The organism is Arthrobacter endolithicus, from assembly GCF_026627425.1.
Taxonomy (GTDB): Bacteria; Actinomycetota; Actinomycetes; order Actinomycetales; family Micrococcaceae; genus Arthrobacter_M.
The window spans coordinates 1-57671 of record NZ_JAPNLH010000009.1; the positions used below are offsets into that span (position 1 = coordinate 1).

The window sequence follows — 57671 nt, forward strand, 5'->3', positions numbered from 1 at the left end:
CAACGACATCCCATAGTCCATCCCTCCAGCACACCAAAGCACCCGACCATGCACCAGAGATTTCGCGAGCACATCCCAAATGCGGCACGCACCCCATTTCGCGAGCACTTTAGCTGAGTCTCGTCGCCCGTACCGGTTAACCCGCGGCGGAGCTAGTATTGACTCACAACGCAGACCGCGCCGGACCCAGACGCCTTCAGAGGGTGGGAGCAAGTGGTTACCGGTGACATAAAAGGCAGGGGGACCGGCCATGATCATCGTCTACGCTGGTGCGCAGGCCGACGAAGCCGGGCGGTCGGAACCCCGGCTACCTCCCGTGGCGGAGAGTGAGGTACTGACGCGGGTCCGCGGTCTGCTTCATTCCCTCAAGCCGCGCCTGCTCATCGGCGCTGCAGCCTCTGGAAGTGACATCATCATCGCTGAGGCGGCCAGGCTGGAACAGATCGACGTCAGGTTGTCCCTGCCGTTCGCCATCGAAGACTTCCGCAAATCCAGCGTCCTGATCCGCGGCGAACGTTGGGGACTCCGGTTTGATCGGTTGCTCGATGAGATTGGGCCTGCGGGGATCCGTGTCGGCCAGGATATGCCGGAAACGGAGTACGTGTACCTGAAGCACAACGCGGTTCTGCTGGCGGAAGCGAGCGCGCTGGCCCACGCCGACGAGCGAATCTGGGTCCTCCTCGTCAGACAGCCGCCGGATCCGGCGAGTCCCAGCGTTACCGATGACCTCGCAGGCCGCGCTGAGGCACGCGGGCTGTTGACTTTGGATTTGGATCCGGTCGCACCGCGGCCGCGCGGTTTCGTGGCGATGCCGTACGGCACCCGGTTCGACCCGGTGACGCGGCGGAAATACGACTGTGACTCGGTCTTTCACCGGATCTACCGACCGCTGCTGGAAGATCTGGACGTGGACTGGACCCGGTCGGACCTGGAAACCGACAGCGGCATAATCCATGTGGGCATGATCGATCAGTTGGCCAACAGCGAGCTCGTGATCGCCGATCTGGGCACCAACAATTTCAACGTCGCTTATGAGCTGGGAATCCGCCATGTCCTGGCGCGCGCGTCCACGGTGCTGGTCTATCCGGAACTGCTGGAAAGCCGGAACAAGGTCATTCCCTTTGATATCGGTTTCGTCCGGATCCACCACTTTCCCCGGGGTCTGCAGCTGACCGATCTCGAGGCAGAGCAGGCCATCCGTTCGCTGCGTCCGGTGCTGGCTGACGTGCTGGGCGGCCGAAGCGGTGACAGCCCGGTGCATGAGTGGTTTGAGCTCAACGCCGTGCGTGGTCCCTTCCGGCGCAGGTCCGGGCTCGACGGCTCGATGGCGGCGGAACTTCGGCTGCGTCAGGAACTGGAAGCAGCGCTGCGCTCGGCGTCCTTGGAGCCGGTCCGCAGGGTGGCTGTGCATCTGGACACCGAGACGGAGCTGTCCGAGTCCGCCCGGGCTGGACTGCGGCTTCAGCTGGGTAATCGGTTCCTGCGCGAGGCAGCCTACGCGGAGGCTCTGGAGCAGTGCGCCAAGTCAGAACCGCCGGCGGAGAGTCCGCTGCGCCGGACGTGGCTGCAGAAAACGGCGATGGCGCACCGCCGCCTTGCGGAAGCCAGCCCGGATCCCGCGCAGCGTGCCGCGCACAATGTCGCGGCTCGCAGGGTGCTCTCCGCCGCCATCCAGGAGGGTTACGACGATTCGGAAACGTACGGCATCCTGGGTGGCCTGGCCAAGCGCAGCCTGCAGGAGCTGGCACCTGCGAGCGGCGCGCTGGAGACCGACGCCCGGTTTGCGCTCATGCTCGACTTTTACCGCAAGGGCTTCGAAAAGGATCCGGCCTACTACACCGGAGTCAACCTGGTGATGGCGCTGCGGCTGGCCCTTTCACGGGGTGGCCTGGGCGAAGATTCGGCATTGCTCAGGCAGCAGCTGGACGAGGCCATGACGGTGTCGAAGTTCATGGTCCGGCTGGCGCTGGAGACGGATCCCGGCGACCCCTGGGCGCTGATGACACAGGCAGAGCTGCTGCTGCATATGAGTGCACTCCATGGCACCAACCCTCTTTCCGCACTCCGGGCCTACGGCCGGGCCGCGGCAGTGGCGGCTCCGGACCAGCTGGAGTCCGCCCGCTACCAACTACAGTTTCTGCAGCGCTGGGAGGGCCGGTCCGAGGCCGGCGCCCAGATCCAGGAGGTCCTTCGATTGCAGGGCCCTGACCAAGTCGCATCAGAACCAGCAACTCAGGACCGAACGTCAGAGGTATTGTGATGGCAACTCCCGCAGACACTGCAACCCGCCGCCAGCTCAGCGTTTTCGTTTCCTACGCACGCGCGGACAAAGATTCGGTGGCGGCCTTCGTCGACGACATCCAGGCTTTGTGCGATGTGTGGGTTGACCGCAAATTGGACGGTGGCCAGAGCTGGTGGGACGAGATCCTTCGCCAGATCCAGGGCTGTGACGCGATGGTGCTGGCGGTCTCCCCTGCGCTGGTCAATTCCGAGGCCGCCGAACGGGAACGCCGGTACGCCGTGCAGCTGGGAAAGCCGATCCTGCCGGTCCTTCTGGTTCCCATGGACAGGGAATTTGCACCCGGCGACATTGCCAAGCTGCAGATTATTGACTACACGACAGCGAACCGGCAGGCCGCATTCCAGTTTGCCGGCGCACTGCACCGCCTGCCGGCTACCCCTGCTCTGCCGGATCCGCTGCCTGAGCCGCCGCTGGTACCGATTTCGTATATGGTCACACTGGCGGAAAAGGTGCATATGGCGAAGACGCTGGATGAGCAGAATAGTGTGATCTCGGAGCTGCGAACCGCGCTGGACAGACCGGCCCAGCGGGACATGACGTTGCGGCTGCTCGGACAATTCGAGGAACACCCGGACATCTTTTACAGTGTGGGCCGCCAGATTGAAGAGCTCCTCGGGCGCGAAAACACCCGCGATAGCAACGGCTGGGAAAGTACCGGACAGCAGCGGAGGGCCCCGCATGAACCCAGCGAGCCGGCCGTTCAACAGCCCTTCGTACAGCAAGGCCCGACACAGCAGCAGCCCCTTGTACAACAACCTGCGCCGCAGCAACGCCCACTGCAACAGCAGGCCTTCGTACAGCAAGGCCCGACACAGCAGCAGCCGATGTACCAAGCCCAGCAGGCATTAACACAGAATCCCCAGGCGGGCCCGCGGACCAAGGTCTCCATACCCTGGACCGTGGCCATCATCGCCACGGTCCTGGAAGTTCTGGTCCTCGGCGGGCTCGGCACGATCGCCGTGATCCTATGCGCTCGGGCGGCTGCGAACCGCACAGCCGGCCAGTTGGAGCAAAGCGCGCAAAAGGCCCTGGTCGCCAAGGTTCTGGCCTGGATTGGTATTGCCTTCAGCATCCTGTTCTGGATTGCTGTCATCGGCTCGAGGCCCAGCTCCGGGTCGCCCGGGTACTGAGCGGCCGCACCATGGCGGCTGTGGCTACGGGTGCCGTCTTTGTCAGTTACCGCAGGGAGAATACCGGACATGCGGCCGGGCGGCTGGCGGACGTGCTGATCTCACGCTACGGACATCCCAGGGCCTTCATAGACGTCGAATCCATTGAACCGGGACATGACTTTGCCGACGAGATCAACTGCGCCATCAGCGGCTGCGCCGTGCTGCCCGCTCTGATCGGCCCGCGGTGGATCACCATCACAGCCGGCAAGGGACGGGGCCGGCTGGAGAACCCGCGGGACTATGGGGTGCTGGAGATCGCCGACGCCCTGCATCGCGGAATCAAGGTGATCCCCGTGCTGGTGGACGGAGTCCCCATGCCGGACACCGATCTGATGCCGCCCGGACTGCAGACGCTGGGCCAGCGCAACGCCATCCGCTTAAACTATGAGACTTTCCGCTCGGACACGGAAGGGCTGATCCGGGTCCTGCGGCTGCCCTCCAAGGAGGAGATCTCGCGGCGGACCCTGGTCAAATGGGTGGCAGGCGGCTTGGCGGCCGCCGTCGGCGGACTGCGGGTTGCCGCCGTCGTCCAGCTGCAGGCGAACCGGCCGGTGGAACCACTGTGGACCTTCCAGACCGGCGACGAGGTTTACTCCTCTCCGGCGGTCGCGGGCGGCACTGTCTACATCGGAAGCGTTGACGCACGCCTGTACGCCCTGGACACAGGCAGCGGAAAGCCGCGCTGGAGCTACCAGACGAATGGAGCGATCACTTCCACGCCGGCGGTGTCCGGAGAAACGGTCTATGTCGGATCCAATGACATGAAGCTGCACGGGGTGGAGACAGCGGGGGGCAGCCGCGCTGGACCTTCCAGGCCGGGGCGCCCTTGCATTCCTCGCCGACAGTCGACGGCGGACTGGTGTGCATCGGCTGCCGGGACCACCGGGTATACGCCGTGGACGCCGCAACGGGCGAAAAGCGCTGGGCTTACACTACCGAGAGCACCGTGGATTTCTCCGCCGTCATCTCCTCTAGCCTGGTGTATTTTAAGCAGCGATGACCCTTGTGTCGATGCATTCCAGGCCGCCAGCGGGGAATGGGTGTGCAGCTTCGGCGCCGACCAGGGCGTGGTTTCCACCTCCTGCCTGCTGGGAAAAGTGCTGTACGTGGAGAGCGACCACGGCAATCTGTATGCCCTGGATTCGTCCAGGGGACGGAAACGCTGGCGGTTCGGCACGGGCAACGGGATCCGGTCCTCCCCGACGGTGGCCGGGACGGTGGTGTACGTCGGCAGCCGGGATGACAGGGGTCATGCGCAGATCCCCGCTCAGCCGGCGCAGCAACAGCACGACGACGGGGTGGGACAGCGGCGCGGACGTCCAGACCAAAACGTTGTGCAGCATGAGCATTCGGCAGCGCAGCGGCACCGCGCGGGCCAGAGACGGGTTTCGGCCGGCCACCAACTTCAGCAGGCCCCAAACCCAGCGTTCGCGCGGTCGGATAAAATCAGGCGACGACGACAGACTGGCACCGGAGTAGTGAAATCCCAGCCGATCGCGGCCTCCACCGAGGCCCGGACCATCAGCAGCTCCCCGTAGGGTCCGGCCCGGGGCGAGTCGGTGCCGGTGGTGGCGGCGAACAAACTCATGTCGCAGGCGGGGCGGATGGCATCGGCGAGCCAGACCAGGCGGTTCGCGGTCAGCTCCCGCGGATGGCACAGGATGCCCTGGCACAAATCCAGGGCGTTTTCTCCTGCGTCCTGCTGCTGAATGAACCGGGCCAGCTCGGCTGCCGTGTCAGCGCCAGGGTCGCGTTCGGCATCTGGAAAGCGGCCGTCACCTCCACCAAACGGATGAACGGCGCCATGGCGGCCAGGGCGGCGATCCAGGGCGCCCCGGCGCACCCGGCCTCCACAACGACGTCGACCCTCAACTGCGTGAACAGTGGCGGCAAACACAGCCGTAAGGAGCCCAAAGTCCGTTCCAGCGCGGGAAGCATGTCCTCGCGCCCAATGGTCGGTAGTACTACCAGTAACTTTGCGTCGGATATGGACACGGGTGCCGACCGGGGGCGTTCCGCAGCACCCGCATCCGCCGCCGGGCGGTCCTGGCGCGGCGACGGTCTGTCATCGTGGCCATCACCTTGCGCGCCGTTACACTGCGCTTCATGCCGGGCCCTCCGGTCTCTGCCCTCGCCCGGGACCGGCCATTCCAGTTCTACTTTCCAGCCAAAAAGCCCGCGAAATGGCCGGGCTCAACTTCTTCGGCCAGCTGGCAGCCTATCCGTTGCAGGTCGGTGATGTGTTCGATGGAATCCATTCGTTGGGCCGCGGCGGCTTCCACCGTGGCCAGTCCCATGGCATCGAGTCCGTTCCGGGAAAGGTCAGCGTTGTAGCGGACGTAGCTGAACAGCCGCGGATTCAGGAGGCCGGGGCCGGAACTGACATTGCCCACTTCCAGGTCAAGCCCGCTGCCGTGCCGACAGCGACCGAATACACGGCACAGCAGATCCTGCTCGGTGGAAGCCGCGTACATCAGCGCACTCGGAACCGAACTGAGGTTGTACAGCAGGTTCATATCACCCGGGAGCAAATCCGCATTGGCGTTGGCGGCGGCCCCCGTGCCCACAGAGACTAAAAGCAGCCGATCCTCCCCGGTCTTCCAGCGTAGCCGGTACGCGTCCAGGGTGGACATGAGAAATAGCTGGAACGCGGGGTTGTTGTACATGGTCAACCCGCCGTCCACGAAAATGAATTCCCGGCTGCCAATGCTGACTACCTCCGGGGGGAAGAAGACCGGTGCCGCGGTGCTGGCCCGGACCAGCTGCCAGAGCGGAAGGTTCAGATTGTTGTTCGCAAGAGCGGGGTCATTGAACTTGGCGTGCGGGTTATTGGTGAGCGGCCACGGCGAGTCGGTGGTGGCGTTGCGCAGCACCAGCAGCAGCAGCGTACGGATCTGGGCACTGCCCAGTGTGGTTTTGGCCCCAAATTCGCGCTGCAGCATGGCGGTCAGCCGTACACTGTCGTACCTGAAACGGAACCGGTTCAGCAGGAATGCCTTGTCGAACATTTCCTGGCCCTTAGTGGCGTAGAGGGTACGCAGCCTCGCCACCGGCCAGCCCAGCGAAAGCCCGGCGGCAATTATTGCTCCCGTGCTCGTACCGGCGATGTAGTCAAAGTAGTCCGAGAGCACAAAATCCGGACCCCGGGCCAGTTCGGTGCGCAGCGTGTCCTCGATCCGCTGCAGCACTTCCAGGGAGATCACTCCGCGGATTCCGCCCCCGTCCAGGGCCAGCATCTTCTTGGACCCCGTCAGTGCGGTCCGTTCCTCCACCGACATCAGCGCGTTCCTAGCCTGTCCGAATGACTCATCGGGTCCGAACAATTTGGTCAGATATCAACCCAAGGATACGCCCAAGCCTGGTGCGGCGGGATTGGCCGAGGACCCGCCCCTACCGAGCAGCGGCAATCCGCAGGGTCAGCGTTCGTGCGTCGGGCCGGAGTGCGAAGTCCGGCCACACGTCCGGCCCGCAGGCGCGCGAACCCAGCCCGTGTTGTGCCGCATCGAGATACAGATAACTGTGCTCGTTCGCCGGCAACTCGTGCGGATGCGTCGCCCGGGCCACCTGCTGCGCCGTCTGCCGGGCAACGGTGAAGCCTGGGCGGCGGCCGCCCTGATCGGCGGTCGCATCGATCCGCAGCCACGGCGCTCCCTCGTTGTTCAGCTCGAGCGAGCGCAGGTCGCTGCGGTGCCCGCTTTCCTGCGGCCGCGCATACGGCTCGGTGAGCTCGTCGATAGCCGCCGAGTACCGTCCGACGAGCGCGGCGTGCGTGCTGTCCGGATACGATTCGCGCGGCCCGGTCCCGAACCATGACGCACCGTCCACCGAGCCGGGCATATCGAAACGCACGCCCAGGCGCGGCCACACCATGTTCCACTCGGCGGTCGGGACCATGTCGATCCGCAGCCACAGTTCACCGTCAACAAGCTGCCACGATTCCTCCGTGATGACGGCGTTCCGGGTGTTCGCCGGGGCATACCGGGTGCGAATACGGATGCCGCCGTCGATGGCTGCGACCTCCTCGACCCGGCCGTTCAGGCGGTCCAGTCCGGCCGCGCGCCAGAGGACGGCCGACGACGGCGCCGGGACTCCGTTTCCGTCGTTCAGCCACGGATCGGAGAGGTCATAGGAGCCTCGACCGGCACCTTCATCGTTGTCGGTGGGTGCCCTCCAGAGCTCGAGCCGGGGGCCGGCAACGGCTGCGCCCGCCAGGGACACCAGCCGTCCGCCGTCTAACACCGCCGGGCCGAGCGTCAGGGAGCCGGCAGTCGGGTCTCCGGGCATGGCATCGAGGGCCCCGCGCCGCGCCGACGCCGCGGGCCGCCGGGCGTGGGCGGACGCCGCCGCAGTCGTCAGATCCAGCTGGGCGGTCGAGATCACATGGCCGGACGGCGCCCACGCCGTTGCCTCTCGCAGCACTGCTTCCAGCGTGAACCAGGTCTCGCCGTCGTCGCCAGCAGCCAGCTGCGGCAGCGGAACCCGGACGGATTCGCCGGCTGCGAGGGCCGGACCCGCTGTGCCGGCGACGGTAAGTTCGCCCGTTTCCCGCACGTCGCCGTCGTGCTCTGTCCGCCAGCGGAACACGACGTCGGCAGCATCGGCGCAATGGCGCAGATTGGACACCGTGACGTATCGCTCGGTCCCCGCACCTCCGGTGTCGGCAAGGAAGCGCAGCCGGATCGGGGCGACGATCTGCTTGTACTCATAGAGGCCCGGGCTCGGTGTTGAGTCGGAGAACACCATGCCGTCCATCACGAAGTTGCCGTCGTGGACCACCTCGTTGAAGTCCCCGCCGTAGGCGAAGAACTCGGTTCCGTCCGCCGTGCGGGTCCGGATTCCGTGGTCCCGCCACTCCCAGACGAACCCGCCGTGCAGACGCGGGTAGCGGTCCACCAGGTCTTCATATTGATCAATGGCGCCGGGCCCGTTGCCCATCGCATGTACGTACTCGCAGAGGATGAACGGCTTCAGGCGCTGGCGGGCCGATTCGGCGGCCGAGCAGCCAAGCAGCAGCGAGCGGGAATCGTCGCGGCCGATCGCCGCGGTTTCCGGGACAGAGGAGTACATCCGCGAGTAGACGTCGGTGTAGGCACCGCTGTAATCACCCTCATAGTGCACCGGACGGGAGGTATCCCGGGCGTGGGTCCAGGCGGCCATCGCTGCGAGGTTGGCTCCCGTTCCGGATTCGTTGCCGAGCGACCACATGATGATTGAGGGATGGTTCTTGTCCCGCTCGAGGGTGCGCTCCATCCTGTCGAGGTAGGCCGCGCGCCAGGTCGGGTCGTCGCTCGGATTGCCGGCCCAGCCGCCTGCCTCGAAGCCGTGCGTCTCGAGGTCGCACTCGAGGATGACCCAGAAGCCGAGTTCGTCGGCCAGATCCAGCAGGCGCGGGTGCGGCGGGTAATGGCTGGTGCGGATGGCGTTGACGTTGAACTGCTTCATCAGGACCAGATCGGCCCGGGCGAAGTCCTCGTCGAAGACGCGCCCGCGGTCGGGGTGGGTCTCATGCCGGTTCATGCCGTGGAACACGACGCGGCGGCCGTTGATCAGGAAACGGTCGCCGACGATCTCGACCGTTCGGAAACCGAGCCGCAGCCGGATGGTCTCTGCAGCGCTGCCCACCGTCGCGTCGTAAAGCCGAGGAGTCTCCGCGGACCAGGGTTCGACGTCGGCGACGGCCACCGGGCCGACGTCGGCGGGGGAGTTCCACGTGACGTCGATGCCCAGTCCGGGGACCGTGAGCGTGATCGGGTAGGCTGCCGCGGATGCCGTGATCTCCGGGTCGATACGGCCGGCGCCGGTGCCGCCGGTGGATGCGAAGGAGGCGCCGTCGAAGGAGGTGCGCAGCCAGACGTCGTCGATTCCACCGACGGGGCGGGCCTGCAGGGTCACGTCACGGAAGATGCCGGGCAGCCACCACTGGTCTTGGTCCTCCAGGTAGCTCGATGCCGACCACTGATGCACGCGCACGACCAGCAGATTCGATCCGGGCTGCACCGCATCCGTCACATCGAATTCCTGCGCCAGGCGGCTGCCGACGCCGACGCCGATCGGGGTGCCGTTGACCCAAACCTTGTAACGGGACTCAACGCCGTCGAAGCGGAGCACGATGGCTGCCGCATCCGACCAGGATCCCGGGACTTCGAAGTGGCGCCGGTAGTCGCCCGTCGGGTTCTCATCGGGAACGTGCGGCGGCTCAATCGGGAACGGGAACTGCACATTGGTGTAGATCGGACGGCCGTAACGCCCATCGGGTTGCAGGACCCAGTGCGAGGGCACCGCAATCTCCTCCCAAGACGAGTCATCGAAGGACACCTCGGCGACGCCTTCTGCGGACTCACCGGCCGGCAGAACACCGCGTCCCCCGGGTGTCCCGGGTGCGCCGGCGAGCAGCCGGAAGCGCCAGTGGCCATTGAGCGATTGCGTGTGGGCGTCCGTCTGCAGCCAGGAACGGGCGGGTACCCGACGGCCGGATCCCGGTCCGCGGTCGAGTAGATACGCGACGTCCACCGCCTGCGCCGGTTCGGCCTGCGCTGGTTCGGCCTGCGCTGGTTCAGGAATGCCGGCAATCGTCTGTGCGCGTGCGAGGGGAGCCGATTCAGGGAGAGTTGTCACTGTGCGCGATCCTTCTTTTGGACCGCCAGCACCGGTAGCACTGCAGGACGGCCTTGATGAGCCCGGATGAAAACGACGATAACACAAAGTTCGAGTGATTACTCGAGATTCAAGCATTTCTGCCTATCGTCCTGCTGTACAGTGGCATGCCATGAAGGCAACTGAGCTGAGCCAGGCAGGGCGCCGGGGGCCGTACGCGAAGTCGGCGGACCGTCGTCGGACGATCGTCACTGCCGCCCACGCGGTGTTTGCGGCGCGCGGCTATCGCGGCGGCTCGCTGCAGGAGGTGGCCGACCGTGTCGGCATGAGCCAGACGAGTCTGCTGCATTACTTCCCTACAAAGCGTGACCTGCTCCTGGCCGTGCTCACATGGCGGGACTCAATCTCAGGAGATGGCGCGGGTGCGCCGGATCCCGAGGAGAGCCTCGCCGACGCAGTGATCCGGCAGGCCCTCTTCAATGAGGACATTCCCGGCGTAATCGAGCTATATACGGTGTTGTGCGCGGAATCCATCACGGAAGACCATCCGGGACGCACATATTTCCTCGACCGGTTTGCCAGACTTCGATTCAGCTACGCCCAGGCGTTCACCCGTCTGGCGCAGGAGGGACGCCTGCGTCGCGGCGTTGATCCGGAGCGCGCCGCGGCCTCGCTCATTGCGCTCTGGGATGGCATCCAGACTCAGTGGCTGTTCGCTCCGGACAGTATCGATATGGCCGGGAGCCTGCGCGATTATCTTGGGCTCATTATTTTGCCGGAGTAGTGTATTGTCGGCACGCCCAGCGGACTCCCTCACCGCCGCCGCGCCAGCGGGGTACACACATGCCTGGATCGATGTCGAGGTCCTTTACCAGCAGCAGCAGCAGCAGCATGAGGATATCAGCCTCCATGCCGTTGTCCAGGTGCGCGCGGATCAGTACGTGGCGAACGTCCTGCCGCTGACGGCCACCAAAGAACTGCGCAACTTCTTCCGGGCGATCCTGCGCAGCCGGTAACCACGGGCAGGCGTGCCAAGGGCACACCTGCCGGGTCCGCGGAAATCCCGCCGGAGATTTCCGGCAGAGCGAGGGGAGACGCCTAGCCCCGATCAGCAAGTAGGGGAGGCCTTCGCCGATGACTTGGCAGTCGACCCCTTCGACCATGTGCCCGGTGTTATTGAGCACGGCGACGAAAAACCGAAAATGCTTAACGGCCCTTGTACGGATCGGCAATGCCGATGTATTGGGTCGTGGTGTATTCCGCGATGCCCTCGGAGCCGCCTTCACGGCCCAGGCCGGAATGCTTAACCCCGCCAAAGGGGGCTGCCGCGTTGGAGATGACGCCGGCGTTGAAGCCGACCATGCCGAACTCCAGCTGTTCGCTCACGCGCAGCAGCCGGGAGAAGTCCTTGGTGTACAGGTAGGCGGCCAGGCCGTATTCGGTCGAGTTGGCGATCCGGATGGCGTCGTCCTCGTCCGTGAACGTGGTCACAGGGGCCACCGGGCCGAAGATTTCCTGCTGGAGGATCGCTGCGTCGTTGGGCACGTTGCCCAACACCGTGGGCTGGTAGAAGTAGCCGTCACCATCCACGGCGCTGCCCCCCGTCAGGACCGTGGCACCTGCGGCCACGGCCTGGGTGACAAGGGCATGGATGCCGGTCCGCGCCTTATCCTCGATCATGGGCCCAACGTCCGTGCCAGCCTCGGTGCCGCGACCAACGGTCAGGGCGCCGATGCGCCCGGCCAGCTTCGCCGTAAACTCTTCGGCTACGGACGTGTGGACCAGGAAGCGGTTGGCGGCAGTGCAGGCCTCACCCATATTGCGCATCTTGGCGGCCATGGCACCGTCAACGGCGTCGTCCATGTCCGCGTCGCCAAAGACAATGAACGGGGCGTTGCCGCCGAGTTCCATCGACGTGCGCAGCACGTTTTCGGTGGCGGCGGCCATCAACTGCTTTCCTACCGCGGTGGAACCGGTGAAGGAAATTTTGCGCAGCCGCGAATCCTTCAGCAGCGGCCCGGAAATGGACGAGGCGATGGAGCTGGAGACGACGTTCAGGACGCCGTCGGGAAGGCCCGCTTCCTGCATGATTTGGGCGAACAGCTGCGCTGTCAACGGGGTCAGCTTTGCCGGCTTGAGCACCATGGTGCAGCCTGCCGCAACGGCCGGGCCCACCTTGCGCGTGGCCATCGCCAGCGGAAAGTTCCACGGAGTGATCAACAGGCACGGACCCACCGGCTTGTGCTGAACCAGGATCTTGTTCTTGCCTTCCGGCGAGGTCAGATAGCGGCCGTAGTCGCGGACGGCCTCCTCCGAATACCAACGCAGGAACTCGGCACCGTAGGATACTTCGCCGCGGGCCTCCGCCAGCGGCTTGCCCATTTCCAGCGTCATCAGCAGGGCGAAGTCCTCGGTCCGTGCCGTAATGAGCTCAAACGCCTTACGCAGAATTTCGGCGCGCAGCCGCGGCGCCGTCCGGGCCCAGTCGGCCTGCGCGGCGGATGCCGCGTCCAGCGCCGCCAAGGCATCTTCGCTGGTTCCGTCCGCAATGGACGCCAGCACCTTGCCGGTGGCGGGGTCGTGGACGTCCAGGGTCTTGCCGCCAGACGCCTGGCGCCATTGTCCGTTGATGAGCAGCCCGGTGGGCACGGAGGCAAGCAGTTCCGCTTCGCGGTCAACTGTAATGGTCATGAACTCTCCTAATAGCTGGTGGTTGGCCCGGCGTCGGCCGCCGTGACGTACGTGTTGGCGAGCGCTTCGCTGCCGCGGGCCAACAGGGCCACATCGGCGCCGACCAGAATGAAGTCGACGCCTGCAGCGACGTAGCGGCGGGCGGTTTCCCGGCCGAAGGCGTTCACGCCCACCGGTTTGCCGGCGGCCTTGGCCACCTTGATGCAGTGTTCGACGGCGGCGATAACGTCGGGATGTTCTTGCTGTCCCAGCAGGCCCATGGACGCTGCCAGGTCAGACGGCCCGATGAAGACAGCGTCGATCCCGTCCACGGCAACGATCCCGGCCGCGTTTTCCACGGCCTGGGCGGACTCGATTTGGACCATCACCGTGATGGTTTCCGCGGCCCGGGACAGGTAGTCCGGGATGCGGTTCCACCGCGCAGAGCGGGCCAGAGCAGAGCCGACACCCCGGACGCCGAGCGGCGGGTAACGGGTGCCGGACACCGCGGCAGCGGCGTCATCGGCCGTGTGGACCATGGGGATCAGCAGCGATTGTGCGCCGAGGTCCAGATACTGCTTGATCACTACGGGGTCGTTGACCGGCGGTCGCACGACGGCCATGACCGGGTAGCCGTTCACGGCCTGCAGCTGGGCCAGGATGGATTCCAGGCCATTGGGGCTGTGCTCGGCGTCGACCAGCAGCCAGTCCAGCCCGGCCCCGGCGCAGATTTCCGCGACCAGCGGGCTGCCGGAACACACCCACATGCCGGCCAACGGACGGTCCGAGGTGGCCAGCGCGTCCTTGAACGACGGAGCGGGCTTTATTCGAAGCGGCATGTGATGGTGCCCAGCTTTCCGTAGTCGGCGAAGACGGTGTCCCCGGCATGGACCCACATGGGGCGGGTGAACGAGCCGGCGAGGATGAGCTCCCCGGCCTTGAGCACGTCACCGTGCGGGGCGATCTTGTTCGCCAGCCAGGACACGCCCTGGGCGGGGTGGTTCAGCACGCCGGCCGCCACCCCGGTTTCTTCCACGGTCTGGTTCTTGTACAGGATGGCGGAGACCCAGCGGAGGTCGACGTCGTCGGGCTTCACCGGGGTCCCGCCCACCACCATGGCGCCCATGGCGGCGTTGTCGCTGATGGTGTCCACGATGGTCCTGCCCTCCATTTCGATCCGGGAATCGAGGATTTCCAGCGCCGGCACCACATATTCGGTGGCCCGCAGGACATCGAAAATGGTGGCGTCCGGGCCGGCGACGTCCTCCTTGAGCAGGAAGGCCAGCTCCACCTCGATGCGCGGGTGCGAGTACTGCTTCCACGCAACAGTGCAGCCGTTCTCCAGGATCATGTCCTTGAAAATGACCCCATAGTCCGGCTCCGTGATGCCCGTGGCATATTGCATGGCCTTGGACGTCAGGCCGATCTTGTGCCCGCCCAGCACCCGGCCGGCAGCCTCGCCGCGTTCACGCCACAGCTGCTGCACACGGTAGGAATCCTCCACCGTCATCTTGGGGTACCGCTGTGTCAGCCGGGGCACCGGAACCCGGCTCCGGCCGGCGTCCACCAGCTCGTCGGCAATGCGCGCAATGGTGTCATCATCAAGCATGTTCTGTCTCCCTTAGAGCTGGTTGCCCATTTTGAATCCGCGCTCCTCGCCGGGTTCGCGGGTGTAGGAGAAGCCGTCGGCGCCGACGGTGACTGCCATCTCGGACGAGTCGGTGCGCTTGATGACGGGCTGCGGATTGCCGTCCAGGTCAAGCACCAGGGAAGCCTCGGTGTACCAGGAAGGTACTACGGGGTTGCCCCACCAGTCGCGGCGCTGGTTATCGTGGACATCCCAGGTGACGACGGGGTTGTCGGGGTCACCGGTGTAGTAGTCCTGGGTGTAGATCTCGATGCGGTGGTCGTCCGGGTCCAGGATGTACAGGTAGAAGGCGTTGGAGACGCCGTGGCGGCCGGGGCCGCGCTCGATCCGGTCCGAGATGCGTAGGGCGCCCATCTTGTCGCAGATGGCGATGATGTTCGCCTTCTCATGCGTGGCAAAGGCGACGTGGTGCATGCGGGGGCCGTCGCCGCCGGTCAGGGCGGTGTCGTGGACGGTCTGCTTGCGGTGCATCCAGGCGGCGTAAGTGACGCCGTCGGAGTCTTTGATGTCCTCGGAGACGCGGAACCCCAAATCCTCCAGATACTTGCGGCCGCGGGGAACGTCAGGGGTGACCTGGTTGAAGTGGTCCAGGCGGACCAGCTCGCCGGCCGTGTAGAGATCGTAGCGGCGGGTCAACCGTTCCACGTGCGTGGTCTCATAGAAGAACTCGTAGACGAAGCCCAGCGGGTCCTCCACGCGCAGGGCGTCGCCGATGCCCTTGACGAAGCCGTCCCTGCGGCGCTCGGTGCGGCAGCCCAGTTCCTTGTAGTAGGCCTCGGCGGCGTCCACCTCGGCCGGGGACTTCACCCGGAAAGCGGCGGCAGCGATCGCGGCAACCGGGCCCTTGCGCAGCACTAGGTTGTGGTGGATAAACTCCTCGAACGCCCGCAAGTAGATGGTGTTCTCGTCCTCCTCGGTAACGTGCAGGCCCAGCACGTCCACGTAGAATTCGCGGGACCTGGACAGGTCAGTGACCACCAGTTCCATGTAAGCGCAGCGGACAATGTCCGGAGCCGGGACGGTGGGGGTGGGGATGAAGTCGGTCATGGAGAACTCCTCTTTGAGCAGGGGTGGTTGATCTGGGCGGTCAGTTCGTTGCGGAGGCGCCGAATTTCGGGGTGTGGACGGTGCCGAGCGTGATGTGCACTGCCTGCTGGTCCGTGTAGAAATCGATGGAACGGAAGCCGCCCTCGTGGCCAAGGCCGGACGCCTTCACGCCACCAAACGGGGTCCGCAGGTCGCGGACGTTGTGGCTGTTCAGCCACACCATCCCGGCCTCGACGTTTTGGGCAAAGTTGTGGGCCCGGGTCAGGTTTTGCGTCCAGATGTAGGCGGCCAGGCCGTACTTGACGCCGTTCGCCAAGGCCAGCGCCTCGTCGTCGTTCTCAAAAGGCGTGATGGCGACGACGGGGCCGAAGATCTCCTCCTGGAAGATCCGGGCCTCGGGCTTTACATCCGCAAACACCGTGGGGGCCACGTAATTGCCGTGCTCCAGGCCTTCTGGACGGCCGCCGCCGGCGAGCAGGCGGCCCTCGGACTTGCCGATTTCCACGTAGGACATGACCTTGTTGTAGTGCTCTGGGTGAACCAGCGCACCGACCTCGGTCTTGGGGTCGTGGGGGTCGCCCACCACGATGTGCCTGGCCCGGGCGGCATACTTTTCACAGAATTCGTCGTAGATGGCCCGCTCCACCAGGATGCGGGAGCCAGCCGTGCAGCGCTCGCCGTTGAGGGAGAAGACGCCGAACAGGGCGGAGTCGATCGCTGCGTCGAGGTCGGCGTCGGCAAATACCACGCAGGGGCTCTTGCCGCCCAGTTCCATGGACAGGCCCTTGAGGCTGGTGGCGGCGTTGCGGAAGATGGTCTGGCCCGTGGTGGTTTCGCCGGTGAAGGAGATCAGCGGCACGTCCGGGTGCTTGACCAGTGCGTCACCGGCGTCCTCGCCCAGTCCGTTGACCAGGTTGAAGACACCGTGCGGCAGGCCGGCGTCCTCGAAGATCGTGGCCCACAGCGATGCCGAGAGCGGGGTGAACTCGGCGGGCTTGAGCACCACGGTGCAGCCGGAGGCCAGTGCCGGGGCCAGTTTCCAGGATTCCAGCATGAAGGGCGTGTTCCATGGCGTAATCAGCCCGGCGACGCCGATCGGCTTGCGGTTGACGTAATTGATCTGGGCGCCGGGGACTTTCATGGCGTCGTCGAACTGAGCCACGATCAGGTCCGCGAAGAAACGGAAGTTCTCCGCCGCACGCAGCGCCTGGCCGCGGGACTGGGTGATGGGCAGGCCGGAGTCAAAGGTTTCCAATTCGGCGAGCCGTGCCTCCTGGGCCTCGACGGCGTCGGCGATCTTGTTCAGGATGCGGGCGCGCTCCCGCGGCTTCATGCGCGGCCAGGGGCCCTCGTTGAAGGCCTTGGTTGCGGCGGCTACGGCGAGGTCGATGTCCTCTTTTTGGCCGGCGGCGGCCGTTGCGTAGTTGGTGTTGGAGACAGGATCAAGCACGTTGAAGGTCCCCCCGCCGACGGAATCGACTTTCTTGCCGTCGATGTAGTGCTGGATGTGCGTGGGAAGATTTTCCGGGATGAAGTGCTCTGCCATTGAGGATGTCCTTTTCTTCTGATGTGGTTTTTAGAGGGAGCGGGCTAGCGGGGCTTTTTCATGAAGCGGGGCGTCCTGCTGGCCACCGGCGTTGCGGGCAAGATAGGCGTCCAGGGTGGCGGCGCGGTGGGCGCGGGCGGCGCGTTCGACGTCGTCGGCCCCGGCCCCGCTCTCCAGCAGCTTCAGCAGCGCCTCGTGCTCGGCCACTGATTCGCTGGCCCGGCCCGGGACGTAGTTGAACGTGGAGGAACGCAAGGCCTGCAGCCGGTTCCAGCCGCGGTGGACCAGGTCAAGGATGTGCGGGTTCGGGCAGTTTTCAAACAGGACGCTGTGGAACTCCAGGTTCAGCGCTGTGAAGCGGATGGGGTCAAAATGTGCCAGGGACTCGCGCATCGCGGCGTTGACGGCCCGGGCCCTGGCTATGTCGGAGCCAGTGATCAGCGGGGCGGACAGTGCGGTGGCGGCACCTTCCACGATGCTCAGGGTCTGCATCGTGTACAGGTACTCGGTGGGGTCGATCCCGGCCACCGTGGCGCCAACATTCCGCTCGAAGGTGACAAAGCTCTCGGCCTCCAAGCGGCGAATGGCCTCGCGCACCGGCACCACGGAGAAACCGAGGTCCTCGGCCAGCTTGGCCAGCACCAGCCGGTAGCCGGGGGTGTATTCGCCGCCGAGGATCTTTTCCCTGATGGCGGCGTAGGCCCGCTCGGACTTGCTGCCGATTTCGGTGCTCACGGTAGTGCTGCTCATGGTTGTGCTGCCGGGTTCGGATGTTTGGCGGCCCATTCGGTGAACCTGGCCTTCCACACGGCGTTCATGGGGTATAGGCCCTCCACGCTGTTGCCTGCCGCGACCATTTCGGCGATGTAGGTTTCTTCGTACTCCTGGGTGATGGCGTCGTCCGCCACCTCTTCTGCCAACGACGGCGGGATGACGAGCACCCCGTCAGCGTCGCCGACGATGATGTCCCCGGGCTGGACGGTGGCACCGCCGCAGGAGATTGTCAGGTCCGTGTCCCAGGGGATGTGCTTGCGGCCCAGGACCGCCGGGTGGGCGCCGGTGAAGAAGGTGGGCATGTCCAGGGCGGCCACAGCCGCAACGTCCCGGACGCCTCCGTCGGTGACGATGGCCGTGGCGCCCTTGATCTGCGCGCGCAGGGCCAGGATGTCGCCCACGGTGCCCGTGCCGGGCTCGCCGCGGGCCTCCATCACCAGCACGTCGCCGTCGTTAAGCGTGTTGATGATGCGCTTCTGGGCGTTGTAGCCGCCGCCGTGCGCCTTGAACAGGTCCTCGCGGTTGGGCACATAGCGCAGCGTGCGGGCGGTCCCGGCAATCCGGAGCTCGGGGCGGGTGGATTTGAGTCCGTCGATGCTGACGTTGTTCAGCCCGCGCTTGCGAAGCTGGGCGCTCAGGGTAGCCGTTCCGACGCTGGTCAGCTTGCGCTTGAGCTCGGCGCTGAGGCCCTTCGGTGCCAGGCCGGCAGCTTCAGCGGAACCGTAGGCGTCCTCACGGTCGGCGTCGGTGGCCTTGGGTCCGTTGCCGAAGTCGGCGAATGGCGTTTCCCCCTGCACGACGACGGTGCGCAGCCGCCCGGTGCTGAATCCTGCAGTGCTTAATCCTGCAGTGTTCAAGCCCGGTGCGGGGGAGCTGACTTCCACCTCGAGGACGTCGCCGGGCACCGCAACTGAGGAGCCGGCAGGGGTCCCCGTGAGGATGACGTCGCCCGGTTCCAGCGTCATGAGTTGGGACAGGTCCGCGACGATCTGCCTGAACGGGAAGATCAATCCCGCTGTGGTGTCGTCCTGGACCTGCTCGCCGTTGACCCAGGTCCGCACGCGCAGGGCGGCAGGATCGACGTCGGCTGCCGGGATCAGTCCGGGGCCGAAGGGGGTGAAGCCGTCCCCGGACTTGGAGCGGACGTTGGAGCCCTTGTCCGCGTACTTGAGGTCGTAAACGCCAAGGTCGTTGCTGGCGGTGACGTGACCGACGTGGGACCATGCATCCTCGGGGCTGACCCGTCGGGCGGCCTTGCCGATCACCAGCGCAATCTCGCCTTCATAGGCGAGCAGCTCGCAGCCGGCGGGGCGTTCAATTTCTGATCCGCTCAGGCTCAGCGACGACGACGCCTTGAGGAAATAGGACGGCTTGGCCGGGGTGCGCCCGCGCTGGTCGGCCCGCGACTGATACGCCAAATGCACGGCGATGACCTTGCCGGCCTGCTTGGCGGTGGCTGCGGTGACTTGTTCCACGAAACTCTCCTGGGCTGAATTTGTTGGGTTTGCTGTGGTCTTAGTGACTGTGACTAGCCGAATTCATCAAGTACGAAATCGTATACGATCAAGTTTGCCCTGTAACGCCCGTCACGTCAACCCCTGTGAGCGGTTGGATTTCTCCAGCATGGGCGCATTGTTCATCAGCCCGGGCCTTGATGGCCTTCACGCCCAAGGTGGGAACCGGCGGTCAGACGGGTCGGTCCGGGCCCGGCCTGTGTCCCTCATGGGCGGCAAATCACTGTCCTGTTCGGCTGTCCGTCGCCGGCCTGCGGCTGCCCGGCGGGTGAATTCCGGCAATTCGATTTGTCGGGGGATTCGAACTTCGATTGAAGTTGAGCTGCGGGATGGCCAAGCACGTCAGGGCGCCCGGCCATGCCGGACGCCCTGCGCTCAAGAGACGTGTCAGAGAGGCTCGCAACCAATGCTGGCAGGATCTGACGTCCCGCCAAAGCCGATGCCCCGGTAAATTTCGGGCCGGTTCTTTTTCAGCCGCAAGCCCCACAACAGTCCGGCTATGCCCGGAATAACCACCAGTGCGGGCAGGATCCAGGACAGCGGCGAGAACCCGTCCGAGCCGATCAACACATTGAAGTTGACCACGATGAGCACGAACACTGTGCCAAGCGTGAGTGTGGCCAGCCCCGGTGCGATCACCCGTGTCCACAGCGAGTACCCCGCACTGTGCTTGCGGAAGTAGCCGATGACCGCTACGGAAATCAGGATCAGGAGCAATACCAGACCAAAGGCCGCCGTGTTGGTCAGCCAGGTGAAGAAGGTCAGCACGGGATACATTTCTCCCATGGCGGAACCGATCCCGGCGACGGTGAACACAGCGAGCATGACGAGGGCCAGCGCGGACTGGGTCAGCGATCCGGCAACCGGTGCATGCCGGGTGTTGACGCGGGCAAACCTGCGCGGCAGCACGCTTTCCCGCCCCAGCGAGAAGACATACCGGGCAACCGCATTGTGGAAGGCTATCAAGGCTGCCAGCAGACTGGTGATGAACAGGACCTGGGCAATGTCGGAAACAATGACCGAGCCGTGCCCCGAAAGGAAAACAAAAAGCAGGTCCGGGCCAAACTTCTGCGACTGCGCGACGACCTGGCTGGGGCCCGTGCCGACTGTCATGGCCCAGCCGGAGAAGGCGTAGAAGAGCGAAATGACTCCGACGGCGATGTACGTCGCCCGGGCGATGGAGCGGGTCGGATCTTTGGCTTCCTCGCTGTAGATCGCGGCCGATTCGAAGCCCATGAAGGCGGCCATGCTAAATGCCAAGGCCGCCCCGACACCGGCGGTGAACAAGTTCGACGGTGCCAATCCTGCACCGCTCACGCCTTCTGGGCTGACGGCGAAGGACACAACGTCGAAAACGATAACCGCTACGAATTCGAGTCCGACGAGCACGCCGATGATCTTCGCCGACAGGTCTACCTTGTTGATGCCCAACCAGCCAACGATGATGAAACCCACCAGGGCCGTCCCCCACCACGGGACATTGAGGCCAAACTTGCCGTTGACGAAGGATGCGGAGGCAAAGCCGAAAAGACCATAGATCCCGATCTGCATCGCATTGTAGGAAATCAATGCCACCCAGGCGGCGCCCACCCCCGTGGCACGTCCGATACCTTGGGCGATATAGGCGTAGAACGCGCCGGCGTTGCGGATGTGGGCACTCATGGCCGCGTAGCCGACGGCGAAGAGTACGAGGCAGATCCCGAGCACGATGAACGACAATGGAATGCCGACATTTCCTGTGACGGCAAAATTGCTGGGAATCCCGCCTGCCACCACCGTTAAGGGGGCGGAGGCCGCAATGATCATGAAGACGAGGGCCGGCACACCGAGCGTGCGCTTACTCAAGCCCGTGCTTGAGCCGGTGACGGGGGATGTGCCCGTCAGCGACATGGTTTGTTCGTGTGACATTAAAACCTCCATTGGGAGAATAAAGATGCTTTGAGTGTGTCACGTGTCACAATGTAAGGCTTGTTATTCGCGGCACCGTTGTTGACTTACAGTGCAGGACTTCCATGGTGCCCAAGGTCGGCAGGTTGACGTAGGACAACGCGAGTGGCGCCGCCACATGACGTGACGACGGCCCCTCCTTGGGGATTGTCCCGCTGCAGACCTTAGCCGTTGATCACTTGCGGGACGCCGAGGGATTTCAGTCCCTCAACCCCGAATTCGAGCCCGTAGCCGGACTGCTTGGCCCCGCCGAACGGAATGCGGGGGTCCACGGCGCCGTGTTTGTTGACCCACACGGTGCCGGCCTGGATGCGCGCCGCTACACTGCGGGCCTTCGCCAAGTCGGATGACCAGACGGAGGCCCCGAGTCCGACGTCAAGGCCGTTGGCCATGGCCACCGCCTCGTCGACGGTGCTGTACCGGATGATGGGCAGAGCTGGCCCGAATTGTTCCTCGGCCACCAGCGGGTTGTTGTTGTCTATGTCGGCAACGAGTGTGGTTGGGTAGAAATAGCCGGGCTGCTCCAGGTCCGGGTTCCCGCCCAGCAGCACTCGTGCGCCAGAGTCTCTGGCAGCTTCCACTAGCCGGGAAACAATGTCGTATTGCTGCTTGTTCTGCAGCGGTCCGAGCACGTTCGCCTCGTCCAGCCCCACGCCCATCGGCACTGCGGCAGCGAATGCCGTGAGTGCTTCGCAGACCTCGTCATAGACGTCAGCGTGCACATAGAGGCGCTTCAGGGCCGCACAGGTCTGGCCGGTGTTGATGAACGCACCCCAGAACAAGTCTTCAGCGATGGCTTTCGGATCGGCGTCGGGGAGAACGATCCCGGCGTCGTTGCCGCCGAGTTCAAGGGTCAGGCGCTTGACGGTGTCTGCTGAGGATTTAATGATGGCCTTCCCCGTTGCCGTGGAACCGGTGAACATGATCTTGCCGACCCCGGGGTGTTCCGCCAGACGGGCGCCGACCTCCCTGTCGCCGCAGACCACCGAGAGCAGGCCCTCGGGAAGCTCCTGGTTCAGCACCTGGACCAGTGCGAGGACGCTAAGCGGGGTGTACTCGGACGGCTTGACGACCACGGCATTGCCCATGCGCAGGGCCGGGGCGATCTGCCAGACCGCGATCATCATGGGCCAGTTCCATGGTCCGATCGCGCCGACGACGCCGATGGGCCGGTAGTGGATTTCGGCATGCGTCTCGCCGTCGTCGACCACGGTCTCCGCGGTCAATTCAGTTGCGGCGGCGGCGCGCAGCCAGGCGGAGCAGGCGCCGACCTCGAAGCGGGCATTGGGTCCGTTGAGCGGCTTGCCCTGCTCGCGGGAGAGCAGCTTGGCGAGGTCTTCAGCGGAGCGCTCGACGGCGTCGGCAGCCTTGAGCAGCGCTTCGCTTCGCGCCTCATGGCCGAGAGCAGCCCACGCGGGCTGGGCAGCAGTGGCGGCAGCGACGGCACGCTCCAAGTCCTCGACATCGTGAACCGGTGCTTTGCCCACCGCTTCCCCCGTGGCGGGGTCCAGCAGGGTTCGGGTTTTTCCGGAGGTGGGTGTAATCGCCGTTAGCAGGTCAGTGTACGTTTGCATGAATTTTCCACTTCGAGTCGGTAAGCGCAAGGCCGGGCGGCCACTGCCGCGATACGTCAAGTCTTGTTGGTCACCCAGCTTTGTGTCTTGCCGATCTGCGAAGGGCTGTTGACCCACGGCGAACAAATATAGTTGCGAGCGTGTTGTCTTCGGAAGGAACAAAGCGGATTTTAGAGGCCAATTTATCGGCGGCGGCCGCGCTTCAGGCGGTGGCCACACCTTCAGGCTGCGGCACGGCCAGCGGGCCGTCGGTAGGCGCTGGGGGGCTCGCCGAAGGCGGATCGGAAGATGCGGCTGAAATGTGCCGCATCGACGAAGCCCCACCCTGCGGCAATGCCACTGACCGGGCGATGCGCCAGCATCGGGTCGCGCAGCTCGCGCCGGCAATTCTCCAGCCGCCGTGTGCGGATCCAGAGGGCCACAGTGGGTCCCGCCTCCTGGAAAACATTGTGCAGGTGCCGAGTGGAGATGAAATGCGCGGCGGCGATGCTGGCCGGGGACAGCTCCGGATCGGCCAGATTTGCCTCGATGAAACGGCGGATCCTCGCCAGAAGCTCGTCGTGCGGGCGCCCGTGCCCTTCCACTGCCTGGTCCAGCTCAGCCGCGAACATGGTGCTCAGCAGGTCCACCGCGTTGTGCGCCAGCCGCTGCCCGCTGGGCCCGGAGAGTATGTCCAGATTTTCCGCCAGCTGAGTCATGAAGGGGCTGATCATCCGCCCGAGCCCCTTGTTGGCGGCCATCCGCGTGGCCGTCAGTCGGTTGACTGAACCGGCCGGCAGGTCAAGGGCATCGTGGGGGAACATGAGCACCAGCGTGCGAAAGTCGGACTCGTAAGCCAATGTGTAGGGGCGGTGGGTGTCATACACAGCCAGGTCGCCGGGGTGGAGGACGGCTTCGCGGTTGTCCTGGACCAGGATACCGGTGCCGGCCAGCTGCAGGTTGAGCTTGAAATAGAGGCGGTCCGAGCGGGTAATGAGCGACGGGGTGCGGTGCACGCTGTGGCCAGAGGCCGTGACCTCGATGATGGACAGCTCGTCCAGGAGCCGGGAGCGCAGCCGGCCATGAAAATGGTCGGGGTCGCTGAAGCGGACATGCAGCGGCACGAAGGATTTGGAGATTAAGTCATTCCACTCGGAGAAGGAATGGGCGACGGCGGTTTGGACGGTTTCGGCCGTCTGGATGTCGGCGGTTTCGAGAGCGGCGGTCATTCGGAAATCCCCTAGTCGTGCGAGTGCCTGTGGGGCGGGACCATGCCGGCCGCCGGTGCCCAACACCGCGGCGGCATCTGACGGAACTGTGGCGGACAACACTTTTCCAATACTCTAGTGACTTGTGTGCCACTTGTCACTTATTTTCGACGATCGGCGAATAAAGATTGAGGGTCTGGTGTCTGTTGGACCGCCAATGGATCCAACAGCAGGAGGTAGGCGTCCAGCTGTGCGCTCAATTGGGCCGGCAGGTGTTCGTCCGGTGACATGGCGGCGACTATTTGGGCCCCCAGTAGCATGCTCATCAGTTGGTTGACGATGTCGTCGTCGTTTGTCGCCACGGTGACCTCGCCTCGATCCCGTGCCAGGCGTAGATGTTCCTCCAGCGCGGAGCGCCACTGGTTCATTGACGTTTCATGCAGTCTGGCCTTGGCAGGATCCGTCAGGGCTTTTTGCCAGAACGGGATGACGATGCGGGCTTCGTTGATGCGGTCCTCGTCCAGCGGCAGGACCTCCTGGCAAAACGCGCGCAGGGCAGCCAGCCCGACCAGGCCCGCCGACATGTCAGCAATGCGCTCATTCGTTCTGTTCAGCACGTGCCCGAACGCAAACGTGATGAGGTCGTCCTTGGTCGGGAAATATGGCTTCAGGGCCCCGTTGGCGAAGCCGGCCTCGGTGGCGATCTCACGCATGGTTGCGCTCTCGATCCCATGCCGGGCAATGATGCGCCATGTGGCATCCACCAGCTCCAGGCGGCGCTGGTCGTGGTTGACAATTTTTGGCACTCAAATTCTCCCTGACAGGCCGAAGCGGCGAACAATTGCGGGCTGACCCCTTGTGGTGCATCTTACGTGTGGGTATTCTCTACATTCATAGAATAAAACTTTTCGCGGCCTGTTTTTGACCGCCGAACTACAGAAGGGTAGCCATGACTGCCGCCACGGATGTCGAAGTCTCCGCCTATTCACTGATCGCCGCTGCCGAAATCACCGCAGTTCGAGCCATTCTGCTCACCGCCGGCCTGCTCGGAGACACGGTGCGATTTGCCTACCTGGGACTGTTAGATCCGCCGCGCGGACAGTCCGCCGCGGCTCCGGTTGACCGCCGGTACCGTGCGTTCCTGCACGACGTTGCCGGCGGCGCAACCAAGGACGTGGTGGTCTCGGTGACCCGGGGCGCCGTCGAATCCGCCGTCGAGCTTGACACCGCGGTGATGGGGGAACTTCCGGTCCTGGAAGAGGAATTCGAGGTGGTGGAGTCGATACTCTCGACCAACCCCGATTGGCTCAACGCGCTCGCGGCCCGGAACCTGGACGTTGCCAAGGTGCGCGTGGCGCCGCTGTCCGCAGGCGTCTTTGAATACCCGGAGGAAAAGGGCCGGCGCATCCTGCGCGGGCTCGCCTTTGTCCAGGACTTCCCGGAGGACAGCCCCTGGGCTCACCCCGTCGATGGGCTCGTCGCTTATGTCGACGTCGTCAGCAAGTCGGTCGACCAAGTCCTTGATTACGGCGTGGTTCCTGTTCCCGCGGAGCACGGCAACTACACCGACCCCGAGCTGACGGGCCCGATGCGGGAGACACAAAAACCGATCAGCATCACCCAGCCGGAAGGCCCCAGCTTCACCATCACCGGCGGCAACCACGTCGAATGGGAGAAATGGGGCCTGGACGTCGGCTTCGACGCCCGCGAAGGCGTCATCCTGCACAACCTTTCGTTTGCCGAAGGCGGCCGGAAACGCTCCATCATCAATCGCGCCTCCATCGCTGAAATGGTTGTCCCCTATGGCGACCCGTCTCCGGTCCGGTCGTGGCAAAACTACTTCGACACGGGTGAATACCTGGTCGGCCAGTACGCAAATTCCCTGGAGCTCGGGTGCGACTGCCTGGGCGAGATCACATACCTGAGCCCGGTGATCAGCGACGCCTTCGGCAACCCCCGCGAGATCCACAACGGGATCTGCATGCATGAAGAGGACTGGTCGATCCTGTCCAAGCACTCGGACCTGTGGACCGGGATCGACTACACCCGTCGCAACCGCCGGCTGGTGATCTCCTTCTTCACTACCATCGGCAACTATGACTACGGCTTCTACTGGTACCTCTACCTGGACGGAACCATCGAGTTCGAGGCCAAGGCTACCGGAATCGTCTTCACCAGCGCCTACCCCGGGAAGGGATACCCGTACGCTTCCGAGCTGGCGCCCGGGCTTGGCGCACCGTACCACCAGCACCTGTTCGGGGCCCGCCTGGACATGGCCGTAGATGGACTGGCGAATCGGGTGGAGGAGGAGGACGTGGTGCGCGTGCCCATGGGGGAGGGAAATGAGCGCGGCAACGCCTTCAGCCGCAAGCGCACGGTGCTGGCCACGGAGTCCCAGGCCGTCCGGGAGGCGGAGATGCGCAGCGGCCGGACGTGGGTGATATCCAACCCGACGTCGCTGAACCGGCTCGGGGACCCGGTGGCCTACAAGCTTCATCCCCAGGGCCAGCCCATGCTGTTGGCGGACCCGGAGTCCTCGGTGGCCAAGCGGGCGGCGTTTGCGACGAAGGATCTTTGGGTGACCCGGTTCGCGGAGGGTGAGCACTACCCGACTGGCGACTTCGTCAACCAGCACAGTGGTGGGGCCGGTCTGCCCGCCTACATCGCCGCAGACCGCGACATTGACGGCCAGGACATTGTTCTCTGGCACACGTTCGGTCTGACACATTTCCCGCGGGTGGAGGACTGGCCGATCATGCCCGTTGACTCCGTCGGCTTCAAACTGCGGCCGGAAGGGTTCTTTGACCGCAGCCCGGTGCTTGACGTGCCTGCCAGCGCCCATGTCCTCCATGAGAGCGGACCCGACGGTGCCGACCACTGCCGTTGCTGACACCCGTCCCGTAGTCGGGGGCTGCGTCCCAGGCAGGCTACACGTGCGCCTGTGCGCCGCCGCCGCGCTTGCCTCGGTCATCGCGCACCTGTGGATGGGCTGGGAGCATCGGTCTATGCCGTGGGAAAGCGGGCTGATGCTGCTCATGTCCGCCGTCTGCTTTCCCTGTGCAGTGGCCGTTTGGCGCAGCGCCCATGTCAGGGCCGTGCACCTCCTCTTCGCCATGGCCTTGATCATGGTCGCCGTGCACGCCGCCCTGCTTTTGGTGCCGGTCTCCATGGCCGGCCACCAGCACGGCACTATGGTTCCCATCGTCACGCGCATGACGGGTACGGCTTCCCACTCGGCCGCAATGTTGGGCGTCATCGCCCTTGAGCTGGGAGTGGCCATGCTGGCAGCGTGGACAATGCGGCGCGCACGATGGCGGCACCCACCACAGTCGGGTGCCGGCATCGTGCGCGGTAAAGATGCGCGGTAAAAAAATAAGGGGCTACCCGTGTGTCGAGTCTCCGGCAGAGGCGGGCAGTTGGTGGTCGAAGATGGTGGCGCCACCGTCCTGTTCCGTCTGGTGGTTGACTCTGACGATCCGGGACGGTCGAGCACGGTGATGAGGGATGCCGCGCCCAAACCGGGCGCAGGTCACCGGTCGAACCTGCGCGTCCGGTGGGCCCGCACTGCAGTTGGGCCTTCACCGCAGGGAGTCGCTTCGTCACCGTGCACTGAGACCCCTGTAAGCGTCTCCATGTTTATCGACACGCAGCTGCCGGTGTAGATGTTCGTGGATGGTGCCTTCCCTGATCCGCAACCGCTAGTCCCCGATTCTGACGCCGTCGTCAGTCGAAACGGTGGTCCCGATGGCCTGGACCAGCGCAGTGGCGATGGTTGGTGCGAAGGCACCGCCAAGTATGGCGCCGAGGGCATAGGAGGTCGCAACGCCGGAGAAGCGGATGTATGCCGGGAACAGTTCGCCGTGGTCGACCAAGGCGCCTCTGGCTATATTGACTAAGTAGGCGCCCCGCTGCATCGCGGCGAAGAAGTCCGGGGCTAGCATGCCGCGCGTCTGATCGGTCAGCGCAGCGGTGGCGACGACGAAGTCGGACCTGCGGGCGAGTTCAAGCAGCGGATAACCGTTGATACCGTGCTGCTGGGCCCGGGTGGCAACGCGCTTACTGGTGATGACAGTGACACTTAAAAGCTGCAGATACTGGGCAAGCTGAGTCCCCCCACCTCCGAAGCCAATAATGCCAACAGTCCTTCTCTCCAGACCGATCCCTCGGAGCTTGCCGCGTCCGGTGACCCATGGACCGGATATGGTCACCCGATGATTTTCGATGAGCCGGTGCGCCACGGCGAGCACGAGTGTCAATCCGGCGAGGGCACGAGGGTTACGGGCGGCGGCGGCCTTGTCGTTACGATGACGCCTTCGGCGGCAAGCCCGACGGGATCAGTGCCGTCGTAACCGGCACCGGACCTCGCCACATGCGTTAGGCGCGGAGTCCGGCGCACGAGCTCGGCATCGAAGGTCATATGGCCAAACGAGAGCACGGCGTCGAGCCCATCGAACATGCTGGGGGCCGGAGAGCCGACCGGTCCCTCCGGAATGAGCCGCCAAGTGGCGAACATTGCTCGCCAGCCGAACGCCGGCATCAGGACCGTAAGTACAGGCGGGGCGACGGCCGAGCCCCATTTGGACCCGCTGTCCCAGATCCCCCAACGCTTAGGTCCTTCCACTTCTAGAGCTAGGTGCAAAAAAATTTGCGGTGCGCGAGCCCGGCCACTTGCAGTCGCCGCAGCCGAACCGCAACATAAGATGTTTGGCAGATGTGGCATAGGTGGTCGTCAGGACGAAGGGGATAATCGTGATACAAGAAGCGGACCTATTGGCGCAGTACCCCCCGGAGGTTGCCGTTCCGGCCGCTGTGGTGGCGGCGGCCCAGCGCGACGCAGGGAGGGTGCTGGTTGTGTTGGACGATGACCCTACCGGCACCCAGTCTGTCTCCAACCTCCCGGTGCTGACCAGCTGGGATATCGAGGACTTTCGATGGGCGTTCAACTTCCGCCTCGACAACGCCGACAACGGCGACGACGGCGCGGCCGCCGCGGTCTACGTACTGACGAATACGCGCAGTCTGGATCCGGAGAAGGCAGCGGCGCGTAATCGTGAAGTGGTCACCAACGCCCTCGCGGCAGCCCAAGAAACCGGCACAATAGTCGCGTTCGTCAGCCGCAGCGATTCCACCTTGCGCGGGCATTATCCGCTGGAACCGGACGTGATAGCGGCGACCCTTTTGCATGAAACCGGACAGCGTATCGACGGCGTAGTGATTGTGCCGGCATTTCCCGACGCCGGACGGGTCACCATTGGTGGTCAGCACTACATGCGGGGCGGATCCGGCGGCTTGATTCCTGTCGCCGAGACGGAGTTTGCCCGGGACGCTAGCTTCGGATTCAACCACTCCGAGCTGGCCAGATACGTCGAGGAAAAATCGCACGGTCGGTTCCGGGCCAAGGACGTTGTCGTCCTGGACTTGAACATCGTTCGCGGCGGTACGGAAGGAATTGCGGAGGCGCTGTCCACAGCGGCGGATTCCACCCCGATCGTGGTGGACTGCGTGAGTGAAAATGATTTGCGCGCCCTTGCTTTGGGACTGACGGCTTCAGAAGCGCGCGGCAAGAAGTTGCTGTACCGCGTGGGACCTCCTTTTGTCCGCGCCCGGATCGGTCGGGAAGAGCGCCTTCCGCTCACCAATGACGAAGCTTATGCGGGAAGCACCCCTACGCCCGGCGGCGGATTGATCATTGTTGGTTCCCATGTGGGTGTTACTACACGGCAGCTAAAGGTGCTGCAGGACCATCATGCGCTGGCCCGGATTGTGGAAATCCAGGTCGAATTACTGCTCGATGCAGAACGGGCCGCCGCACACATTTCTGACATCGTTGCAACAGTGACCCAGGCGCTGGCGGAAGCCGACGTCGTCGTCCACACCAGCCGCGTGGTGGTCATTGCCGAGGATTCAGCCCAAAGCCTGCAGATCGCGCGGACGGTCTCTGCCGCTGTCGTCGAGGTTGTCAACCGGACCCTAAAAATCCGGCCGCCGCGGTTCGTGATAGCCAAGGGCGGCATTACATCCTCCGACGTTGCTGCGCACGGGCTGGAAATCAGGCACGCGATAGTGCGGGGTCCGATGCTTGACGGCATCGTCTCGCTTTGGGAACCGGTGGACGGTCCGGCCAAAGGCATTCCGTATGTGATATTCGCCGGCAACGTCGGTGACGATTCATCGCTGCTGGACGTGGTCCGCAAACTCAGCAGTAAAATTTGATTCCGTCCCGACAGGAGCCATGGCATGCCCGTAATAAACAACACCCCCTCCGGTTACACGGTCGCCGTCCTGGGACTTGGGGCCATGGGCCTACCCATGGCTGTCCGGCTGTCCAGCGAACTCACCGTCCATGGGTTCGATATCTCCCCGGTCCGGCTGGCTCTGGCGGCCGCGGCGGGGGTAGCGCGCTTCGAATCCGCACGGGCGGCGGCCAGTGGCGCAGATGCCGTACTGCTGGCCGTGCGAAATGCCGACGAGCTCAACGACGTACTCTTCAGTGCGGACGGAATCGCAGAGGTGCTGGTTCCCAGCTCTGTCGTAATCCTCACGAGCACCGTGGGGATGGATGCCATTCCGGCAGCGGTAGCGCGCCTGGCTGAGCATGGCATCTCTTTGGTGGATGCGCCGTTGTCCGGCGGACCTGTCCGGGCCGGGACGGGAGATCTGCTGATTGTAGTGGGGGCCGAGCCGGCGGCACTGGAGCAAGCGCGTCCAGTGCTGCGGCTGCTCGCCTCGACATTGACCGTCGTGGGGGACCGACCCGGCGACGGGCAGGCACTGAAGACAGTCAATCAGCTGCTCTGCGGAGTGCACATTGCCGCTGCGGCGGAAGCCCTTGCGCTCGCAACGGCGCTTGGATTGGACGGTGCACGAACTCTGGCAGCGCTTGAAGCGGGCGCCGCCGGTTCGTTCATGCTCTCCAACCGCGGCCCCCGCATGCTCGAGGCTTATGCGGAAGAGGGCACTGAGGTGCTCAGCCGGCTGGATATTTTTGTCAAAGACATGGGAATCGTCGGCAAGGCGGCGCGGGCCGCCGGCCTGCCGACTCCGGTTGCGGCTGCCGCGGAGCAGCTCTATCTCCTGGGCCAGGGGCAGGGACTTGGTGCCGCAGATGATTCCGCGGTGATTAGGGTGGTCGCGCCGTCGAAATCTGCGCGCTGAGAACAGGCCGCGGGCAGAGACCTTGCCCCCGAGCGTCGGGCGGCAACCGGACGGACTGACCTATAGGATATATTCATGACTGTGCGAATTGATAGACCGAGCACTGTGAACCGCCAAGTACTCGCAGACCATGTTTATCAAGAAGTCCTGGCCTCCCTTATGGACGGGCGGCTGGTGGCCGGGGCGGGAATCAGCATCGACGGCTTGGCGAGGGATCTGGATGTCTCTCCGACTCCTGTCCGGGAGGCCTTGGCCCGGCTTGAGGCCACTGGAATGGTGCGTCGGGTGGCTTTGAAGGGGTACAGCGTTGCTCCGCTGTTCAGCGGGGAGGACCTGGCGCAGCTGATGGATGCCCGACTTGTCATTGAACCCGTTCTTGCCTCCCGGGCCTGCGAACGCAGAACCCCGGCCCTGAACCAGGCGTTGGGGCAGGCCATTACGGATTTGCGTACGGCACCACGGGGCGTCTCCTTCGCGGAATTCCGCGACTATTGGGAAGCGGATGAACGATTTCATCGGTTGATCGCTGAAAACAACGGCAACCAGTTCATCCTGTCCGCCTACAATTCGCTGGGCGGCCAAATCCAGCGGTTTCGGTTCTTCAGCGGGCTGGGCGTGACCGACGCCGACTGTGCAATCGAAGAGCATACGGCAATCTTCGACGCGTTTATGGCTGGAGACCCTAAGCGGGCCCAGCGCGCCATGGTTGCCCATATCTCCGGCGTCAAGCAGCGGGCGGCCAAGGACGTCGCGGAACACGCTTAGACTTCGCGGGGCGGACCCTCGGCGACCTTCCGGTGCTCACCGTCGGCGTCTGACAATATGTGACTCTTGACACCTCCGCCGCGGTGGTGAATCCTATAGGAAAGAGGATTCTACTTAGGGAGAACTGATGTCGACCGAGCTCACCCCGTATACAGCCGAAAACTGGCCCATTTCCGCCGCGCTTCTGCAGTTTCCCGGCACCGATCCGCAGGGGCGCAATGTCAACGACGCGGACCCGGAGGTCTGGCAGGCCGCCTTTGCAGAGGTTGCAGACGCCGGCTTCGCCAATACGGATTTGACGGACAGTTGGGTCCGGCCCGGGGATTTGTCCGCGGACCGCCTGGCTGAGCTTAAGCTGGCCGCGGATAACGCGGGCACCGGCATTCCCGTTATCTCGGCTATCCGGCGCAGCGTTATCGATGCCAAAAACTGGGAAGACAATCTCGCCTACAGCCACCGCACCCTCGACGCGGCCGCCCGGTTGGGTTGCGGGGTTGTCTCCTTCGGACTTCATCAGGCGCTGACGGCCGAGCAACGCAAGCAGTTATGGTTTTGGACAGTCGAAGGGCACAAGGACCCCATCGGCGACAAGGAAGTTTGGACCGCAGCGGTTTCGCGGCTCAAGGAGTTGGGCAGGCATGCAGCTGAGGTGGGTGTGCTGATGTCCCTGGAACTGTATGAGGACACTTACCTTGGCAGCGCCGATTCGGCAGTGAATCTGGTTCAGGACATAGACCTCAGCAATGTCGGGCTTAATCCGGACATTGGCAACCTGATCCGTCTGCACCGCCCCATTGAGGCCTGGCAGTACGTGGTTGCCAAGACCCTCCCGTACGCCAACTATTGGCACGTCAAGAACTACGCGCGGGACGAGGACGTGGCGCGCGGCTACTACGTTGCGGTACCAGCACCCATGGAGAGCGGATTGATCAACTACCGGGAGGCTTTCAGGACGGCCATTTCCGTTGGTTTCCAAGGCATCATCTGCACCGAGCACTACGGCGGAGACGGACTGAGCGTATCGGCCAGCAATCAGGACTATCTGCGGTCCAAGGTTCTGCCGAAGACCGCTGATTACGTCCTGGGGACCAGTCTCGTAGACCAGCGGCGGCCGGCGGCGTCCGGAGCGACGCTGCCGGGATCCAACTAAGCCCTCCATTCACCCGACTGGATTCAATGAGGAATTAATGACTTCAATATTTGACAATCCCGCCACCTTCGCGGAAGAAGCCTTGGACGGCTTCGTCGCCGCCAACCGGCAGTACGTCGCAAGGGTCGACGGCGGCGTCGTCCGGTCCACCGAAATGTCCTCGGGACAGGTAGCGCTCGTCATCGGCGGCGGATCGGGTCACTACCCGGCATTTGCAGGCTTGGTGGGCCCGGGTCTGGCCGCGGGGTCAGCATGTGGGAACCTGTTTGCCTCACCTGCGGCCGGCCAGATTTACCGGGTCGTTAAGGCAGCGGATATGGGCGGGGGAGTACTCCTGTCGTATGGAAACTACGCCGGTGACGTGCTGCACTTTGGTCAGGCACAACAAAGGCTCAACAGTGAAGGCATCGAAACCCGGACCGTCCTCGTCACCGACGATATCGCCAGCGCACCCATCGACCAACTTCAGAATCGTCGAGGCATTGCGGGGGACCTGACCGTCTTCAAGGTCGCCGGCGCCGCTGCCGAAGCGGGGCTGAGCCTGGACGACGTCGAACGGCTGGCAATCAAAACCAACTACCGTACACGTTCCCTCGGTGTTGCCTTCGACGGATGCACGCTTCCGGGCGCCGACGAACCGCTCTTCCACGTACCCAAGGGGCGGATGTCGCTGGGCCTGGGAATCCACGGCGAACCGGGGATTTCTGACCATGAGATGCCGACGGCGTCTGAGCTGGCCGAGCTGTTGGTGGGGCGGCTATTGCAGGACCAGCCCGACGACGCCGGCTTGCGCGTGGTGCCGATCCTGAACGGTCTGGGCACGGTCAAATACGAGGAGCTTTTTCTGCTGTTCGGCAAGATTGAGACGTTGCTTGTGGCCGCCGGTCTTCAGATCGTGGAGCCTGAATGCGGCGAGCTGGTGACGAGCCTGGACATGTCGGGGCTCTCCCTGACGCTGCTCTGGCTCGACGACGAACTGGCAAGGCATTGGTCCGCTCCCGCCGATACCCCCGCCTACCGGAAGGGGAATCTGACTCCACGTGCGCCCCGGGACACCACGGTGCTTATCGAGGCCACTGAGGAAGTAGAACGGGGAACCGAGGCGGCCATCCGCCTCGGAGAATACGCCACGTCGGCCCTGGACGCGGTCGCCGCGGTCATCGCCAAACACGAAACGTTCCTGGGAAAACTGGATGCCATCGCCGGCGATGGAGACCATGGGATCGGGATGCTGCGGGGTGCCGACGCGGCGTCGGCGGCAGCCGGGGAAGCCCGAGGTACCGGGGTGCGGAATGTACTGCTCACGGCGGGGGAGGCCTGGAGCGAAAAGGCCGGGGGCACTTCCGGTGCTCTCTGGGGAGCTGCGTTGACTGCCGCAGGGAACTCACTGGGCAACAGGGACACCTATAGCGACCTAGACGCGTCGGATTGCGTTAACGCGTTCGTTGAGGCTGTTATCGAGTTGGGGAAAGCCGACCCGGGCGACAAGACCATGGTGGATGCGCTCCTGCCGTACGCGGACACCTTCACCCAAGAGCGAAGCGGCGGAGCAACGCTGTCCGAGGCCCTCACAACTGCTGCCGAGGCTGCGAAACGAGCGGCCGACGGCACCGCCGCGCTGAGCCCAAAAAAGGGACGGGCCCGGCCGCTGGCTGAGAAAAGCATCGGACACCCGGATCCTGGTGCGATCTCCTTCGGCCTCATCGCCGAGGGCATCGCCAACGCTCTGGAACCATTGCTGAATAAAAGAGGAGCATCGGATGAGTGACGAGCAGAAAACAGGATGGCGTATTGTCATCGGAAACGATTCGGCGGGTGTCGAATACAAAACGGCACTGAGGGAACTGCTGGCCGCCGATGATCGGGTCGCTTCCGTCGAGGACGTCGGCGTGGGCGCAAACGACGAAACGGCGTATCCCCACCTTGCCGTAGAAGCGGCACGCAAGATCGCCTCCGGCGAGGCCGATCGCGCGCTGCTGATCTGCGGTACCGGACTGGGGGTGGCCATCTCGGCCAATAAGGTTCCGGGAATTCGAGCAGTCACCGCTCACGACAGCTACTCCGTGGAACGCTCGGTGCTCAGCAATAACGCTCAGGTGCTGACCATGGGCCAGCGTGTGATCGGACTCGAACTGGCCAAGCGTCTCGTCTCCGAGTGGCTGGGATATCGATTCGATCCCGCATCGTCCTCCGCAGCAAAGGTGGACGCGATCAGCTCCTACGAGCCGGATCTGGCTGCTGGGAAGTCGCCGGCAGCATCGGGAAAGGAGTCGAGATGAGCAGGAACATTGCAGTCATCGGATCCGGCTACATGGGCGGCGGCATTGCCCAGGTGCTGGCCCTTGCCGGTGCCCGGGTGGCCTTAGCGGACGTCAGCGCCGAGGTGGCGGAGAAAAACTACCGCCGGCTCATTGCCGAATCGCGGGATTTTGTCCGGGACGGCCTGTTCCCGGCCGGTGCCACCCAAACGCTGGAAAAGAACCTGTGGGCCGCGGCGAGCCTGGCAGAAGCCGTGGCGAATGCGGAATTTATCGAAGAGGCTGTTCCGGAGGTTCTGGACGTCAAGCGGGACACGCTGGCCAAAATCAGCGCCGCCGCCCGCCCGGATGCCATCATCGGCTCCAACACGTCCACCATTTCCATCGGGGACATGGCCGCTTCCGTCACGAACTCCGGCCGCTTTCTGGGCGTGCATTTTTCCAACCCGTCGCCCTTTATCCCGGGGGTGGAGATCATCCCGCACGAAGGTACGGACCCGGCGACGGTGAGCGCCGCCCGCGCACTGGTGCACGAATCCGGCAAGTCCACCGCCGTGGTCAAGGACGTCACGGGATTCGTCTTGAACCGATTGCAGTATGCCCTGTTCCACGAAGCTACGCAGCTGGTCGAGGACGGCACCGCCACTGCAGAGGACATCGATACCCTGGTGCGCACCACCTTTGGGTTCCGGCTGCCGTTCTTTGGCCCGTTTGCCATCGCTGATATGGCCGGATTGGACGTCTACGATTTCTGCTACAAGTCGCTGCAGACCGGATTCCCGGAGCGCTTCGCCACCCCGACGATCCTCAGCGATCTGGTGTCCGCAGGAAAGCTCGGCATCAAAACCGGATCCGGCTTCCTCGACGTCCCCGCTGAGCGGATCCCCGCGCTTATTGCATACCGTAACAAAGCCTATGTCCTGATGCAGAAACTCATCGAAGACCTCGGCCCGGCCCCCATCACGTGATGCGCTCCAGCCCCCGCTGTGCACAGGCGCGTAATCATCCGGCATTACCCGAACACACCAAGAAGGAATTACCATGAGCGAATTTCCCGCCGAACGCACCGTCATTGTTACCGGAGCCGTTTCCCCCCGCGGCATAGGACGGGCCACTGTCAATTATTTGGCCGAGCAGGGTTGGAACATCGGCGTCATCGATCTCGATGACACCGCCTGCAAGGAATTGGCCCGCGAACTGAGTGAGAAGTACCCGATCAAGGCCGCCGGCGTCGGGGCCAACGTAGGGGACGAGTCGTCCGTGCGTGCCGCCATCGACCAGTTGGAAGCAGCCCTGCCGCAGATCGTTGCTCTGGCCAACGTGGCCGGCGTCAGCTCGCCGGTGCCGTACCTAGACCTGGACGCCGCCGAATGGGACCGCGTGCTGAACATTAACCTCAACGGTGTCCACTACGCCACACGGCGCGTGGCCGAAAGTATGGTCAAGAACGGCATCGGGCGGATTGTGAACATTTCTTCCGTTTCGGCCCAGCGCGGCGGGGGCACCTTCAGCAAAACTCCCTACTCGGTGGCCAAGGCCGGCGTGATCGGGCTGACGCGCTCCGTGGCCCGCGAGCTTGGCCCGTTCGACGTCACCGTGAACGCCATCTCGCCCGGTCCCATTGACACGGACATCATGGGCGGCACCTTGACTGACGAACGCAAGGACGAGATGGTCAAGGATCTGGTGGTGAACCGGGTGGGAACCACCCGTGACATCGCCGCCGCCATTGCCTTCCTGATCAGCGAAGACACCGGCTACATTACCGGGCAGACGCTTAACGTCGACGGCGGACTCTATATGCATTAGGAGCAACTATGGTGACGCGGCAACCTTAGGAAACCTGATGACAATCCACCAGACCATCGAAAACGCGTTGCCGGCCACCTGCATCGGCGTTAGTACGAAGATGTATCTGGGCTATGGCGCGAGCCTTCGGTGGCTCGAGCAGATCCAAGGAGTTGTTGCCGACCGTCCGGGAATCTATCCCGGCGGACCTGTTCGGGTCGTTGTGATTCCTTCCTATCCCGTGCTGGAAAGCGCCCGCAGAATATTTGTTGACGGGCCAGTCCTGCTCGGGGCGCAGAACTGCAGCTGGGGGGAAGGCGCATTGACGGGGGAAGTTTCCGCAGCCATGTTATCCGAGCTGGGCGTGAGCGTCGTTGAGATCGGCCACGCCGAACGCCGCTCGCTCTTTGGCGAAAGTGACGCCGTCGTCGCCTTAAAAACAAAAGCGGCCTTGGCGGCTGGACTGGAACCTTTGTTGTGCGTGGGTGAAGACGTCCGGATGGCTCCTGAAGATGCTGCCGGTCATTGCCTGGCGCAGGTAATGTCGGCCATTGGCTCAGGCGGTCGGCAGGAAAAGCACCTCGGCCGTCTCCTGCTGGCCTATGAACCGGTGTGGGCTATCGGGGCGCCCGCTCCGGCTCCGGCGGAGTATGTCAACTGTGTGGCAGACACGCTGCGGCGGATGCTGGCTGAGCGGAGCGAGGAAATTCCCGGCATCATTTATGGCGGCAGCGCCGGACCAGGGCTCTTGCCTGAACTTGAGTCTTTAGACGGATTGTTCCTCGGCAGGTTCGCGCACGACCCGGAAAACTTCGGCATAGTTCTCGATGAAGCACTGGGTGGACAGCGTCCCGCAGCGGGGGCCCGGTAAACCGCGAGCCACTAAGCTTCGCGAACGGCCCGGAAATTGCGGGCACAATGGAGGCGTGACTTCCCCGCTGGCTCCGCGTTCCGCAGCCAATTCCCGTGTGCCCTTTGCTATGGACACCATCGGTTCAGGGCTGGTGTTCGCGGCGGCGTTGGGGGAGCTGGCCGGGGCATTGGCCGCGGGCCGGATAGCAGTGGTGCAGGCACCTCCCGGCACGGGTAAGACCACGCTGGTTCCGCCGCTGCTGGCCAACATCGCCGCCGCACGGGAAGATACCCCGCGGGACAACGCCGCGCGAAACAGCAGACCTCGGCCGCGGGTCGTAGTGACCCAGCCCCGCCGGGTCGCCGCCCGTTCCGCGGCCCGACGCCTCGCGGCCCTCGACGGCAGTGCGGTGGGGGACCGTGTGGGGTACACCGTGCGTGGGGAACGCCAGGTGGGGCCGGCCACCCTGATCGAGTTCGTCACTCCGGGAATACTCTTGGGTCGCCTGCTCGCGGATCCCGGGCTGGAATCCACCTGCGCGGTGATCCTTGACGAGGTTCATGAGCGGGGCCTGGAGACGGACCTGCTGGTCGGCATGCTGGCCGAGGTACGCCAACTCCGGGAGGACCTCACACTCGTAGCCATGTCGGCCACCTTGGATACGCCGCGCTTTGCCGCCCTGCTCGCAGCGGACGACGGCGGCGCGCCGGCGCCGGTGGTCGGCTGTCCGTCAGCGCTCTACCCCTTGGCGGTGCGCTGGGCGCCCCCTGCTGGCGCCCGGCTGGATGAACGCGGAGTAACGCGTCTCTTCCTGGAGCATGTGGCGGATACGGCCTCGGCGGAGCACACCGAAGCACTGACCATGAACGCCGAGACCGACGCTTTGGTGTTCCTCCCGGGTGCGTGGGAGGTGTCCTATGTCGCTGCCCGAATCAGGGACCGCCTTCGTAGCCGGCCCGGTGCCGGCATTGAGGTACTGGAACTGCACGGCCGGATAGCCCCTGCGGCGCAGGACCGCGCTGTCTCCGGGCGGGAGCCCGGCGGTCCCGCAAGGATCATCGTCTCCACCGCGCTCGCCGAATCGTCGCTGACGGTTCCGGGCGTCCGACTGATTATCGATGCGGGGCTCTCCCGTGAACTCCGGCGCGACTCCACCCGCGGCATGTCCGGCCTGGTGACTGTCTCCTGCTCCCAAGCGTCCGCGGAACAGCGTGCCGGACGAGCCGCCCGGCAGGGACCAGGGAGGGTGATTCGCTGCTACGGGCAGCAGACATTTGCGGCGGCGCCGGCGCACCAAACCCCTCAGATTGCGGTGGCAGACCTGACCGGTGCCGCGCTCGTCCTGGCATGCTGGGGCGCCCCCGGTGGCCGGGGCCTGGCGCTGCCGGATACCGCACCCCAGGGGGCCATGGACCAGGCCGTTGAGGTACTGCGTGAACTTGGCGCGGTGGAAGCGGGCGGCCTGGCCTCGGATCTGGGTAGGACGTTGGCCACTATCCCTGCCGATCCAAGGCTCGCCCGGGCGCTGCTGGCTGGTGCCGCCGTCGTCGGACGACGCACCGCAGCGGAGGTGGTCGCTCTGGTGTCCGGGGACCAGCGCGCTTCCGATGCCGACCTCACGCGGCAGCTGAGCGCACTGCGGTCGGGCAGGGAACCAGCGGCCGGTCGTTGGGCAGAGGATGTCCGCCGCATGGAGGCGATCGTCCGCCGGGAGCGGCCCCGGTTCGCAGCCGCCGCACCCGTCACCCCGGGGACCGCTGCGCCGGTGCTTGGCGCCACGGTGACTGGCGCGGAAGCCGTGGGGTTCGTCGTCGCCCTGGCGTTCCCGGACCGCGTGGCGCGCCGCGTCCCCGGCGCTGGACCGCAGCGCTATCTTTTGTCCTCCGGGACGCAGGCGGGTCTGCCGGCCGGCAGCCCGCTGTCCGGGCACGAATGGCTGGCCGTTGCCGAGGTGTCGCGTTCGCAGGGGCGTGACGCGGCCGGCACCGGCGCGCTCATCCGATCCGCGGCGCCGCTGAGCGCCGATGCGGCGCAGTCCGCCGCCCGGCATTTGCTCAGTGATACGGCGCAGGCACAGTTTGGCCACGGCAAGGTCACCGCGCGGCGCGAACGCCGGCTGGGGGCGATACTGGTCTCGTCCACGCCGGTTCGCCCGTCGGCGGCGGAGGGCCGCGTGGCAGTGGCCGGCGCACTGGAGAAGGAAGGGCTCGAGATGATCGGCTGGTCGCCGGCAGCGGAGGTTTTGCGCCGCCGTCTGGCATTGCTGCACCGGGAATTGGGGGCGCCCTGGCCGGATGTTTCCGGGCCGGCTTTGCTGGCCCACCTGGACCGGTGGCTGGCGCCGGAGCTTGAGGCCTTGGCCGGCGGGGCTGCCACGAGCACTATAAGCTTGGCCGCACCGTTGCGGCGGCTGCTGCCGTGGCCGGACGCCGCCCGGCTTGATGAGCTGACGCCGGAACGGCTCGCGGTGCCCAGCGGTTCGCGGGTGCGGATCGACTATCCGGACGTGGCGGACGACGGCGGCCGGCCGGTGGTGGCGGTCAAGCTGCAGGAATGCTTCGGCTGGGCGCAGACGCCCCGGCTGGTGGATGGACGGGTGCCGTTGCTGTTCCACCTGCTCTCTCCGGCAGGTCGGCAGCTGGCCGTCACCGACGATTTAGCTTCCTTTTGGTCGGGCCCCTATGCACAGGTCCGGGCGCAGATGCGGAGTCGATACCCGAAGCATCCCTGGCCGGAAGACCCGTGGACGGCCCGGCCGACGGCACGGACCAAGGGCCGGGGGTGACCGGCCCATGATGGCGCGCACCAAAAGGCAATGACGCTACGCGCCCGGGCCTGGGACGATGGCCAGGGATTCTCCGGCCGCCGGCTTGGAGCCTTTTGCATTGCCGCGGGCCGGATGCCCCCTCGGTCCGTCGGCCTGCACGGTGACGCCGATTCCCGCGACGATGACCAGTAGGATCCCGACGAGGGCGCTGACGCGCGGGATCTGTCCTAGGACGCTCAGCCCGATGGTGAGGGCGATGGCCGGCTCCAGACTCATCAGGATTCCGAAGGCGGATGCCGGCAGCCGGCGAAGGGCGAGCAGTTCCAGGCTGAACGGGATCACGGGGAGCAGGAGGGCCAGTCCGGCACCGACGAGCAGCAGCTGCCAGCTGAGGTGGCTGAAGACGGAGGGGCCCGCGGTGATTGTCGAGACAACCGCGGCAACCGGCATGGAAATACCCAGTGCCTGCAGGCCGGCCACCGCGTCACCGGCCCTCTGCGTCAGCACAATATAGGCGGCCCAACAGGTGGCGGCGCCGAGCGCGAAGAGAACGCCTAACGAATCGGTACCTCCCTGCCACGGTTCGGTAAGGGCCGGCACGCCTGTCGCGGCGACAAGTGCCCACCAGCGTGCCGTCCCGCGTCCCCGCGTGACCGCAACGCCGAGGGGTCCAAGAAACTCCAACGCACTGGTGGTCCCAAGCGGCAGCCGGACCACGGCGGCCATGAACAGCATGGTCATTCCGGCCGTCGCAATTCCGAGCAGTACGCAGGTGCGCAGCGTGGCGGGGCTGAACGACGTCCGCCAAGGACGGGACACTGCGAGGATTATGACGGCGGCCCACACCAGACGCAGCCAGGCCACGCCCTCGGGCCCGAGTTGATCTGCCAAACTAATCGACGCGGCGAGACCCAACTGCACGCAGCACATGGCGGCTACCGCCATCGCGGTGCCGGCGCGGACGCCGTCGAACTTGTTGCTGGACATGCACTAAGTAGACCCGGACGCGTCCCTTCCTGTCCATGTGATGATGCCTGACAACCTGTTCGGGAACCGTGCACTGGGACAGTTGCCCGGCGTGCCGCAAAACTTCAGGCACTCTGAACAGCCAGTGGGCGTGTAGAGGCCTGAAGTTTTGCGGCACCGAAATCGACGCGGGAACTATAGACAGGAAGCCCCGCGCCGCGACACCGCTAGCCGGCGCCTATTTCTTCTCCTCCAGTCGCAGGGCAATCCCGAGGGCGAAAAACGTCGGTGCCCAGTGCCCCACGAAGATCCCCCATCTGTCGGACTGCGCCTTGGAGTGAGATGGCTTGGCCCGGCTCACCAGCCACGACGTCAGGGACAGCGCGATAGAGGCGAATCCACCCACGTAGGCATAGTCGCTCTTGATGCCGGCATCGTGAAGCATTTCAATCATTGGATTAGCCTTTCGAAGTATCAGAAACGTAAGCGTACTTAGCCTGACACAGTCGCTGCCAGATTTGAAGGGGCGGTGACGCTGGATGCGGTTTACGTGGCGCGATTGAGGGCCTTTCACCCGCAGCAGTGTGCCATGATCGGTGGTGTGACCGGACGATTGATGCTTCTCGACACCGCTTCGCTGTATTACCGTGCCTTCCATGGGCTGCCGGACACCATTCGGGCCCCGGACGGGTCGCCGGTCAACGCCATTCGAGGGCTGCTCGATATGGTTGCGCGGCTGCTGACGGATTTCGAGCCGACCGAACTGGTTGCCTGTTGGGATGATAATTGGCGCCCGCACTGGCGGGTGGCGCTTGTACCCGGGTACAAGGCGCACCGCGTTGCCACAATGACTTCCGGTGCCAATGACGTGGAGCAGACTCCGGAACTCCTTGTCCCACAAATCCCGATCATCCGAGAGGTTCTCGGAGCCCTCGGCATACCGATCATTGGAGCGCAGGACTACGAGGCCGACGACGTCATCGGCACCTTGGCGACGCGGGCCCGGCTTCCGGTCGACATTGTCACCGGCGACCGCGACTTGTTCCAGCTGGTAGACGACACGTCCGGCGTCCGGATCATTTATACCGCCCGCGGGATGAGCAAGCTCGAGCTTATTACCGATGCCGTCGTCGTGTCGAAGTATGGAGTTGTCCCGGGCCAGTATGCGGACTTCGCGGTCCTGCGCGGGGACCCGTCCGACGGACTTCCCGGCGTTCCAGGCGTAGGGGAGAAGACAGCTGCCGCGCTGCTGGCGGAGTTCGGCACTCTCGGAAGGATCACCGAAGCCGCCCAGGATCCGACAACCCCGCTGTCAGCCTCGGTGCGATCGAAAATCATCGCGTCCTCAGCGTATCTGCAGGTGGCGCCGCGGGTCGTCGCAGTCGCCCGGGATCTGGACCTCGGTGCGGTAGATGCACGCATCCACACAGTGGATGACGTCCGCCGTCAGGAGCTCGAATTGCTCTCGGAGAAGTGGGGCCTGCGGGGGTCACTCGAGCGCGCTGTCCGTGCAGTCGGTTCGGTGGACTGAGCCGCGGCCTTACGCTGATCAGGCAGTGGCCGTGGCAGCGGCAGGGCGGTCGGACGAGACGACGGCGTGGGTCGGGTTACAATCTAGGTCGCCACCCTCATGGTGACCTTCCGGCAGATAAACACGTTGCTCTGCTCTGACATCCCGCCGACTCTCCACACCGGAATTTGTTCCATTTCCTTACATGGGCCGGGCAGCGCTGATTGAAAGCCGTTAGCTCGACGCTGCCAATGCGGTGTAGGCCCACCGCTTTGTAGGTGCGGCATGTGCGAGCCCGGGATTGAACGCATAATCGAAAATGCGCCGATACAAGCCATAGTTTCCGCAGGCACTGGTCCGGTTGATCGGTGAACGCTGCCTCGAACGTTCAGGACGGCTGACGGTGGCCATCGACGGACCGCCGGCCGGTGATCCGAGGGCGTTGGCGAATCGGACCGCGCTGTGGTTACAAGAGAACGGACGGCCTTAGGCCGTGGTGGATCTAGAAGACTTCCAGCTGCCTGCCTCCCGGCGGTTCGAGACTGGCCGTGAGGATCCGGACAGCTACGCGTGGCGCTGGTTCGACTACGTCGCACTCGGTCGGGAGGTGCTGGCCCCGTTGATTCCCGATGCGCTGACTCCTTCCTCGTGGCTGCCACGCTTGTACGATGGCCGCGCTTGTACGATGCGCGAACAGATCGGGCAGTCCGTGGAGCGCGGGAAAAGGCACGGCCCGGGCTGGTTTTGCTGGTTTCCGGGCCGATGCTGCTGGGACGCAGGCTGGACTTCGACCTCACCGTGCAATTGAGCATGGATGAGCCGGTACTCAAGCGCAGAACACCAGCATCCCTGCAGTTCACGGTGCCTGCCGTGCTGGAGCATCAGGACGAACTTTTAGAGGTCCCGGACCTTCGGGTCCGCTATAACCATCCAGAGCGTCCGGCCGTGGCTGTTGGGCAGCGATCCTCCGAAAGCCCGTAAACTGCGCAATCATTTAGCTCTCGTCCGCTGGCGCACCCTCGCCCGGTAACCGTGACTTCGCATTACCTTCGTATTCGCAACCACAGTTGGCACGGCTGGACCGACCCCTGCCGGACTCCCCGGCAGGGCTGGCTGGGCTGATCAACGATCTCCCCGTACTGATCGGGCTCAAAATGCTCCGGGTTCGGCTCATACGCATTGAGAAAAATCTCACAGTCGCAGAATGCTCCCATGCGGCCAAGGTTTCGAACCAGCGCCGTGGACCTCGGAGCCGTTTGATCCCGATACAGCGTCACCCAGCGCAGGCCGAGGCAGCCAAAGTTCAGCATCCTCTGTACGTAGCAGGCCAGGCATTCACCCAGGCCGGGCATGGTCAATAACGTGGACCTCTCAGGCAGCTGGTTCTCAAGTTTGGCAACCGTAGACTGCTGCCCATCGCGTGATTCTTCCATGGTGTCCGTCCCTTTCCTCAGCAAAATCCCTAAGGAAAAGACTGCCGCCCGCCGCGTCCTACGGAACGCGGGATCAACGAAATGTGGACAACCGAGGCCCAGACGATGGCACTGGAGGAGACGCTTTCCCACCAAGGACCCTTTCGTCAGGCGAAATAGCGGCGTAGAGTTCACCCAGCTGGGGACTCGCCGTTTCAACGATCCCAGGAGAACGATGATGTTTGACCAGAAATTTATCACTGCCGCGATTAACCGAAGCGCAGAAAACCCCACCGATCGGCGCAATTTTCTCAGGGCCGCCCGGTTGACGGGGTTAGGAGTTGGCGCCGCGGCGCTCGTGGCGGGTACCGCAGGGATGGCTGACGCTGCCGACGCCACCACGAATGCCACAGCACCCAGTGACGCTGCAATCTTGAATTTTGCGCTGAACTTGGAATACCTTGAGGCCGAGTTCTACCTCCGGGCGACTACAGGTCAGGGGCTGCCTGATAACCTCACCGGGGGTACCGGACGGCGTGGCGGGGTGAGCGGCGGCCATGAGGTCCCCTTCAAGACACCGGCCATCCGCCAGATCGCGCAGGAAATAGCGGCCGATGAAAAGGCCCACGTGGCCTTCCTGCGTTCCGCTCTTGGCCGGGTGGCCGTGTCCCGACCTGCCATCAACATCGATGCCAGTTTTACGGCCGCGGCGGTAGCTGCCGGTCTGATCAAGCAGGGACAGAAGTTCGACGTCTATGCGAACGAGCAAAACTTCCTGCTGGGGGCGTTTGTCTTTGAGGATGTGGGCGTTACTGCTTACAAGGGAGCGGCGCCGCTGATCAATAGCAAAACGTATCTTGACGCCGCCGCCGGCATTCTCGCTGTGGAGGCTTACCATGCTGCAATCATCAGGACCACCCTGTACGGGCTCGGTCTGGCAGCGCCTACGGTGAACATTTCGGACCTGCGCGACCTCGTTGACGGCCGATCGGACGACGATCAGCCGATTATCCTCAACGGAGTGTCAAACCTGGTACCCACAGATGCCAACGGGATCGCTTATGGACGCACCACCGCCGCGGTGCTGAACATCGTATATCTGACGGGGCACCGGGTACGCTCCGGCGGTTTCTTCCCGAATGGTGTGAACGGTTCCATTAATCTCAGCGGGGACAACGATCGCGACGGTGACGACTAGAGGCCGCGACGGCTAAACCAGATGATATAGCCATGCCTACTGCCCTGCGGAATTCGGCAGGGCAGTAGGCATGGGCGACCGTGGCAACGATCTGGAGCCCGCGGCGCTGCCGTCGGTTGGTGCAAAATCTGCACGCTACGATTCCGCCACTGCCGACAACGTCATATTACTCGAACCGGGACGGGTCGCCCGTTCCGCGGCGGATGATCTCGGCCGTACCGCTGGAAAAGTCGACAACAGTGGTCGGTTCGGCGCCGCAGTCACCGGATTCGATCACGGCGTCCACCTCGTGGTCGAGCCGTTCCTTGATTTCCCAGCCCTGGGTGAGCGGCTCCTCCTGATCGGACAGCAACAGGGTGCTGGAAAGCAGCGGTTCGCCCAGCTCAGCCAGCAGGGCCTGGACCATCTTGGTGCCGGGAATGCGGACGCCGACAGTCTTCTTCTTCGGATGCAGGAGACGGCGGGGAACTTCTTTCGTAGCGGGCAGGATGAAGGTGTAGCTACCCGGCGTGACGGACTTGATGCTCCGGAACACGTCGTTGTCGATCTGCACGAATTGGCCCAGCTGGGCGAAGTCCTTGCAGACCAGCGTGAAATGGTGCTTGTCATCTAGGTGGCGGATCGCACGAATCCGGTCCAAGGCGGCTTTGTTGCCCAGCTGGGCGCCAAGTGCATAACAAGAGTCCGTGGGGTAGGCAATGAGGCCGCCGGATCGAATGAGATCGCCGATCTGTGCGATCGCGCGCGGTTGTGGATCTTCCGGATGGACGTCAAAGAATTTAGCCATGGCACGAGCTTACGGCCGTCTGACGCGCGGTGCACAAGGTTGTTTTACTCGAGAACTGACTTGTACCCGCTGCTTCCGCGAACGAGAAGTTGCTTCGCAGAATTCTCAGCAAAACGATTGTCTTATAAGCATGCTTCTGTTTCTCTGAGAGGGAGGTTGGGAACGGCCGTCCTCGAACCGGAGCGGAGACGAACTTGGCGCCTGTTATGAATCACGATGAAACTCTCGAGACTTTCCACCGGGCGCGCCGCTGTGTCGGTTCGTTGCGGAGGGCCATCGAGGATGAATTGATCGTCGGCCATTTGGACATCGCCGAGACTGCGGCCCGCGCTTTCGTTGTTGCCGGGAGGGACTTGGATGATCTTAGGCAGATTGCGTCCATAGGTCTGATTAAGGCTGTCCGTGGTTTCGATCCCGACCGGGGAACAACGTTTATGGCTTACGCGATGCCCACGGTGCGGGGGGAGTTAAAGCGGCATCTGCGGGACAGTAGTTGGATGATCCGGCCGCCGCGGCCTTTACAGGACCTGCGCACAATCATTTCCAAAACCTCGCCGGCATTGGCTCAGCGGCTGGGCGCAGAGCCGACCTTGGCCGAACTTTCGGTCGAGCTCGGTGTTGACGAACGGCATGTCGCGGAGGCCTTGAATTGCCACAGCAGTCTCCATCCGGAGTCGTTGGAGGCCCCGCTGGGTGAAAGAGGGGAAGATCCGACGCACAGTTTGTTGGAAATCATCGCCGACTCGGACAGCTGGCCGGATAGGGTCGAGGAAATTCTGATGCTACGCAGTGCAATCCGGAACCTGCCGGCGCCGGAACAGCGGCTGCTGTATTTGAGGTACTTTCATGAACAATCCCAGGAGCAAATCGGACGGCATTTGGATATGACTCAGATGCAGGTCTCTCGTCTGCTCGCCCGTGTCCTGGCTGAACTCCAACGCAGCCTCCAAGACGACTCGCAGCAGAAGATCGAAGGTCGTAGGCTGCGTTCTCGGAGCGCGTGAGAGGGGTTCACAGACTACGGGCCCGCCTTCCCCGCGGCCTGCCTCGTTCAGCTGCTCCGTTGCCGGTGGGTCACGGCGGACTGCTCCGGGAAGGTGGCTGCGCTCCTTCCTTCGGGGAAATTCATCGGCTGTTCCGGAAGGGTGCCCGTCGTTGTGCGGGAGCAGCGTCCATAATGGCGCACGGTAGACTCACAGTCACCATGAGCATTGCCGGAAACGTTCCCAAGAATGCGCCAGCTTCGGTCCGTATCGACGCCTGGCTGTGGGCCATCCGCGCGTACAAAACGCGCTCCGCCGCCACAGCGGCCTGCCGCGCCGGCCACGTCAAAGTCAATGACGCCGCTGCCAAGGCCGCCCAGCCGGTCGTCCCGGGCGACACCGTTCGTGTCCGTCAATCCGGATACGATCGGATACTGCTGGTCAGGGGTCTGCTCGCCAAACGCGTCGGAGCCGAAGCCGCGTCACACTGTTTCACCGACCAGACACCGAAGCGTCCGGCGTTGCCGGCCCTCGGACTGCCGATGCGGGACCGGGGTGCCGGCCGGCCCACTAAAAGGGACCGCCGGGTCATGGACCGTCTGCGCGGTGAAGACTAAAGCCAGGCGTGACGGATGTCCAGACACCGGTATACCTTTTAGCTTCCCGGTGCCACACTGATGACATAGCCTCGCACATGGCTTTGGGCATGATTCAGGATGGTGTGTGCAGATGAATGAGCGGCTTCCCATTATTTTTGTCCGCGGTTTCGCGGGAGGTCAGGGTGCCATCGACGTTGCGGTCGACGATCCGTTTTATGGCTTGAACGATGGCTCGACGCATATCCGCGTTGGGGCGGGCGGACAGCCGCGATTCTATCAGTTCGAGGGCCCCCTGCTGCGGCTGATTAATGAGCAGGGCTACCACGTCCAGGTGGCAGGCAGTCAGCAGCAGGTCCTGCTTTCGGCCGGTCCCGGTGAACTTCCCCCGGACTCGGTGTGGATCTATCGGTTTTACGATGAGGAGTCCGGCTCGTTCGGGAACGAACCCAAGCCGTACGACATCGGCACCTCGGCACAGGGGCTGGTCTCGTTCATCTCGCTGGTCCGGTCCAAGACACGTGGAACCCCCCGCGTTAACCTGGTGGCGCATTCGATGGGTGGTCTGATCTGCCGGACCGCGCTGCAGCGGCTGATGACGGACCCGGAAGAGGCGGTATCCAAGTTATGTACAGCCGGTACGCCTCATGGCGGGATCGATCCACAGCTTGGCGGTGGCATTGGCGGCTGGCTGATGGACAAGTTCGGGCCCGATGGCTCGAACATTTTTAGCCCGGACCACATGCGCGAATACATGCTCCCAGCCGGCGCCCCGGAAGATGCGGGGGTCGATCCGCGCACCGGGCAGTGGGACCCCCGCCGGATGGTGGGTCCGTTTCCCGCGAGCCGGATACTGAGCATCGTTGGAACGGACTCTGCGGACTATGCCGTCGCCAACGGGCTTTCCACTGTGGTCATGGGGGTGCAAAGCGACGGTTTGGTGGCTATCCGAAACGCCTACGTTGTTGGTTCGGCCCGTGCGTATGTACATCGATCCCACAGCGGCAGGTACGGGCTGGTTAATTCCGAGGAAACGTACCAGAATCTCAAGTGTTTTTTCTTTGGTGGGCTGCGGTTGGAGGTAGGGCTGCGCGGTCTGATCCCCTCGGAACTCGAAGACCGTGTCTGGCAGGCTGATGTTCGTCTGGCGGTTCGTGGGATCCCGGTCCTACTGCACGAGCAGACCGCCGCCCACTACTGTCCGGTGGATATCAATGCCGAGGCGGCACAGCTTTCGACGCCGGACTCCCCGGTACCTCTGGTAACGCTCTTTCTGGAGCCTGAGGCCGCGACCGGGTGCCGGTATGCGTTGGATATCAGCGTGACCTCACTGGATGAGACCGGAGGGATCCTGGGGTTCGGGGATCATCTGGAACAGGTCGGTGATTGGGAAGACACCCTGATCCTGGACGTCGGACCGCGCGACAGCTCAGGTCTGCCGGAGTCACGGTGGCAGTGGAACAGCGAGCTCTACGGCCGGATAGCAGGCCAGGATCAGCTCCCCAACATCATCGAGTGGGGCGCCGGCGGCGTGGATGGCGTCAGTGCACCCTTTGTTCCGCTCACCGAATCAGGCAAGATGCTCTTGGGCGATGCGGCATGCCTAACCCTTACGGCAACCCCGTGGACATAACGAAGAGTGAGAGGAGCCCGCAATGAGAATGTATCTGCGGTTTGTGGGGGCCGTTGTGCTCAGTTCCGCAACCCTCGTTACGGCGACTGGATGCACCGGCAGCCCCGCAGCCAGCCAGCCGTCCGCGAGCCAATCGGCTTCAAATGCATCGTCAGCACCGGGCGGAGCCACTTCCTCCAGCGCATCCTCCAGCGCATCCGCTGGCGGCACCGCAGGCGCAGGTCTTCCCGCGGTGCCGGGTATCGTCAAAACGGTGGAGCCGTCCGTCGTGACCATTATGTCCTCTATTGGTCTGGGCAGTGGCGTGGTGTACCGCGCGGATGGGACCATCGTCACCGACGCCCACGTCGTGGAGGATCAGCAGAAGAAGCCGTTCAGCACCGTCCAGGTCCAGTTCGCGGACGGAACGCAGGTGCAGGCCGACGTGATGGCCGTCGACGATGTCAGCGACGTTGCGGTGATCAAGGCCCATAGGTCCAATCTCCCGGCTGCCACGTTCTCCACCGTCGTGCCCGAGGTGGGTTCTCTGGCCGTCGTGCTGGGCAGTCCGCTGGGATTGGCGGACACCGTAACAGCAGGAATCATTTCCGCGCTGCACCGCAATATGCCGCCGTCGACGGAAACTCCGCAGGGTATTACAGACCTGATTCAGACGGACGCTCCGATCTCGCCGGGGAATTCTGGCGGGGCCGTGGTGAACGGTAACTCCGAAATTATCGGATTGTCCGAGGCATATCTACCACCGAGTTCCGGCGCGGTCGCGATCGGATTTGTCACCCCCGCGACCACTGTCACTGAGGTGGCAGACCAGCTGTTGGCCAATGGGAAGGTCCGGCACGCGGCCTTGGGCGTGGTTCCGACCGACATCTCCCCGCAGGTGGCCCAGCACTTCAACATCGCCGTGACCGAAGGGGCGCTGGTCTTGGATGTGCCTAAGGGCGGCCCGGCCGCAGCGGCCGGCATTCATCCCGGGGACATCATCGTCAGCTTCGCCGGAAAAAAGATCAGCAACGCGCTGGATTTGACGGCTGCCATCCGGCAAAAGGAGCCGGGGGACCAGGTTGACGTCGTCGTGCTGCGCGGCAAGGACACCCAGACACTGAGGGTGACCCTGGGCAACAACGCACAGTAGTCCGCGCGGGTGCTTATGCGGCGCCGCCGGAGAGCATAATGCCGGGGAGCATAATGAGACCAGACAAAGGGCCGGACGCTAAGGAGTGAGGGCATGGCAGCGAAGCCGAAGGTGCAGTTCCGCAGGGTTTACGAGGAAACGAAGCACGACGACGGCGCCCGGGTTCTGGTTGACCGCATCTGGCCGCGGGGAGTGTCCAAGGACAAGGCGGATCTGGACGAGTGGTGCAAGGAGATCGCGCCGTCGACAGAGTTGCGCAAGTGGTACGCCCATGATCCGGAAAAATTCGACGAATTCGCCCGGCGCTACCGCAGTGAGTTGAAGGAGCCGGAACGTGCCGGGGCGTTGGCCCATTTGCAGGCCGTGGCGCAGGATGGGAATTTGACCCTGCTCACCGCCACCAAGGACGTTGGAATCAGTGAAGCCGCCGTGCTTGTGGCGGTACTGGGCGGCTGAGGCCATCCGATAGCCGCAACCGGACTCTCGAGAGGACCCTGAAGTTGGACAGTGACAGGTCGTCCCCCGGCGACAGCTCTTCCACCGGCCGAGCACCGACCACCGGAGCCGTTTCAGTCGGGCTGCCCGTTGCCGTTCGCGCGTGCTTGTTTGACCTTGACGGGGTGCTGACCAAGACAGCATCCGTGCACGCTGCTGCCTGGAAAGAAATGTTCGATGCCTACCTGCGGGACGTTACAGACGGAACAGGGCAGCCGTTTGTACCCTTCGATCCAGGCGCAGACTACGACCAGTACGTGGACGGGAAATCCCGGGCCGACGGCACCCGCTCCTTCCTTGCCTCCCGCGGCATCACCCTCCCAGAGGGCAACGTCGACGGAAACAGCCGGCAGCACGTGCCAGTCGGCCGGGGTGGCGAGGCGGGGGGCAGGAACGGGGAAACGTGCCGGGATATTGCACGAGGTGAAACTGTGCAGAGCCTGGGCGATCATAAAAACCTGATCGTCCTGCGCAAGTTGAAGGAGGACGGCGTCGAAGTCTACAACGGCTCGGTCAGCTACGTTCATGCCGTCCGGCGGGCCGGGCTTCGCTGCGCTGTCGTGTCTTCCAGCGAAAATTGCCGGGCCGTGCTCGCCTCGGCAGGCATTGAAGATCTTTTTGATGCACATGTTGACGGGATCACAGCGCGCAACGAGAAGCTCAGGGGAAAACCAGCGCCGGACATGTTCCTGGCCGCAGCCCGAGTACTCGCCATGACGCCGCAGCAATGCGCAGTGTTTGAGGACGCGCTCGCGGGCGTCGCCGCCGGAAGGGCCGGCGGCTTTGCGCAGGTGGTGGGCGTGGACCGCGCGGGACAGGCACCGGCCCTGCACGACGCCGGCGCCGACGTCGTGGTATCCGATCTTGCCGACCTGCTGGGGCCGGATTGTGATATCCCGGACGGTACGCCAGCCGCGCGGGAACAACCATGAGGGAGAGCGCATGATCGAGCACCCCAACTTTCCGACCGAACCGTGGTGTCTGCGCGAAACGGCGCTGGACCTGGACCGTTTGGCGCAGACGGAATCCCTCTTCGCGCTGTCCAACGGGCACATCGGCTGGCGCGCAAACCTGGATGAGGGGGAGCCGCATGCCCTGCCCGGCTCGTATCTGAACGGGGTCTTTGAACTGCGCCCGCTCCCTTATGCCGAAGCCGGCTACGGCTATCCCGAGTCAGGACAGACGGTCATCAACGTGACCAATGGGAAACCCATCCGGCTTCTGGTCAATGACGAGCCCTTCGACGTTCGCTACGGTGAGCTGACCTCCCACGAGCGCCGTCTGGACTTCCGCACGGGACTGCTGCACCGCGAAGTCGAATGGGTCTCGCCGGCTGGCCGGGATGTGCGGGTGACGTCCACACGGATGGTCTCGCTGGTGCAGCGGTCCATCGCGGCCATCCACTATGAGGTGGAAGCGCTCAACAGTCGGGTTCGGATCGTGGTGCAATCCGAGATCATCGCCAATGAACCGCTGCCTGCTCCGCGCGGCGATCCACGCGTCGCCGCGGCCCTGGAGTGCCCGCTGGTCGATGCCGAACATGCCGCCCATGGGGCCGGCGCGGGTCTGGTGCACACCGTTGCCGGGTCCAGGCAGATCGTGGCCGCGGTGATGGATCATGTGGTGGACGGGCCGCCCGGGACCAGCGTGGAGGCGATAAGCTTTCCGGACCTGGGGCGCACTACCATCACCGTCACGCTTGAGCCCGGTCAGCGGCTGCGACTGATAAAGATGGTGGGCTACGGCTGGTCCGGCTCGCGTACGCTGCCGGCGGTCTGGGATCAGGCCGACGCCGCCTTAGCGGGGGCCATGCACACCGGGTGGGACCAACTGTGTGCGGAACAGGAGCAGTTCCTGGACGATTTTTGGCAATGCGCGGACGTAGAGCTCGACGGCGACACCCGGATCCAGCAGGCGGCGCGCTTTGCGCTGTTCCAGGTGCTGCAGGCCGGAGCGCGTGCCGAGGGCCGGGCCATCCCAGCCAAGGGCCTGACCGGGCCTGGCTACGACGGGCACACGTTCTGGGACACCGAGACCTATGTGCTGCCGGTCTTGACCTACACCGCTCCGGACGCCGCCGGGCACGCGCTGCGCTGGCGGCACAGCACCTTGGAGCTGGCGATGGCGAGGGCCAAGCAGCTGGGACTGGCCGGAGCGGCCTTTCCCTGGCGGACCATCCGTGGCGAGGAGTGTTCGGCCTATTGGCCGGCCGGGTCAGCAGCCTTTCACATCAACGCGGACATTGCCGCCGCCGTCGTCCGTTATGTTCGCGCAACTGGTGACGCCGCCTTTGAAGGTACGGTCGGCGTCGACCTGCTCGTTCAGACGGCCAGACTCTGGCGCTCACTGGGACATCACGATGGACGCGGCCGGTTCCGGATTGACGGGGTCACCGGCCCTGATGAATACAGCGCGGTGGCGGATGACAACGTGTACACCAACCTGATGGCGCAGCAGAATCTCACCGCCGCCGCGGACGTCGCGGGCCGGTACCGTGCCCGTGCCGGTCAACTCGGCGTTGACCCGGAGGAGATTGCCAGCTGGCACGATGCCGCCGCCTCCATGTACATCCCGTATGACGACGTCTTAGGTGTCCATCCGCAGGCGGAAGGATTCACCGGCCACCAGGCGTGGGATTTTGCCGCGACTACGAAGGCCCAATACCCGTTGTTGCTGCATTTTCCGTACTTTGACCTTTACCGCAAACAGGTGGTCAAGCAGGCGGATCTGGTGTTGGCCATGCAACTGCGGCCGGACTCGTTCAGCCAGGCGCAGAAGGAACGGAACTTTGCCTACTATGAGGCGCTGACCGTGCGCGACTCTTCGTTGTCAGCCTGCGTGCAGATGGTTCTTGCCGCCGAGGTGGGGCAACTGGAGCTGGCCAACGACTACCTGGCCGAAACCGCACTGATGGACCTGGACGATCTGGAACACAACACCGCGGACGGCGGCCTGCACATTGCCGCCCTTGCCGGCGTCTGGACGGCGCTGACGGCCGGCTTCGGGGGGATGCGGGACACCGGCTTCTCGGACGGCACCGCGACGCTGCGCTTTGCCCCCCGGCTTCCGCCCGGGCTCAGCCGGCTGGCCTTCGGTGTCCTCGTAGGTGGCCGGACCTTGCGGGTTGAGATCACTGCGAAAGCAGCGACTTATGTTCTGCGCAGCGGCAAGCCACTGGACATCATGCACCACGGTGCGCAGATAAGCGTCACCACGGCAGAACCGCTGGTGTGCCCGATTCCGGATCTTCCTATGACCGGTCCCCGGCCAACACAGCCGGCCGGGCGCGCCCCTCGACGGCAAAGCGAGGACTGACCGTGATTGTTCAAAATCTGGAGTGGGTCAGAGAAGGCCGTTCCGCCGAAATGGTCCTATCGTGTGGGCTTCGAATGTGCCAAATCGATAAGCCCTCAGGTGGGGTCTGTGCCGCCGCCCGGAGGAAGATGCAGCCCGGGCCGGCCAGCTGTCGCGGCTGACTTGGCCACGTTCATCCCGAAACGTTTGCTGCCCCGGACAAACGGTGTGTCGGCCTGATCGGCGACGTCCGGCGGCATGATGACCACAGGACACTGGGCCTGATAGATTAGCCGGTGCGCCAGCAGCGGTGACTGCGAAAAGTCCGTCCGCTGTGGCGCGTCCAACACCAGCAGCGTGGCCTGCTTGGATACACTGAGCAGCACATTGAGTGCGGTACCGCGGATCAGGCGGCAGGTGATACTGCTCGTGTCGCCCAGGACCGCACGCACGTGCTCGCGTAGTTCCTCTTCCGCTGCGGTAAAGTCGGCGTCTGCGTCGGAGATGATCAGCGGCGGACGGGTCCCGGCCGTCATGGGTGGGCGGGGCGCGCGCCACGCACTGACGGCGAACAGGTCAGCGGAACGTCGTCTCGCTTCGTCCGCTCCCCACTGGAGGGCTGCCCGGGAGCCGCTCGTGGGGCTGACACCCACCACGAGGACCTGGGTGGTGTTTTCCTGGTCGCCTGTCATTGTGCTGACACTTTCGAAAGTGGATCGGAGATGTCCTCCAGTGATTTGCGCTCGGAGTCAAAAGCAAAGAACAAGGCGATTAAGCCACCAAACACCATCATGCCGGCACCGAAAAAGTAGCCAATGGTCAATGGACCCCGACTGCTGCCATCGCCGATCAAAGCGCCGAAGATCGCTGGCGCAATGGCTCCTGCAATCTGCCCAATGGCGAAGAAATACGAGATCGCCTGCCCGCGCAACTCTTGGGGAAAGTTCTCACTGACCGTCAGGTACGCGGCAGACGCACCCGCGGAGGCGAAGAAGAAGCAAATGCACCAGAGCACGGTTTGGGTCGTGGCGGTGAGCGCACCGGCGTTGAAGAGCACCGCGGAGAATGCCAGGACAAGGCCCGCTAGCGCATACGTCCCGAAGATCATCTTCCGCCGGCCGACTGTGTCAAAAAGCGGGCCTAGGACGAGCGGGCCAATCAGGTTCCCGATAGCGAATGGGAAAAAGAAGTACTGCGTGGAACTGGGACTGGTACCGTAAAAATTCTGCAGGACCAGTGCGTAGGTGAAGAAAATGGCGTTGTAAAGAAACGACTGCGTAACCATCATGACGAAGGCAACCATGGTGCGCCGGGGGTACTTTTTCAAGAACACGACAGCGACTTGCCGGAAGGGAACACTCTTGGTGGGGCTCACCGTGATAGCCCGATCCGGCGGAAGTTCCTTCAAGTCGTGCCCTTCGGCGCGGACCTCGGCCTCAATTCGGTCCACGTTCTGTTCCGCCTCGTCAGCGTGACCATGCATGAGCTGCCAGCGTGGGCTTTCCGGGATGTGCCTGCGCAGATAAATAATGATCAATCCCAGTGCCGGGCCAATAAAGAATCCGATCCGCCAGCCCCAGTCCACCGGAACAACATCCGGGTTCAGCAGGAAAACGTTTCCGAAGGCACCCAGCGCGGCACCACCCCAGTAGGTCCCGTTGATGGCGATGTCCACCCGTCCACGATAGTGCGAGGGGATAATCTCATCGATGGCAGAATTAATGGCTGTGTATTCGCCGCCAATTCCCAGGCCTGCAATAAAACGGAAGAGGTATAGGAACCAGACGGCGAAGGAAAGCCCGGCCACCCCGCTGCCAATGAGGTAGATGGCCAAGGTGATGATAAAGAAGCGCTTCCGTCCCAGACGGTCGGCCATGCGGCCAAATACCAGGGCACCCACTACCTGGCCGATAAGGTAGACGGTGCCGGTCAGTGCGACTTCCTCCGCACTCATGTGCAGCGTTTTCTGGAAGCCGGCCGAGGCAACGAGCTCAATTTCCAGGCCATCCAGGATCCACGACACGCCCAAGCCTAGAACCACCGTCCAGTGGAACCTGGTCCACGGCAACCGGTCCATTCTGGCCGGGATCAGACTCACGATTGGTTGCTGGTTTTGCGCGGCTGCAACACTGGACATCGGGCCTCCTGAAGTTCACGTGCCGGCATGGCGGGCTCGGTTGCTGAAGGTAAAATCATAAATCCGCTATGAGGCTACTCTTCGTCGGTCGAATGCGGCAGGGTCTGCGCAAAAAAAGTCACGACCTTTCTACCCGGGTTGCCTGCTGGCGCCCCCTCCGGCAGGGACCACGCGGGGAGCTTGTGTTGTTATTCCCCCTGTGGCTGTGCCACAGTGTGAACATCCATGCCCGATTGCCTATGGAAGGTCACCGATGAACACTCAGGAAAAGCGGAATGACGGGGTGGCGCCCGCGCCGCCGTCGGGCCTGCAGTATGAAATCCGTGCCGGTGACCAGCTGGTGGTCCTGACCGAGGTCGGGGGATCCCTACGCTCTTACACCGCCGGGCAACGTCACGTACTGGACGGCTACGAAGCGGACGAGCAGTGCACCGGCGCCCGCGGGCAGTCGCTGCTTCCCTGGCCGAACAGGATCTCCAACGGCCACTACGGCTGGCGTGGCAGCGGCCGGCAACTGGACCTCACCGAGCCGGAGAAGCACGGCGCCATCCACGGTCTGACCCGCTGGGCCAACTGGACGCTGGTCGAGCACGGCCCGGACCGGGCCAGTTTCCGCTACGTCCTGCACGCCTGCCCCGGCTGGCCCTTCGTTCTGGACTGCCGGCTGGACTATTCCCTCGATGAGCACGGCCTGACCGTGCGCACCAGCGCCACCAACATCGGGACGGAGGCCTGCCCCTACGGAACGGGCGCTCATCCGTACCTCAGCGTGGGGACGCCTGACATTGACAGCACTTTTGTCCGGGCCACCGGGTCA

At 64.1% G+C, this 57671-nt stretch carries 49 protein-coding genes and 1 pseudogene (1 of these 50 running past the window's edge); 28 read left to right on the top strand and 22 right to left on the bottom strand.

Annotated features, from left to right (window positions below):
• Positions 1-250: 250 nt before the first annotated feature.
• The 3 genes from OS914_RS09485 to OS914_RS18360 are packed head-to-tail and all read left to right on the top strand — an operon-like array spanning position 251 to position 5012.
• Complete coding sequence (locus OS914_RS09485; RefSeq protein ID WP_267545821.1) at positions 251-2260, top strand: tetratricopeptide repeat-containing protein; 2010 nt, start codon at positions 251-253, stop codon at positions 2258-2260.
• Positions 2260-3432, top strand: coding sequence for a toll/interleukin-1 receptor domain-containing protein (locus tag OS914_RS09490; protein WP_267545822.1), 1173 nt, complete (start codon positions 2260-2262; stop codon positions 3430-3432). Before OS914_RS09485 ends, OS914_RS09490 begins: the two co-directional genes overlap by 1 nt.
• 20 nt (positions 3433-3452) lie before the next feature.
• Positions 3453-5012, top strand: coding sequence for an outer membrane protein assembly factor BamB family protein (locus OS914_RS18360; RefSeq protein ID WP_267545823.1), 1560 nt, complete (start codon positions 3453-3455; stop codon positions 5010-5012).
• 100 nt (positions 5013-5112) lie between these two features.
• Here OS914_RS18360 and OS914_RS09500 read toward each other — a convergent pair whose 3' ends face one another.
• The 3 genes from OS914_RS09500 to OS914_RS09510 form a co-directional block, all read right to left on the bottom strand.
• Positions 5113-5469, bottom strand: a complete 357-nt coding sequence (locus OS914_RS09500) for a hypothetical protein (protein WP_267545824.1) — start codon at positions 5467-5469, stop codon at positions 5113-5115.
• 161 nt (positions 5470-5630) lie between these two features.
• Complete coding sequence (locus tag OS914_RS09505) at positions 5631-6752, bottom strand: patatin-like phospholipase family protein (protein WP_267545825.1); 1122 nt, start codon at positions 6750-6752, stop codon at positions 5631-5633.
• Between the two features lie 112 nt (positions 6753-6864).
• Positions 6865-9984, bottom strand: coding sequence for a glycoside hydrolase family 2 TIM barrel-domain containing protein (locus OS914_RS09510; protein ID WP_267545961.1), 3120 nt, complete (start codon positions 9982-9984; stop codon positions 6865-6867).
• 256 nt (positions 9985-10240) lie between these two features.
• Between OS914_RS09510 and OS914_RS09515 the strand changes: the two genes are divergently transcribed.
• Together OS914_RS09515 and OS914_RS09520 are read left to right on the top strand one after the other, a co-directional pair.
• Complete coding sequence (locus tag OS914_RS09515; RefSeq protein WP_267545826.1) at positions 10241-10852, top strand: TetR/AcrR family transcriptional regulator; 612 nt, start codon at positions 10241-10243, stop codon at positions 10850-10852.
• A gap of 4 nt (positions 10853-10856) precedes the next feature.
• Positions 10857-11084 carry a hypothetical protein gene (locus tag OS914_RS09520; RefSeq protein ID WP_267545827.1) on the top strand — a complete coding sequence of 76 codons (228 nt, stop codon included), beginning with the start codon at positions 10857-10859 and terminating at the stop codon, positions 11082-11084.
• A gap of 190 nt (positions 11085-11274) precedes the next feature.
• On the opposite strand, the gene OS914_RS09525 is transcribed toward OS914_RS09520, so the two are convergent.
• From OS914_RS09525 to OS914_RS09575, 11 genes are all read right to left on the bottom strand, one after another.
• Positions 11275-12759, bottom strand: a complete 1485-nt coding sequence (locus OS914_RS09525) for an NAD-dependent succinate-semialdehyde dehydrogenase (protein WP_267545828.1) — start codon at positions 12757-12759, stop codon at positions 11275-11277.
• 8 nt (positions 12760-12767) lie between these two features.
• Positions 12768-13577: an HpcH/HpaI aldolase family protein gene (locus OS914_RS09530; RefSeq protein WP_267545829.1), complete on the bottom strand. Its 810-nt coding sequence runs from the start codon at positions 13575-13577 to the stop codon at positions 12768-12770.
• A complete protein-coding gene (gene hpaH, locus OS914_RS09535; RefSeq protein WP_267545830.1) occupies positions 13562-14347 on the bottom strand; it encodes a 2-oxo-hept-4-ene-1,7-dioate hydratase in 786 nt (261 codons plus the stop codon). Before hpaH ends, OS914_RS09530 begins: the two co-directional genes overlap by 16 nt.
• 12 nt (positions 14348-14359) lie before the next feature.
• Complete coding sequence (hpaD, locus tag OS914_RS09540) at positions 14360-15433, bottom strand: 3,4-dihydroxyphenylacetate 2,3-dioxygenase (RefSeq protein WP_267545831.1); 1074 nt, start codon at positions 15431-15433, stop codon at positions 14360-14362.
• Between the two features lie 40 nt (positions 15434-15473).
• On the bottom strand, positions 15474-16979 hold the full coding sequence (gene hpaE / locus OS914_RS09545; RefSeq protein ID WP_267545832.1) for a 5-carboxymethyl-2-hydroxymuconate semialdehyde dehydrogenase: 1506 nt from the start codon (positions 16977-16979) through the stop codon (positions 15474-15476).
• A gap of 30 nt (positions 16980-17009) precedes the next feature.
• A complete protein-coding gene (locus OS914_RS09550; protein ID WP_267545833.1) occupies positions 17010-17729 on the bottom strand; it encodes a GntR family transcriptional regulator in 720 nt (239 codons plus the stop codon).
• Positions 17726-19291 (bottom strand): fumarylacetoacetate hydrolase family protein, encoded by a 1566-nt coding sequence (locus OS914_RS09555; RefSeq protein ID WP_267545962.1) that lies wholly within the window; start codon positions 19289-19291, stop codon positions 17726-17728. Before OS914_RS09555 ends, OS914_RS09550 begins: the two co-directional genes overlap by 4 nt.
• A 363-nt stretch (positions 19292-19654) precedes the next feature.
• Positions 19655-21175: an APC family permease gene (locus OS914_RS09560; protein ID WP_267545834.1), complete on the bottom strand. Its 1521-nt coding sequence runs from the start codon at positions 21173-21175 to the stop codon at positions 19655-19657.
• 203 nt (positions 21176-21378) lie between these two features.
• A complete protein-coding gene (locus tag OS914_RS09565) occupies positions 21379-22788 on the bottom strand; it encodes an aldehyde dehydrogenase family protein (protein WP_267545835.1) in 1410 nt (469 codons plus the stop codon).
• Between the two features lie 221 nt (positions 22789-23009).
• Positions 23010-23996, bottom strand: a complete 987-nt coding sequence (locus OS914_RS09570; protein WP_267545836.1) for an AraC-like ligand-binding domain-containing protein — start codon at positions 23994-23996, stop codon at positions 23010-23012.
• Between the two features lie 140 nt (positions 23997-24136).
• Positions 24137-24781 carry a TetR/AcrR family transcriptional regulator gene (locus OS914_RS09575; RefSeq protein WP_267545837.1) on the bottom strand — a complete coding sequence of 215 codons (645 nt, stop codon included), beginning with the start codon at positions 24779-24781 and terminating at the stop codon, positions 24137-24139.
• 143 nt (positions 24782-24924) lie between these two features.
• Here OS914_RS09575 and OS914_RS09580 point away from each other — a divergent pair, with 143 nt between their 5' ends.
• Together OS914_RS09580 and OS914_RS09585 are read left to right on the top strand one after the other, a co-directional pair.
• Positions 24925-26865, top strand: coding sequence for a primary-amine oxidase (locus tag OS914_RS09580; RefSeq protein ID WP_267545838.1), 1941 nt, complete (start codon positions 24925-24927; stop codon positions 26863-26865).
• A 115-nt stretch (positions 26866-26980) separates the two neighbouring features.
• Positions 26981-27343, top strand: coding sequence for a hypothetical protein (locus OS914_RS09585; RefSeq protein ID WP_267545839.1), 363 nt, complete (start codon positions 26981-26983; stop codon positions 27341-27343).
• Positions 27344-27880: 537 nt separating this feature from the next.
• Here the strand turns inward: OS914_RS09585 and OS914_RS09590 are convergent.
• Both OS914_RS09590 and OS914_RS09595 read right to left on the bottom strand, forming a co-directional pair.
• Positions 27881-28222: pseudogene (locus OS914_RS09590) on the bottom strand (NAD(P)-dependent oxidoreductase); the annotation flags it as partial.
• Between the two features lie 5 nt (positions 28223-28227).
• Complete coding sequence (locus tag OS914_RS09595; RefSeq protein ID WP_267545840.1) at positions 28228-28596, bottom strand: hypothetical protein; 369 nt, start codon at positions 28594-28596, stop codon at positions 28228-28230.
• Between the two features lie 128 nt (positions 28597-28724).
• Between OS914_RS09595 and OS914_RS09600 the strand changes: the two genes are divergently transcribed.
• The 10 genes from OS914_RS09600 (at position 28725) to hrpB (ending at position 40729) form a co-directional block, all read left to right on the top strand.
• Complete coding sequence (locus OS914_RS09600) at positions 28725-30188, top strand: four-carbon acid sugar kinase family protein (protein ID WP_267545841.1); 1464 nt, start codon at positions 28725-28727, stop codon at positions 30186-30188.
• A 24-nt stretch (positions 30189-30212) separates the two neighbouring features.
• A complete protein-coding gene (locus tag OS914_RS09605) occupies positions 30213-31130 on the top strand; it encodes an NAD(P)-dependent oxidoreductase (protein ID WP_267545842.1) in 918 nt (305 codons plus the stop codon).
• 75 nt (positions 31131-31205) lie between these two features.
• Entirely contained in the window at positions 31206-31895 is a 690-nt protein-coding gene (locus OS914_RS09610; protein ID WP_267545843.1) for a GntR family transcriptional regulator, read from the top strand.
• A gap of 127 nt (positions 31896-32022) precedes the next feature.
• The gene (locus tag OS914_RS09615; RefSeq protein ID WP_267545844.1) at positions 32023-33045 is read left to right on the top strand and encodes a sugar phosphate isomerase/epimerase family protein; all 1023 of its coding nucleotides are present in this window, start codon (positions 32023-32025) and stop codon (positions 33043-33045) included.
• A gap of 37 nt (positions 33046-33082) precedes the next feature.
• The gene (locus OS914_RS09620) at positions 33083-34813 is read left to right on the top strand and encodes a dihydroxyacetone kinase family protein (protein WP_267545845.1); all 1731 of its coding nucleotides are present in this window, start codon (positions 33083-33085) and stop codon (positions 34811-34813) included.
• Positions 34806-35324 (top strand): ribose-5-phosphate isomerase, encoded by a 519-nt coding sequence (locus OS914_RS09625; protein WP_267545846.1) that lies wholly within the window; start codon positions 34806-34808, stop codon positions 35322-35324. The genes OS914_RS09620 and OS914_RS09625 overlap by 8 nt, the downstream gene beginning before the upstream one ends.
• Entirely contained in the window at positions 35321-36271 is a 951-nt protein-coding gene (locus OS914_RS09630) for a 3-hydroxyacyl-CoA dehydrogenase family protein (protein ID WP_267545847.1), read from the top strand. The genes OS914_RS09625 and OS914_RS09630 overlap by 4 nt, the downstream gene beginning before the upstream one ends.
• A gap of 73 nt (positions 36272-36344) precedes the next feature.
• A complete protein-coding gene (locus tag OS914_RS09635; protein ID WP_267545848.1) occupies positions 36345-37112 on the top strand; it encodes an SDR family NAD(P)-dependent oxidoreductase in 768 nt (255 codons plus the stop codon).
• A gap of 37 nt (positions 37113-37149) precedes the next feature.
• Positions 37150-37962: a triose-phosphate isomerase family protein gene (locus OS914_RS09640; protein WP_267545849.1), complete on the top strand. Its 813-nt coding sequence runs from the start codon at positions 37150-37152 to the stop codon at positions 37960-37962.
• Between the two features lie 55 nt (positions 37963-38017).
• Positions 38018-40729 carry an ATP-dependent helicase HrpB gene (hrpB, locus tag OS914_RS09645; protein ID WP_420713918.1) on the top strand — a complete coding sequence of 904 codons (2712 nt, stop codon included), beginning with the start codon at positions 38018-38020 and terminating at the stop codon, positions 40727-40729.
• A gap of 36 nt (positions 40730-40765) precedes the next feature.
• Here hrpB and OS914_RS09650 read toward each other — a convergent pair whose 3' ends face one another.
• Complete coding sequence (locus OS914_RS09650; protein ID WP_267545850.1) at positions 40766-41698, bottom strand: EamA family transporter; 933 nt, start codon at positions 41696-41698, stop codon at positions 40766-40768.
• 217 nt (positions 41699-41915) lie between these two features.
• The gene (locus OS914_RS09655) at positions 41916-42131 is read right to left on the bottom strand and encodes a hypothetical protein (RefSeq protein WP_267545851.1); all 216 of its coding nucleotides are present in this window, start codon (positions 42129-42131) and stop codon (positions 41916-41918) included.
• Positions 42132-42278: 147 nt separating this feature from the next.
• Here OS914_RS09655 and OS914_RS09660 point away from each other — a divergent pair, with 147 nt between their 5' ends.
• Both OS914_RS09660 and OS914_RS09665 read left to right on the top strand, forming a co-directional pair.
• Positions 42279-43208 carry a 5'-3' exonuclease gene (locus tag OS914_RS09660; protein ID WP_267545964.1) on the top strand — a complete coding sequence of 310 codons (930 nt, stop codon included), beginning with the start codon at positions 42279-42281 and terminating at the stop codon, positions 43206-43208.
• A 627-nt stretch (positions 43209-43835) separates the two neighbouring features.
• The gene (locus tag OS914_RS09665) at positions 43836-44168 is read left to right on the top strand and encodes a hypothetical protein (protein ID WP_267545852.1); all 333 of its coding nucleotides are present in this window, start codon (positions 43836-43838) and stop codon (positions 44166-44168) included.
• Positions 44169-44230: 62 nt separating this feature from the next.
• Here OS914_RS09665 and OS914_RS18210 read toward each other — a convergent pair whose 3' ends face one another.
• On the bottom strand, positions 44231-44620 hold the full coding sequence (locus tag OS914_RS18210) for a DUF2695 domain-containing protein (RefSeq protein WP_420713919.1): 390 nt from the start codon (positions 44618-44620) through the stop codon (positions 44231-44233).
• A gap of 214 nt (positions 44621-44834) precedes the next feature.
• Here OS914_RS18210 and OS914_RS09670 point away from each other — a divergent pair, with 214 nt between their 5' ends.
• Positions 44835-45797 (top strand): ferritin-like domain-containing protein, encoded by a 963-nt coding sequence (locus OS914_RS09670; RefSeq protein WP_267545853.1) that lies wholly within the window; start codon positions 44835-44837, stop codon positions 45795-45797.
• Between the two features lie 166 nt (positions 45798-45963).
• Here the strand turns inward: OS914_RS09670 and OS914_RS09675 are convergent, their stop codons facing one another.
• Positions 45964-46584 carry an L-threonylcarbamoyladenylate synthase gene (locus OS914_RS09675; protein WP_267545854.1) on the bottom strand — a complete coding sequence of 207 codons (621 nt, stop codon included), beginning with the start codon at positions 46582-46584 and terminating at the stop codon, positions 45964-45966.
• Between the two features lie 206 nt (positions 46585-46790).
• Here OS914_RS09675 and OS914_RS09680 point away from each other — a divergent pair, with 206 nt between their 5' ends.
• The 7 genes from OS914_RS09680 (at position 46791) to OS914_RS09710 (ending at position 54738) form a co-directional block, all read left to right on the top strand.
• Positions 46791-47588, top strand: coding sequence for a sigma-70 family RNA polymerase sigma factor (locus OS914_RS09680; RefSeq protein WP_267545855.1), 798 nt, complete (start codon positions 46791-46793; stop codon positions 47586-47588).
• Positions 47589-47788: 200 nt separating this feature from the next.
• The gene (locus tag OS914_RS09685; RefSeq protein ID WP_267545856.1) at positions 47789-48184 is read left to right on the top strand and encodes an RNA-binding S4 domain-containing protein; all 396 of its coding nucleotides are present in this window, start codon (positions 47789-47791) and stop codon (positions 48182-48184) included.
• Between the two features lie 112 nt (positions 48185-48296).
• The gene (locus OS914_RS09690; protein ID WP_267545857.1) at positions 48297-49796 is read left to right on the top strand and encodes a lipase family alpha/beta hydrolase; all 1500 of its coding nucleotides are present in this window, start codon (positions 48297-48299) and stop codon (positions 49794-49796) included.
• 22 nt (positions 49797-49818) lie between these two features.
• Positions 49819-50928, top strand: coding sequence for a S1C family serine protease (locus tag OS914_RS09695; RefSeq protein ID WP_267545858.1), 1110 nt, complete (start codon positions 49819-49821; stop codon positions 50926-50928).
• A gap of 93 nt (positions 50929-51021) precedes the next feature.
• Complete coding sequence (locus OS914_RS09700) at positions 51022-51384, top strand: DUF488 domain-containing protein (RefSeq protein ID WP_267545859.1); 363 nt, start codon at positions 51022-51024, stop codon at positions 51382-51384.
• Positions 51385-51428: 44 nt separating this feature from the next.
• Positions 51429-52355, top strand: a complete 927-nt coding sequence (locus OS914_RS09705; protein WP_267545860.1) for a beta-phosphoglucomutase family hydrolase — start codon at positions 51429-51431, stop codon at positions 52353-52355.
• A 10-nt stretch (positions 52356-52365) separates the two neighbouring features.
• A complete protein-coding gene (locus tag OS914_RS09710; protein ID WP_267545861.1) occupies positions 52366-54738 on the top strand; it encodes a glycoside hydrolase family 65 protein in 2373 nt (790 codons plus the stop codon).
• Between the two features lie 95 nt (positions 54739-54833).
• On the opposite strand, the gene OS914_RS09715 is transcribed toward OS914_RS09710, so the two are convergent.
• Both OS914_RS09715 and OS914_RS09720 read right to left on the bottom strand, forming a co-directional pair.
• Positions 54834-55409: a universal stress protein gene (locus OS914_RS09715; RefSeq protein ID WP_267545862.1), complete on the bottom strand. Its 576-nt coding sequence runs from the start codon at positions 55407-55409 to the stop codon at positions 54834-54836.
• Positions 55406-56854, bottom strand: a complete 1449-nt coding sequence (locus OS914_RS09720; RefSeq protein WP_267545863.1) for an MFS transporter — start codon at positions 56852-56854, stop codon at positions 55406-55408. The genes OS914_RS09715 and OS914_RS09720 overlap by 4 nt, the downstream gene beginning before the upstream one ends.
• Positions 56855-57107: 253 nt before the next feature.
• Between OS914_RS09720 and OS914_RS09725 the strand changes: the two genes are divergently transcribed.
• Positions 57108-57671: the 5' portion of an aldose 1-epimerase family protein gene (locus OS914_RS09725; RefSeq protein ID WP_267545864.1), read on the top strand. It continues 399 nt past the right edge of the window; 564 of the gene's 963 nt are visible here — the first part of the coding sequence; its start codon is at positions 57108-57110; the stop codon falls past the right edge of the window.

What these genes read in the sequence shown, in the direction of transcription:
- OS914_RS09515 (WP_267545826.1), top strand. Translation starts at nt 10,241, where the DNA reads ATGAAGGCAACTGAGCTGAGCCAGGCAGGGCGCCGGGGGCCGTACGCG.
- OS914_RS09505 (WP_267545825.1), bottom strand. Translation starts at nt 6,752, where the DNA reads ATGTCGGTGGAGGAACGGACCGCACTGACGGGGTCCAAGAAGATGCTG.
- OS914_RS09585 (WP_267545839.1), top strand. Translation starts at nt 26,981, where the DNA reads ATGCCGTGGGAAAGCGGGCTGATGCTGCTCATGTCCGCCGTCTGCTTT.
- hpaD (WP_267545831.1), bottom strand. Translation starts at nt 15,433, where the DNA reads ATGACCGACTTCATCCCCACCCCCACCGTCCCGGCTCCGGACATTGTC.
- OS914_RS09580 (WP_267545838.1), top strand. Translation starts at nt 24,925, where the DNA reads ATGACTGCCGCCACGGATGTCGAAGTCTCCGCCTATTCACTGATCGCC.
- hpaE (WP_267545832.1), bottom strand. Translation starts at nt 16,979, where the DNA reads ATGGCAGAGCACTTCATCCCGGAAAATCTTCCCACGCACATCCAGCAC.
- OS914_RS09640 (WP_267545849.1), top strand. Translation starts at nt 37,150, where the DNA reads ATGACAATCCACCAGACCATCGAAAACGCGTTGCCGGCCACCTGCATC.
- OS914_RS09620 (WP_267545845.1), top strand. Translation starts at nt 33,083, where the DNA reads ATGACTTCAATATTTGACAATCCCGCCACCTTCGCGGAAGAAGCCTTG.
- OS914_RS09550 (WP_267545833.1), bottom strand. Translation starts at nt 17,729, where the DNA reads ATGAGCAGCACTACCGTGAGCACCGAAATCGGCAGCAAGTCCGAGCGG.
- OS914_RS09625 (WP_267545846.1), top strand. Translation starts at nt 34,806, where the DNA reads ATGAGTGACGAGCAGAAAACAGGATGGCGTATTGTCATCGGAAACGAT.
- hpaH (WP_267545830.1), bottom strand. Translation starts at nt 14,347, where the DNA reads ATGCTTGATGATGACACCATTGCGCGCATTGCCGACGAGCTGGTGGAC.
- OS914_RS09490 (WP_267545822.1), top strand. Translation starts at nt 2,260, where the DNA reads ATGGCAACTCCCGCAGACACTGCAACCCGCCGCCAGCTCAGCGTTTTC.
- OS914_RS09655 (WP_267545851.1), bottom strand. Translation starts at nt 42,131, where the DNA reads ATGATTGAAATGCTTCACGATGCCGGCATCAAGAGCGACTATGCCTAC.
- OS914_RS09605 (WP_267545842.1), top strand. Translation starts at nt 30,213, where the DNA reads ATGCCCGTAATAAACAACACCCCCTCCGGTTACACGGTCGCCGTCCTG.
- OS914_RS09695 (WP_267545858.1), top strand. Translation starts at nt 49,819, where the DNA reads ATGAGAATGTATCTGCGGTTTGTGGGGGCCGTTGTGCTCAGTTCCGCA.
- OS914_RS09570 (WP_267545836.1), bottom strand. Translation starts at nt 23,996, where the DNA reads ATGACCGCCGCTCTCGAAACCGCCGACATCCAGACGGCCGAAACCGTC.
- OS914_RS09715 (WP_267545862.1), bottom strand. Translation starts at nt 55,409, where the DNA reads ATGACAGGCGACCAGGAAAACACCACCCAGGTCCTCGTGGTGGGTGTC.
- OS914_RS09610 (WP_267545843.1), top strand. Translation starts at nt 31,206, where the DNA reads ATGACTGTGCGAATTGATAGACCGAGCACTGTGAACCGCCAAGTACTC.
- OS914_RS09630 (WP_267545847.1), top strand. Translation starts at nt 35,321, where the DNA reads ATGAGCAGGAACATTGCAGTCATCGGATCCGGCTACATGGGCGGCGGC.
- OS914_RS09530 (WP_267545829.1), bottom strand. Translation starts at nt 13,577, where the DNA reads ATGCCGCTTCGAATAAAGCCCGCTCCGTCGTTCAAGGACGCGCTGGCC.
- OS914_RS09670 (WP_267545853.1), top strand. Translation starts at nt 44,835, where the DNA reads ATGATGTTTGACCAGAAATTTATCACTGCCGCGATTAACCGAAGCGCA.
- OS914_RS09525 (WP_267545828.1), bottom strand. Translation starts at nt 12,759, where the DNA reads ATGACCATTACAGTTGACCGCGAAGCGGAACTGCTTGCCTCCGTGCCC.
- OS914_RS09690 (WP_267545857.1), top strand. Translation starts at nt 48,297, where the DNA reads ATGAATGAGCGGCTTCCCATTATTTTTGTCCGCGGTTTCGCGGGAGGT.
- OS914_RS09720 (WP_267545863.1), bottom strand. Translation starts at nt 56,854, where the DNA reads ATGTCCAGTGTTGCAGCCGCGCAAAACCAGCAACCAATCGTGAGTCTG.
- OS914_RS09680 (WP_267545855.1), top strand. Translation starts at nt 46,791, where the DNA reads ATGAATCACGATGAAACTCTCGAGACTTTCCACCGGGCGCGCCGCTGT.
- OS914_RS09675 (WP_267545854.1), bottom strand. Translation starts at nt 46,584, where the DNA reads ATGGCTAAATTCTTTGACGTCCATCCGGAAGATCCACAACCGCGCGCG.
- OS914_RS09560 (WP_267545834.1), bottom strand. Translation starts at nt 21,175, where the DNA reads ATGTCACACGAACAAACCATGTCGCTGACGGGCACATCCCCCGTCACC.
- OS914_RS09700 (WP_267545859.1), top strand. Translation starts at nt 51,022, where the DNA reads ATGGCAGCGAAGCCGAAGGTGCAGTTCCGCAGGGTTTACGAGGAAACG.
- OS914_RS09635 (WP_267545848.1), top strand. Translation starts at nt 36,345, where the DNA reads ATGAGCGAATTTCCCGCCGAACGCACCGTCATTGTTACCGGAGCCGTT.
- OS914_RS09615 (WP_267545844.1), top strand. Translation starts at nt 32,023, where the DNA reads ATGTCGACCGAGCTCACCCCGTATACAGCCGAAAACTGGCCCATTTCC.
- OS914_RS09710 (WP_267545861.1), top strand. Translation starts at nt 52,366, where the DNA reads ATGATCGAGCACCCCAACTTTCCGACCGAACCGTGGTGTCTGCGCGAA.
- OS914_RS09485 (WP_267545821.1), top strand. Translation starts at nt 251, where the DNA reads ATGATCATCGTCTACGCTGGTGCGCAGGCCGACGAAGCCGGGCGGTCG.
- OS914_RS09650 (WP_267545850.1), bottom strand. Translation starts at nt 41,698, where the DNA reads ATGTCCAGCAACAAGTTCGACGGCGTCCGCGCCGGCACCGCGATGGCG.
- OS914_RS09565 (WP_267545835.1), bottom strand. Translation starts at nt 22,788, where the DNA reads ATGCAAACGTACACTGACCTGCTAACGGCGATTACACCCACCTCCGGA.
- OS914_RS18210 (WP_420713919.1), bottom strand. Translation starts at nt 44,620, where the DNA reads ATGGAAGAATCACGCGATGGGCAGCAGTCTACGGTTGCCAAACTTGAG.
- OS914_RS09685 (WP_267545856.1), top strand. Translation starts at nt 47,789, where the DNA reads ATGAGCATTGCCGGAAACGTTCCCAAGAATGCGCCAGCTTCGGTCCGT.